Consider the following 57,671-nt stretch of genomic DNA (forward strand, 5'->3'; position numbering starts at 1 on the left):
GGGCTGCCTGGTCTGGTACAGGGCCAGCGACAGGCCGACGCCCCCGACGGCCAGCTTGCCGCCCATTTCATATTGTGTGGATTTGTAAGGCGCGAAGACCTCACCGGAATTGACCAGCTTGGGATCGATAGGAGCGCTCGTCCCCTGGGCCAGACCCTGGATACGGTTGATATAGAGGGAGACGCCGTCCGCCGGCTTCACGACCAGACCGATGACGGGCGTGTTGGCGCTCTCGTCATACTCGCCCGTCCGCGCCCCGTCGGCATAGGAATAGGACCGAACCCGGATCGCCTGATGCCGTATGCCGACCGTCAGAAGGGCACGGTCATCGAACGCGCCAACGGTGTCGGAGATGAACAGGCTGCCCAGGCGCGACCGGCTGATGGGGAACGGATCATCCAGATCGCCGCCGGTGAACAGGGTCGCCGGCTCCACCGCAACGGGCGTGTTGTACAGGTTGGTGGCATAGCCTGCGCGGAAATCCCAGGCATTGCGGTTGGTCTGCCAGATCATTGATCCGCCGGCATTCACCTCATGGCTGAAATCGCCGGTCTTCAGCTTGGCCCGGATGCCCGCCTGCCCCGCCTCGTTATTGTCGGTGCGCGGCACGAACATGGCGTCGCCATTGGCGGCCCCGTTCACCACATTGGTGACGGTGATGCCGCCATACATGCCGTTCTCCGACCCGTCGCGCGCGCCGAACGCGCCATAGGCCGTGACATCGTCTGTCAGGTCATATTCGCCCTTCACCATGCCGTACAGGTCGCGCAAGGTGGAATAGGTCCAGGGCTGACCGTAATTGGCATCGGCGCCCGGCACGTTGGGAATGGCGGTGGACACCGTCACCTTGGGCCGCAACTGCCGCACATGCATGCGCTGATAGGCCAGATCCAGGCCCAGACGCGCCCGGTCGCCGGTCCAGTCGATGCCGGCACCCAGCACATAGGCGCTGCGGAATTCGCCATCCACCGCCACGTCGCCCCGGCGCGCGGCCCCGTTCACGCGGATGCCGACACTGTCATCGGGTCCGGTACGGCGGGCAATGTCGAAACTGCCGCCAATATGCTCATCCCCGGTATAGTTCAGGGTGGCACGGGTCAGCGGCTTGGCCCCGGCCCGCTTCGGCGTCAGGTTGACGCTGCCGCCGATGCCCGATCCGCCGGGGGCGGCCCCGTTCAGGAAGGCGCTGGCCCCGTTCAGCACCTGCACCTGCTCATACAGTTCCGGCGCGATCAGCTGACGCGGCGTCAGGCCATACAGCCCGTCCAGCGCGATATCGTCGCCATACAGCGGAAAACCGCGCAGGATGAACAGTTCCGCCGCATTGCCAAAGGCATAGCCGGTGCGGATCGACGGATCATTCTCCAGAACTTGGCCAAGTGTCTGCGGCTGCTGGTTCAAGATCAGGGCGGAACCATAGGACTTGATGGCGAACGGCACATCCTCGGCTGCCTTGTCGCCCAGGACGCCGACGGACCCGCCCCGGATCACCTGCGTCTGGTTGCCCCGCTGGGCCGTCACCACAATCTCCGACAGGCTATCCGCCATCTGGGCCAGAACCGGCAATGGCACCAGCGCCGCAGCGCCGGCCAGGATCAAAGCACGAAAACGCATCTGAAACCCCCATGCAGCCATCCAGGGCCGCGCCTCATAACAGGATTGATAATGCAAGCGACAGTCAGTCGCGTTTTGAGATTGAGAAAATCACGACCGCCGGACCTTCATGGCCCAGGCCACGGCCAGAACCGGCACCCCCAGCGCCGCCCAGGACAGGGCATCGCGCCAGCCGTCGCCGGTCAGTGCCGCGACAAGCCCGATGGTGCTGAACAGCGCGATGGCGATTGGGGCCGCGAACACGGTCCAAAGCGATTGCCGTTTCATTCCGCTGCCCCCATGGCCACCGACGCCTCGATCTCCCGCAGGCGCGCGTCCGACGCCATGCCCCGCTTGGCCAGCCAGAGATACAGACCCGATCCCAGAATGATGATGCTGAACAGGTCCAGCACGGCCCACAGCAACTTCAGCGGCAGCCCGCCATAATCCCCGAAATGCAGCGGCTGCGACATCAGTAGCGTCTGCACATACCAGGGCAGCGGTCGCATCGCCGTCAGTTCCCCCGTCTTCGCATCGACCAGCGCCGGCGTCAGCAGCTTCTTGGTCAGGGGCGTATCACCCTGCAGGAAAACGGCATAATGGTGCTGGCTGCTGAACGCCCCGCCGGGAAAGGCCACGAACTGCACCCGGTTGCCGGGGGCTGCCCGCCGCGCCGTCTCCACGGCATCATGCAGGGAACCCAGCCGGTCATGCGGGATCGGCTCCAGCCCCTTGTAGGCGGCGGTCAGTTCCGCCAACTCACCAAACTGCCAGACCTGAACAATGGGGGTGGCAAGCGTATTGATCACGCCCGTCAGGCCGACCACACTGACCCAGGCCAGGGTCACGATACCCAGAAGATTGTGGTAATCCAGCCATTTGACGCGGGTGGACCGGCTGGCCCGTACTGTGCCGAAGGCCAGCTTGCGCATGAAGGGCGCATACAGCACGACCCCAGATACGGTGGCGACAAAGAACAGCACCCCCATGAAACCCAGGAACAGCATGCCAGGCAGGCCCAGGAACATGTCGGTGTGAAGCTGCAATAGGAAATGCATCACCCCGTCATCGGTGATGACACCGACCAGTTCGCCCGTGCGCAGATCATAGGACCGCAGGGTCATCTCCGTTTCCGGCGAATCCGGGCGCGGTGCCGTCGTGACATTCACGACGGGTCGGTCCTCATCAAAGCTCATGAACAGCCCGGCATGGCCCGGCCGGTCCGCCAGGGCGACGGCCATGATCTCGTCCAGGGACCGGTTCGGCGCGTCCGTAACGGTCAGGACCTGCTTATCCCCCGCCATCGCCTCGATCTCGTCATGGAAGATCAGGGGCAGGCCGGTGAGGCACAGCATCAACAGGAAGGCCGTGCAGATCAGGCTGGACCATTTATGGACCCAGAACCAGGCACGGATCGTCCGGGAGGACATGGAAAGGACCACCAAGCTTGATATTGCGATTAATTCGCATTGCTTATAGGTGGCTGACATCGATGTCGCAAGCGTTTCGTCACGCAAGCAGGTAATGGGCGATCAGACGTCCATGACAGGGTAATCTTCCGGCAGGTCCACCACCGTTGGGGCCGGGATCGGCCCGATATCGGTCAGGATCGTGCCCCAGGACCAGCCGACGCCGAACCCGGCCAGCAGCAGCTTCTTACGGCCGCCCTCCAGTTCAGCGCCCAAACGCGAACAGAGCGCCAGCGGCACCGACGCGCTGCTGGTATTACCGTATTTTTCCATATCGATGATGTACTTGGCGGGATCGGCGCCGATCTTCTTGCGGATATGGTCCAGCATCATCTTGTTGGCCTGATGCGGCACGACATAATCCAGATCGCCCACGCCCACACCCGCGTCCGCCATCGCCTCTTTCAGCAGGCTCGGCACCGCGCGCAGGGTGAAGGTGAAGACCTCCGCCCCGTTCAGATGCAGACGGGCGTCGCGGTAAAGCCGCGCCATCTCCGCCTCCGACCGGGGCGGATCGGTGGGGATCAGGCAGTCACGCTTACCCCCGGCCTTCACGAAAATATGCTTCGCCCCGCCGCCGTCGGTGCCCAGGCTTACATGGATGGGGGCGGCATCGGGGTCAATCTCCAACGCGGTTGCCGACCCGGCATCGCCAAACAACGGCAGCGTGGCCTTGTCTTCGGGATGCAGCCAGCGGGTGGAATTATCCCCACAAAGGACCAGGGCGCGCTTTGCCGTACCCGCCAGCAGCCGCGCCGCCATCCAGACGCCATAGACAAAGCCCGAACAACCCAGCGTCACATCGAAACACGCGGCGGAGGTCGGCAGGCCCAGATGGCGCTGCAGCACCGCCGCCGTGACCGGCAGCACATAATCCACATCCTGGCTGACAAAGATCAGCACATCGACCGACGACGGCTCCCATCCCAGCTGCGCCAGCAGCCCTTCGGCGGCGGCCCGGCACATGTCGGACGCGCAATAGGGCCGGGGCAGGATGCGACGTTCATAGACGCCGATGCCCGCGTGCAACTTGCGCGCCTCCTCCTCGGTGAAAATGCCGGGTTCCTCGACAAAGGAATGGCGCTGACGCGGCACCACGGCCCGCACACCGGCGATCCGCACCCCTTCGATGGTGGCCTTCATGGCTTCCCTGTCCTGACCTTCATGTCGTCCATCCAATAGACCACAAACCGGCATGGCGATCCAAGCCGGCGCACGACCCAACCCGCCACTCTTGCACCATGTAACAGCCACATGATACAAATAACTCAATAATTTCGGTCCTTTATGCCCCGTGAAACAGGGTATGTTTTTGTGTTGCATCATGTTGCACGGGGGTTTTCACGCCCATGGCCCTGATCCTGATCCGTGCCGATGCCAGCCCGGCCAAGGGCACCGGCCATATCATGCGCTGCCTGGCATTGGCAGAGGCGCTGCGCGATCAGGGTGACCGAGTGGCCTTCGTCACGGCGGAAATCACGCCGTCGCTGGCAGACCGTCTGCGTGAGGATGGCTGGGACCATTACCCCGTGACCGGTGACGATCCGGCGGCCATCCTGAACCTATCACACCGGCTGAACGCCGACGCGCTGGTGGTTGACAGCTATTGGCTGGATACCGACTGGCGGGCCGCCGTGCGGCCGGGCTTCCGGGTGGTACTGGCCCTGGATGATCTGGCCGACCGGCCCCTGCATGCCGATCTCGTCTGGAACCCCTCACCCCTGGCCCCCACCCTGCCCTATGACCGGTTGGCCCCCGATGCGGCGTGCCTGTTCGGGGATGCCTATCTGTTGCTCCGTCAAGAGATTGCGCGGGCGGCTTCAGGAACACGCCGGCCCCTGGCCGACCGGGACAGCATATTGCTGACTTTCGGCGGCTCCGATCCCGCCGGCCTGACAGTACCCGTGGTCAAGCGCCTGGCCCCCACCCTGCCGGCCGGCACTCATCTGGATGTCGTGGCAGGCGGCAGCAACCCGGCCCTGGACTGCATCCGCGCCGCCTGCGCCCGCTTTCCCGATCAGGTGCGGCTGCATGTGGACAGCCGGCGGATGGGTTCCCTGATGGCGGGCACGGGTCTGGCGGTAACGGCGGGTGGCGGCACCGTCGCCGAACTGGCGGCTCTGGCCGCGCCCACCCTGCTGGTCGTTGTCGCCGACAATCAGGCCCCCGCCGCCGATGACGCTAGGGCCAGAGGCTGGGCCGCCATTGTCGATGCGCGGGAACACCGGATGGCGGCGGACGCCATCACTAACAAGGCACTTTTGCTCTGGTCCGACCTTGCGGCCCGCACCACCCTGTCCCACCGCATCGCCGCCGGCGGCATCGACGGGCACGGGGCGGAACGGGTGGCGGCGGCGCTGCGGGCGCGGCTGACGGCTTAAACCAGCCCCTCCAGCACCGCGCGCAAATCGGCGGACAGGCTGGCGGGTCGGCGGCTGTCGCGGTCGACATAGACATGGATGAAGTGCCCGGCGGCGGCGGCACTGTCGCCCCCCTCCCGGAAAATACCGACCTCGTACCGAACGGAGCTGTTACCCAGATGGGCGACCTTGATCCCGGCCTCCAGCGTATCGGGAAAGGCCACCGATGCGAAGTACCGGCACCCCGTCTCCACCACCAGCCCGATGGTCCCGCCGCCATGGATGTCCAGCACGCCCTTTTCGATCAGATAGGCGTTCACCGCCGTATCGAAGTAGGAATAGTAGGTGACGTTGTTGACATGACCATAGACGTCATTATCCATCCAGCGCGTGTCCAGCCGGCGGAAATGCCGGAAATCAGCGCGGGTCGGGGCGATCGGACGGGACATGGGCCTGTTTGCTCCTGCTGATATTTTGAGTTCCGTCACGATGGCCCGGTCGGGTGCCCGACGGAATGCCAAAACACTCAACTCATCTTGCGGATCACGCCTTCTTGCGCCGTGCTGGCGATCAGGCGGCCCGTGCGGTCATAAATGCGGCCATGGTTCAGGCCGCGCCCGCCACCGGACCAGGGGCTGTGCGTGGAATAAAGCAGCCAGTCATCGGCCCGGAATTCCCGCTCATGCAGCCAAACGGCATGGTCCAGGCTGGCACCCTTTGCCGTGCCCGCCAGCCAGTTCAGCCCATGCGGCAGCAGCGATGATCCCAGCAGCACCATGTCGGAGATATAGGCCAGCACCACCCGGTGCAGGTCGGCATCGTCGGGCAGCGGGGCGATGACCTGGAACCAGACATGCTGCACCGGATCGTGTGGCTGCCCATCCGTCGGGTCCACCCGGTTGACATGGCGCAGTTCCACCGCGCGACGGCGGCGCAGAAAGGCCTGGGCCGGGGGCGGCAGCTTGTCGATGAAGCTTTTCACGATCTCCGCCTCGGGCGGCAAGTCTTCCGGGCGGGGCACGGCAGGCATGCGATAGTCGCTATGAGCCAACCCCTCCTCCGGCCGATGGAAAGAGGCGGTCAAGGTCAGGATCGGTTCTCCGCCCTGGATCGCCTCCACGCGGCGGGTGGCAAAGCTGCGGCCATCGAAATCACGGTGCACGCGCAGGTCGATGGGGAAATTCTCATCCCCACCGCGCATGAAATAGGCATGCAGGGAATGGGCGATGCGGCCCCCCTCCACGGTGCGGATGGCGGCTGCTAGGGCCTGCGCCACCACCTGTCCGCCGAACACGCGGCCCTTGCCGCCGATCTGCCGCGATCCCTGATATAGGTCCGGCCCCTGCTCACTGATCGTCAGCAGGCGGACCAGCCGTTCCACCATCTCTTCCGGGCCGGGGCCCGTCTCTGCCGCTTCCATCGCGGTTACCCCATGTTCAAACATACGTATTACTATCCCGGTCAGGGGGCTTGGCTGGCAAGTCCGGTGGCGGCATGGGTGAATTGCTTGTAGAAAGTCCACCGATCCACATTGCTGCCTGGGACTATCATGGACCGCCTGACCATCGACGCTTCGCCCCGCCCCCTGATTGAGGGCGCGCCCGCTGTTTCCGCGCTGGGCTGGGGCATGTGGCGTTATCATGATGATGATGTGGCCGCCGCGACGGCACGGTCCATGGCAGCGCTGGAGGCCGGGATCACCCTGTTCGATACCGCCGATATCTACGGTTTCGGCCATGAACACGGCTTCGGCGCGGCAGAGGCTTTATTCGGTCGCGTCCTTGCCACCAATCCCGGCCTGCGGGACCGGATCGTGTTGGCCACCAAGGGCGGCATCCTGCCCCCCATTCCCTACTGGTCGCGCGGGTCGCGCCTGATTGAGACCTGCGAGGCGTCGCTGCGCCGGCTGGGCGTGGAGACCATCGACCTTTATCAGATCCACCGGCCCGACCTTCTGGCCCATCCCGCCGAACTGGCCTTAGCATTGGACACGCTGCGCCAGCAGGGGAAGATCAAGGCGGCGGGCGTATCCAACTATACCCCGACGCAGTTCGCGGCCCTGGCCGCGCACATGCCCTTCCCCCTGATCTCCATCCAGCCGGAATTCTCCCCCCTCCACACTGATCCTCTGTTCGATGGCGTGCTGGATCAGGCGCTGGAACGGAATCTGGCCGTGCTGTCCTGGTCGCCGTTGGGCGGGGGGCGTCTGCTGGGTGTGGCGGATGACACCCGCACCCAGGCCGTGACCGCAGCGCTCGACAAGATCGCCACCCGCCAGGGGACAACACGCGCCGCTGTCGCCTATGCCTGGGGCATGGCCCACCCGTCCCGCCCCATCCCCCTGGTCGGCAGCCAGACCCCGGATCGTATCCGGGAGGCCACCGACGCCTTCAAGGTGGAGATGACAGGGGCCGAATGGTATGCGGTCCTGGTCGCCGCCATGGGCAAGCCCCTGCCTTAATTGTCCTCAATCGCCGGCGCTGCATCCGCAGCTCGGGCTTACGCCGCACAGGCGGCACGGCGGCAGTCGCCGCCGGAACTGTTTCCGGTCGTCAACCGGAAACAGTTCTAACGGCCCGCCCGCCACCCGCGCAGCAGCAGGGCATTGCCGACGACGCAGACACTGGAGGCCGCCATGGCCGCCCCCGCCAGCATCGGGTTCAGCAGCCCCGCCATGGCCAGTGGCACGCCGACAATATTATAGATGAAGGCCCAGAACAGGTTCTGCCGGATCTTGGCAACGGTCCGGCGGGACACGGCAATGGCGTCGGCCACCAGGGCCGGATCACCGCGCATCAGGGTGACGCCAGCTGCCCGCATGGCAATGTCCGTCCCCGTACCCATGGCGATGCCGATATCGGCGGCGGCCAGGGCGGGGGCGTCATTGATGCCATCGCCGACCATGGCCACCACCCGCCCGCCGGCCTTCAGCCGGGCCAGCGCCTGTCCCTTGTCCTGCGGCAGCAGTTCGGCCAGCACCTCGTCAACCCCTAGCGCCGCCGCCGTCGCGGCCCCTGCCCCGGCATTGTCACCCGTCAGCATGACCGTCCGGACACCCAGAGCCTTCAGCCGGGCAATCGCCGCCGGCGCTGTTTCCTTCACCTTGTCGCCAAAGGCGATCAAACCCAGCGCCCTTCCATCGGCAGCCAGCCAGGACAGGCTGCGTCCCTGCGCCGTCTGGCCCCGCGCCACCGTCTCCAACGCCGAAACGTCCACGCCCCGTTCCGCCATCAGCCGGGCATTGCCCAGCAGCAGCGCACGCCCATCCAGCGCCCCCTCCACGCCCAGCCCCGGCAGGGTACGGATGATCTCCGCGGCCCCTACGTCGGGCATGGCATCGCGCACAGCCTGCGCCAGCGGATGGCTGCTGCCAGCCTGAAGCGCGGCGGCAAGACGCAGGACCGTGTTCTTGTCCGTGCCGGCCACCGGCTGCACCGCCACAATGGCGGGTCGGCCTTCGGTCAGTGTACCGGTCTTGTCGAATGCCACGATACCGATGTCCCGCGCCCGCTCCAGCGCCTCCGCGTCCCGGATCAGGATGCCCGCCCGCGCGGCAACTCCCGTCCCCACCATCAGGGCCGTCGGCGTCGCCAGACCCAGGGCGCAGGGACAGGCGATGACCAGCACGGAAACAGCATTGACCATCGCCGCCTCCACCCCGGCACCCGCCAGCAGCCAGCCCAGAAGGGTCAGCAGCGCCAGGATCAGGATGACGGGCACGAACACGGCGCTGACCTTGTCCACGACGCGCTGGATCGGCGCCTTGGCGGCCCCCGCCTCCTCCACCATGCGGATGATGCGGGACAGGGTGCTGTCGGCGCCCAGCGCCCTTGCCGTCACCGCGATGAACCCGTCCAGGTTCATCGACCCGCCCGTTACAACCGCACCGATTGACTTGGCGACAGGCAGGCTTTCGCCGGTGATCATGCTTTCGTCCAGATGCGTGGCACCCTCCAGGATGGTGCCATCCACAGGTACCTGTTCGCCGGCCCGGACCAGTGCCACATCACCGCGCCGCAATTCCGCGACGGGCAGCGTCACCTCCGCCCCGTCGCGGCGCACCCGCGCCATCTGCGGGCGCAGCGCCATCAGCGCCTCGATGGCCGCACCCGTCTTGCGCTTGGCCCGCGCTTCCAGCCAGCGGCCCAGCAGCAGCATGGCAACGATGGTGGCCGAGGCCTCGTAATAAAGGTGCGGCGCATGCCCCTCATGGGCATTCAACGCCATCCAGCCCGACAGGCCCCACCCCGCCAGCGTGCCCAGCACCACCAGCACATCCATGTTCGCCGCCCCATGCCGGATAGCGTTCCAGGCTCCGACATAGAAGGGCCAGCCCAGGCCAAACTGCACGACGGAGCCGAGCAACAGCTGGGCCCATGTCGGCAGCACTGGCCCGCCCAGCATGGGCAGCAGCAGCGGTGCCGACAGCAGCAGGGCCAGGGCGGCCCGTGCGCCCTCCGCCATCACTGGCTCACGCACCCCGCCGGTGGCGGGCGGGTCATCCTCCGCTGCTGCCGGTGCCGCCCCGTAACCAGCCGTCATGACGGCGGCGATCAGATCGGCTTCCGCCACATCCGCCGCATCGATCAGAGCGGTGTTGGTCGCCTGGGAAATCTTCACATCAATGACGCCCGGCACCGCCCGCAGCGCCTTTTCAACCCGCCCGACGCAACCGGCACAGCGCAATCCCGTCAGTTTCAGGCGCGTCGGCTCGACCATCGGCGTGAAGCCGGCGGCGCTGATGGCGGCGACCACTGCCGCCGGCATCCGGGCGTCGGCTTCGGCAGAGGGCGTCACCATCACCCGCCCGCTGGCCAGATTGATGCTGACGCCCTCCACGCCGGACAGTTTGCCAACCGCCTTCTCCACCCGGCCGACACAGGAGACGCAGTTCATGCCCTTCACGGGCAGGGACAGGATCGCAGCAGACATTTTACCCCCGAACCAGAGCAGGCCGGATCAGGCAAGCATGGCGGAAAGCGCCAGTCATTGACCAGCCGCAATCCCCGCCCATCCGACAATGTCTCAAGGTTCTGAACCTTCCCACGATGGCAAGGTCAAGGGGCTAATTCAGCCGTAATGAAAATAGCCCATGGCTTGGGTGCCACGGGCCATTTCCTGTTACCTTCTATAATGATTTACCCTGCGTCCACATAGCGGCCACGGATGGTCATGATGGTGGCCGACAGGCCGGCGCTGATCGCCACGGGCACCATGGCCATGGCCACACCCGCCGGTCCCCAACCCTGCCCCAGCAGGTGACCTGCCACGAGCGGCCCGGCGATGGAGCCCAACCGTCCCACTGCGATAGCAGCACCGGTCGCCAGCCCCCGCACCACGCCGGGATAATAAAGCGGTATGATGCCATAGAGCGAATATTGCGCGCCCAGCAGGAAGAACCCGGCCAACCCGGCCAGCACCAGCACCGGCACTAGACTTTCCGCCCCTGCAAGCCCGACCATGGCCAGAGCAAGACACGGGTAGGCAGCGATGATCGGGATGCGGGGGCCCATCCGGTCAACCAGAAAGCCGATTCCCCAGGCCCCGACGATGCTGCCCGCATTGAAGGCGAACGCCGCCCCAGCCCCACCGACCCCGCCAAGCCCCTTGGCCGCGACCAGCGACGGCAGCCAGTTCAGCAGCAGGTACAGGACCAGCAGCGTCATGCCGAAGGTGAACCAAGCCAGCAAGGTGATCAGCAGCCGTCCTTCCCCGAATAGGGCCTGCACCGCCCCCGGTCGTCCAGCCTGTGCGGCGCTGGCGGCGCGGCTGTCGGGCATCAGCACCCACATGGCGGGCAGCAGCAGCAGCGGCAGCACGCCACCGGCCAGGAAGATGGAGTGCCAGCCATATTGTTCCAGCAGCCCCGCCGCGAACAGCGCGGCCAGCGCGCCACCCGCCGGCATGCCGGAGAACATCAGGGTGATGGTGCGGGTCCGGCGGGCGGGCGGCGCGATCTCCAATGCGACCGCCACCAGACTGGGCATGGCGGCCCCCATCCCCGCCCCGGCGAAGAAACGATAGACGCCCAGCGAAACCGGTCCCGCTGCTACCAGTGTAGCCAGCGTGAACAGGCCGAAGATGGCAACACAGATCATCAGCAGGCTTTTCCGGCCCATCCGGTCGGCCAGCCATCCGCCCGTGAAGGCACCCAGGACAAGCCCGGCCATACCCGCCCCGAACACCACGCCCGCCTGCCCGGGCGTCAGGCCCAGTTGCGGGATCAGATAAGGGGCGGCCACGCCGATGGCCTGGATGTCGAAACCTTCCAGCAGCGCGATCAGAAAACACAAAAGCAGGGTGATGCCGCCGCGCGGCGTGGATGGGGCGGGTGCGCCCATGGGTAACCTCCCGTGTCGGCCCCTCGTCCCGGGGGCTTTCCATGAATTTCGCCCACTATACCGAATCTTGTTATTATGCATAATCATTTTATTGGACAAGTTTTGGCGTTAATGTTTCTAATTGCTTCGGGCCTTTCGGGGCACCTTGCCACCCAATGGGATGGCGTGATCGGGTGCGATGACCCCAGACGGCGGCCAGCAAAGACGACAGAACGTTCCCTCTTGTGCCGTCGTCATTATTGTTATATAACATAACTAAATAACGGGCCGATGGCCCATCCGGGAGGAATTGGCGCATGAGCACGCATCTGGATGCCGCCCTGTTGATCGGCGGCAAGACCCGTCCGGCCGTGGAAGGCCGCAGCTTCACCCGTCTCAATCCCCTGACCGGTGAGGTGGCCAGCACAGCCGCCGCCGCCAGCATCGATGATGCGCGCGAGGCGGCCGATGTCGCCGCCGCCGCCTTCCCCGCCTGGTCCGAAACTGGCCCCAATACGCGGCGCGCCCTGCTGCTGAAAGCTGCGGAGGCTTTGACGGCCCGCATGCCGGAGTTTATCGCCGCCATGGCCGCTGAAACCGGTGCCACTGCCGGCTGGGCCGGGTTCAATGTGACGCTTGCCGCCTCCATGCTGCGTGAAGCGGCCTCCATGACCACACAGATCAATGGGGAGGTGATCCCGTCGGACAAGCCGGGCTGCATCGCCATGGCGGTGCGCCAGCCTGTGGGCGTGATCCTGGGTATCGCGCCGTGGAATGCGCCCGTCATCCTGGGTGTGCGCGCTGTGGCAACGGCGCTCGCCTGCGGTAATGCGGTCATCCTGAAAGCATCCGAACTCTGCCCCCGCACCCATGCCCTGATCGGCGCAGCGCTGGCCGATGCCGGCTTCCCGGCGGGCGTGGTCAATGTCATCACCAATGCGCCGGAGGATGCCGGAGCCATCGTCGGTGCCCTGATCGACCACCCGGCGGTCCGGCGCATCAATTTCACCGGTTCCACCCGCGTGGGGCGCATCATCGCCGAACGCGCGGGCCGCAATCTGAAGCCGGTCCTGCTGGAACTGGGCGGCAAGGCCCCGTTCGTGGTGCTGGACGATGCCGATCTGGACGAGGCGGTGAAGGCCGCCGCCTTTGGTGCCTTCTTCAATTCCGGACAGATCTGCATGTCCACCGAACGCATCGTGGTGGACAGCAAGGTGGCCGACGCGTTCGTTGAAAAATTCGCCGCCAAGGCCGCCACCCTGGTGGCCGGCGACCCGCGTGAGGGCAAGACGCCGCTGGGTTCCGTGGTTGATCCGCATGCTGTCACCAGTATCCAGGCCCTGATCGACGATGCCGTGTCCAAGGGGGCAAAACTGTATCAACCGACCCCGACCAAGGGCACACTGATGTCGGCGGCCATCCTGGATCATGTCACGCCCGCCATGCGTATCTATGCCGAGGAAAGCTTCGGTCCCGTCACCACCATCGTGCGGGTGGATGGGGAGGATGCGGCCATCCGCACCGCCAACGATACCGAATATGGCCTGTCCGCCTCCATTTTCACCCGCGATGCGGCGCGCGGCCTGCGTCTGGCGCGGCGTGTTCAGTCCGGCATCTGCCATGTCAATGGCGCCACCGTCCATGACGAGGCGCAGATGCCCTTCGGCGGCGTCAAGGACAGCGGCTATGGCCGGTTCGGTGGCAAGGCCGGCATCGATGCCTTCACCGAATTGCGCTGGATCACGCTGGAAACGCTGCCCGGCCATTTCCCGATCTGATGAATACCCCTTTCAGGATGAATGAGATGAGCACCGCTGACACTGTCGCCTTTGATGTCGTGGACGGCATCGCCTGGGTCCGTTTCAACCGCCCGGAAAAGCGCAATTGCATGAGCCCGACCCTGAACCGTCGTATGCTGGAGGTTCTGGACGAACTGGAATTCCGCGACGATGTGGGCGTCCTGGTCCTGTCGGGTGAAGGTTCAGCCTGGTCCGCCGGCATGGACCTGAAGGAATATTTCCGAGAGACGGAGGAAAAGGGCCTGGGCGCCACCCGTCAGGCGCAGCGGGAAAGCTACGGTTGGTGGCGGCGTCTGCGCTGGTATCAGAAGCCGACCATCGCCATGGTCAATGGCTGGTGCTTTGGCGGCGGCTATGGCCCGCTATATTCCTGTGATCTGGCCATCGCGGCGGAAGAGGCGAAGTTCGGCCTGTCGGAGATCAACTGGGGCATTCTGCCCGGCGGTGGCGCCACCAAGGTGGTGGTCGATCTGATGCCTATGCGCGACGCCATGTATCACGCCATGACGGGTGAGGCGATTGACGGCCGGAAGGCCGCCGAATGGCGTCTGGTGAATGAGGCGGTGCCCCTGGCACAGTTGAAGGACCGCGTGACGCAGATTGCCAAGGTCCTGCTGGAAAAGAACCCGGTGGCGCTGAAGGCTACCAAGGATGCGGTGCGCCGGGTCAAGGAAATGACCTATGACAATGCCGAGGATTATCTGGTCCGCGCGCAGGAGGCAGCCAATTCCTATGACAATGACGGTCGCAAGGAAGGCATCCGTCAGTTCATCGACGATAAGAGCTACAAGCCCGGCCTGGGTGCCTATAAGCGGGGATAATCGTTGATACGCGAAAGGTCGGGCGCGCCGTCGGCGTGGCCTGACCTTGCGGCCTGTTCCGGTTTTGCCATGGGCTGTCCAATGACCTTGCCGTTCCTCCCCGCCCCCGATCCGCTGGCCTTTCAGGCGGCGGCACAGCCGGACAAGATCGCACTGATCGACCTGGCCAGTGGCCAGCGTTTCACCTATGCCGGTCTGGATACCGCCGTAAACCGCTGCTGCGCCTGGCTGTCGGACCAGCTGGGGGGCGTGGCAGGGCAACGCATCGCCGTCATCGGTCGCAATGACGCCGCCATGCCGGTCCTGCATCTGGCGGCGGCGCGGCTGGGCGCCATCTTCGCCCCCCTGAACTGGCGTCTGACGGTGCCGGAATTGGCGTTCCAGGTCGCGGACGCCGCCCCTGCCCTGCTGCTGGCCGACGCGGAGTTCATGGGCACGGCCCGACAGGCGGCAGATGGCTGTACCGGCACAGAAATTCTGGACCTGTCACAGGCCAATGCGGCCTGGAGCAAAATGGAGCCGGTAAGTCCGGCGATACCACCGTCTGTGGATCAGCCCTCCACCCTGCTCTACACCTCCGGCACATCGGGCCGACCGAAAGGGGCCTTGCTGACCGAAAGCAATCTGTTCTTCACAAACATCAATTTCGGTCTGATGAACCGCTTGAACGCCGACAGCGTCGTGCTCTGCGATATGCCGCTGTTTCATGTCGTGGGGCTGGTCACCATGGTGCGCACCCCGCTGGCCCAGGGCGGCACCCTGCTGCTGTCGCGCGGCTTCGATCCGTCGCTGACCCTTTCCCGCCTGTCGGATCCCGATCTGGGCGTCACCCATTATATGTGCGTGCCGCAGATGGCGCAGACCCTGCGCCAGCATCCCGATTATGACCCCGTCCGCCTGCGCCGCCTGGTGGCACTCTGCACCGGCGGTGCCCCCATGCCTGCCGCCCTGATCCAGCGGTTCAGCGAAGACGGCATCACCATCGCTGATGGTTATGGGATGAGTGAGGCTGGAACCGTACTGGGCATGCCGATCAGCGACCGTGCCCGCATCGTCGCCAAGGCCGGTTCCGCTGGTATTCCCGGCCCGACCCTGCGCCTGCGCCTTGTCGATGATGATGGTCAGGATGTGGCGGAGGGTGCTGTCGGCGAAATCTGGATCAACGGCCCCAACCTATCCCCCGGCTACTGGAACCGTCCCGAACTGCTGACCCTGGCGCAGCAGGGCGGCTGGCTGCGCACTGGCGATGCGGCCCGGCGCGATGCCGACGGTTTCTATTATCTGGTGGACCGCAAAAAGGACATGTTCATCTCCGGCGGAGAGAACGTCTATCCGGCAGAGGTGGAAGCCGCCATCCTGGAATTGGACAGCGTAGCAGAGGCAGCCGTGATCGGCGTACCGGATGAACGCTGGGGCGAGGTTGGCTGGGCCTATGTGGTGCCGCGCGCCGGACATGGCGTGACGGCGGAACAGGTCCTGTCGCACCTGGACGGGCGCTGCGCACGCTATAAGCGGCCGCAGCGGGTGTTCATCACAGACAGCCTGCCGCGCACCGGGTCGGGCAAAGTGCAGAAACATCTTCTGCGCCAACAGGCCGCGGACAGCACGAATCCCTCGAAATCCGCCTGACTTGGCGATAGTTTGCACCGGCAAATGCGCAAAGGTGGAGTGAGTGGTATGGATGAACGCGGCGGCATCGATCTTTCGGCCCTGCAGGGATCGGTTGGGTACAGGTTGCGGCGGGCCCAGATCGCGGCATTCACCCTGTTCACGCAGTTCATGTCGGAATTCGACATCCGCCCGACGCAATTCGCCATCCTCACCGTGATCCGCGATAATCCCGGCCTCAGCCAGTCGCAGATCAGCGACGCGCTGGGCCTGAAGCGGGCCAATCTTGTGCCGCTGCTGGATGGGCTGGAAGGGCGCGGCCTGCTGGTCCGCTCCCCCTCACCCGCGGACCGCCGCTCCTACTGCCTGCACCTGACCGACCATGGTCAGGAACGGATGCGGGAGATCCAGGCCCGGCACGACGCCTATGAACAGGAACTGGCCGCCTCACTTGGCCCCGCCGGGCGCAGCGCCCTGCTGGCCCTGCTGGACGGATTCAAGATGGCGGGCGGTGATGGCGGCGACGAGGGCTGACCCTCACGCCCGCCGCCAGACACGCCAGCCCAGCAGGGCCAGGACGATCGCCAGATAGACCAGCGGCTCCACCGGCCAGCTTTTCACCAGCATCACATAATGCACGGCCCCGGCCAGCACGGCGGGGTAAACCAGCTTGTGCAGCCGGTTCCAGTTGCGCCCGCCGACCCAGCGGATGGCGGCATTGAAGCTGGTGGCCGCCAGCGGCAGCAACAGGACGAAGCCCGCCATACCGATGGTGATATAGGGCCGCTTGATGATATCGGCCCAGATGGCGGACCAGTCCAACCCCTGATCCAGCAGCAGATAGACGGTAAGGTGCAGCACGACATACAGGAACGCGATCAGCCCGACCGCGCGCCGGTATTTCAGCAGCCCGATGCCCAATTCCCGGCGCAGCGGCGTGATGACCAGCCCCAGGATCAGGAACCGCAGGGCCCATTCGCCCATGGCATGTTCCAGCGTCTTGGCCGGATCGGCCCCCAGATCGCCGTAGAATATCTGGTAGACATAGAACAACGCCGGGATCAGCCCGGCCAGATAGACCGGCCAGGTCGGAAAACGCGGCTGGATACGCAGATTGGCGATGGCCATCAATAGAATTTCCGCAAATCCATGCCGGTATAAAGGCTCGCCACCTGATCGGCATAGCCATTGAACGGCAGGGTCGGGCGGCGCTTGGCGAACAGGCCGCCGCCATCCCCGATCCGCCGCTCTGTCGCCTGGCTCCAGCGCGGATGATCGACCTCCGGGTTCACATTGGAATAGAAGCCATATTCCTGCGGTGCCTGGATATTCCAGCTGGTGGCCGGCTGCTTGTCGGTCAGGCTGATGCGCACGATGGATTTGATGCCCTTGAACCCATATTTCCACGGCACGACAAGGCGCAGCGGCGCGCCGTTCTGGTTGGGCAGGTTCTCCCCATAAAGGCCTGTGGCCAGCAGGGTCAGAGGATTCATCGCCTCATCCAGCCGCAACCCCTCCACATAGGGCCAGTCAAGAATCTTGAAGAAACCACCCTGCCCGGACATTTCCGACGGGCGCACCAGCGTCTCGAACGCCACAAACTTGGCACCCGACTGCGGCTCCACCCGTTTCAGCAGGCTGGCCAGCGGAAAGCCGTTCCAGGGGATGACCATGGACCAGCCCTCAACACAGCGCATGCGATAGATGCGCTCCTCTATCGTCATGCCCTTCAGCAGATCATCCAGGTCATACTCGCCCGGCTTGCCCACCATACCGTCGATCTTCACCTTCCATGGCTTCACCGTCAGGCGTCCGGCATTGCGGGCGGGATCGGACTTGTCGGTGCCGAATTCGTAGAAGTTATTGTAGCTGGTGATGTCCTTCAGGCTGGTCGGCGTCTCATCCGTGCTGAACGGGCTTTTTTCCGCCGCCTGTGCCGCCCCCGCCAGCATCATGCCACCGAACCCGGCCAGAAGATGGCGGCGGTTCAGATATAGATCACGCGGCGTTACCTCACGCTCACTCAGATCGGGGGCATGGCGCAGCAGCATGGGGCTTTCCTCTGTGGGATGCAGGCACTGACAGACAGATATGCCGATGGGCAATGTCTGAACAGTGCGCCCCGTCACTTCCTGCGTCAATTTAGCTTCCGCGTTTGCGAGTTATTTGCAATATACCCGAAACCGATGGAGGATCGAATGCGGATCAATGCGAAGCTTTGGGTAGGTGTGGGCCTTTGCGTGGCCATGGGCCAGGCGGGCCTTGCGCTGGCGCAGGATCATCATGCCGGCCACGGCGCACCCGCCGCCGCCGAGGGTGGTGAGGGCGGCGAACTGGGTGCCTTTGACAATCTGTCCGAAGATCAGCAGCTGCAAGGCTCCCTGGGCCTGATCCGGGGTCACCTGTCGGTGGGTCGGGAACTTTATCAGGCCGGGCGCGGCGGCGATGCCGTCCCGCATTTCCTGCACCCCGCAGAAGAAATTTATGACGGTGCCCGCCCCGTGCTGGATACCCGCAAGGTCGGGTTCGAGGCTGACCTCGACGCCCTGGTCGCGCTCGCCCGCGCCAAGGCCCCGGCCGCCGATATCGCTAAGGCGCTGGACAAGGTCGAACAGGCCATCAGCAAGGCCGAAGCAACCATTCCGGCCGCCGACCGCACCAAGCCTGCTTTCCTGACCCCGGTCATCGCCACCCTGCTGCGCACGGCAGCGTCCGAATATGCAGCGGCGGTGGAAGATGGGGTGATCACCAGCCCTATCGAATATCAGGATGGGCGCGGCTTCTACGCCATCGCCAAGGTCTATCTGGCCCGTCTCTCCGCCTCGACGGCGGCCAGCGACCCGTCCGGCAACGCCGTGAATGCCCTGGAGAAGCTGGCCCCCGTCTGGGCAACCCTGCAGCCGCCCAAGGGCAAGGCCACCCCGCCGGGTGAGGTGTCGGCCCTTGTCTCCAATGTCGAACTGGCGTTGAGCCGGCTGCGGTAATTCACAACAGAGTGTCATCATGGGTAAGGCGCGGCGTTCCTTGTCGGCATTGGCAGTTGTCGTGTTGGCCTTCACCCTGGGGCTGGCCGGACCACAGGCGCAGGCCGACCGGCCCGGCAACCTTGCCGCCTGGACCCGCCCCGACAGCGCGCCCTACCCTGCCGATAACCCCTTCTCCGACGCCAAGCTGGAACTGGGCCGGCGCCTGTTCAACGACATGCGCCTGTCCGGCGGCAATTCCATGTCCTGCGCCAGTTGCCATGACCCGGCCAAGGGCTTTTCCGATGGTCGTCCCCGCGCGGTGGGTGAAGGCGGACAGGCCGGCCCTATGCACACGCCCACCTTGTGGAACCTAGCCTGGGCGGAACAGCTGTTCTGGGATGGGCGGGCCGGCAGCCTGGAAAAGCAGGCCCTTGGACCCATCGCCAATCCCATCGAAATGCACCAAGACTTGGCCGCCCTGCCGGCGGAACTGAAGGGCGACCGGGACCTGGAGGCCGCCGTTGCTCGCGCCTTCCCGCAGGAGCCGGTGATCAGCCTGGACAATGTTGCCAAGGCCATCGCGATCTTCGAGCGCACGCTGGTATCACCCGTTACCCCCTTCGACCGCTGGGTGGCGGGGGATGAAACGGCCATTCCCGACGCTGCAAAGCGCGGTTTCGCCCTGTTCGATGGCAAGGCGGCGTGCAGCAACTGCCATAAGGGCTGGGCCTTCACGGACAGTGCCTTCCACGATATCGGCCTGCCCGCCACGGGTCCGGGGCGTGGTGGTGTGGTCGGGCATGTCGAGCTGGCGAATAGCTGGAAAACGCCGACCCTGCGGGAGATTGGCCGTACCGCGCCCTATATGCATGATGGCTCCATCGCCGATCTGAAGGATGTACTGCGCCATTACGTGAACGGCGTGGTGCATCGCCCCACCCTGTCACGCGACCTGCCGCCGCATCTGGACCTGACCGACGGGGAACAGGCCGATATCCTGGCCTTCCTCGACGCGCTGAACGCCGATCCCGCCGCCCTGCCGGTGCATGTGAACGCCGTGGCCGCCACCGATCCCGGCCCTGTCAGCACTGGCCCCGCCCCCGCCCGGCTGGAGGTGACACAACGCAACACGGCTTTCAGTGCCGCCGCCGTCCGCCTACGCAAGGGCGGCACGCTGGTCATTCATAATGAGGATACGCGCGTCCACAATATCCGCGTCTTCGCCGCCGACATGGATTATGACAGCGGCGTGCAGGACCCCGGCCAGTCGGTAGAGGTCCTGTTCGACCATGAAGGCCGCTTCCGCGCCGTCTGCAACATCCATCCCAAGATGAAGATGAGTGTTGAGGTGGTGGAGTAGTACCGTCGGCTTGAAAGCCGGTCGCCAGCCCCCCCGAATTCGGAGACGATGACGGCTCCTCTCCGATCTCAATCGCGTTCATGCAACCAAGTGAAACAGAAAACAGGGGGGTGTTGCATGGCCCATGGGCTACGCCACCCCGAAAGCCTGTGGCTCGGACTGGCGGTGGACATGGGCGTGGCGATGATGAAGCCATGATAGCAAAGAGAGGGTCGGAAGTCAGCAATTCCGCCCGGCCCGCGCGATAACGACCTTTTGATTGTGGCCCCCGGTGAACGTGACGGCCTACCTTCGCCAGGGGCTTGTGAGCTTCATCTGATACTCAAAAACGGCGCCTAACCTACAAAGGCCAGCAACGGCTCCCAATCGGCACGCAAATCCGTTGCGCGCTTGGCCTTCTGGTCGAACAGGGTCAGGCCGTCGGCGGCAAGGTCGGTATACATCTGGCTGTCGCGCAGCCGCGCCACCACCTGATGCCCCGCCCCAGCCAGGAACGTATCCAGGCGATCTGCCGCCTTGGTGCGCGCCCGCATGCGGTTGCCGACGATGGCGACCGGCACCTTTGCCTTGGCGATGGCCTTCACCTCTTCCAGCTTATCCAGGAAACGGGCCGTCGCCGCCTCATCAAATGCGCCGGGCAGGACGGGCAGCACCACGATGTCGGACATGCGGATCAGGTCCTCCACATCCTTGGGCCGCATGGCCGCCGGCGCATCAATGACCAGCCGGCCTGTGCCCGATGGCGGCTTGCCGATCTCTTTCACCCAATCCAGCCCCTGGATGGCGGCCGCCGTATCCGGCCGCGTCTTCAGCCAGCCCAGCGAGGATTTCTGCCGGTCCAGATCGGCCAAAGCCGTCTTGTGCCCATGGCCCGCGAAGAAGGCGGCCAGATGCGTGGCAATGGTGGTTTTGCCGACGCCGCCCTTGATGTTGGAAACCAGGATGGTGCGCATGTTATTTCCTCTGCAACGAAGGACGGGGATCAGCGATCCTCCGCCTCTCCTTCCGCATCCTGCCAGAACGGCTTGGCATCCGCGAACCGGTGCCAGTCCGCGACGATATGTTCTTCCAGATCATGCAGGCCGCGCGCGTGCCAGCCCGTGACCAGACCGGCCCCCAGCCGCCAGGCCGGCGGCAATGTCTCGCCGCCTGTCCGCTCCAATTCCGCCACCAGCTTGTCCACCGTGGCGACATCCTGCAAATGGCCCAGATGGTCCTGCAAGGTGGACAGTTCTTCCAGGAACCGGCGCAGGGCCTTGCCCTCATAGAGCGAACGGAAGAAATCCGCCGCATAGCGCAGCTTTTTCAAGGAGATACGCAGCTCATGCCGGGGTGCCGCGGCCAGCTTGGCAAAGCCCCGTCCCCGCTTGCGCGCCTGTTTATGCCGCTTGCCCAGCAAAGCACCCGCCATTTCCGTGACGGGGGACAGCAGCAAGGTCGATTGCTCGCTGACCGGCTGGTTGCGCCATTGCCGGCCATCGACCCAGGCTGCCAAATCCAGCAGCAGGGCGGTATGGGCCGGATCGGCCAGGGTGTTGCGGACCAGCGCGTAACCGCGTTCCCGTGCCGCCCGCGCCGCCATCTCCAGTTCTGCCAGACCCGCATGGCCCGGCAGGGCCGTGGCGACGGGGTGCAACAGGTCACCCAGGAACACATCCCATTCCCGCGCCGACCCCAGGGCGTCGGCCAGCGCCTTCACGCGAGGCCCCAGATCATCCAGTTGATCGGCCGGAATGAAGGGCCGGAATATCTGCAGGGCGGAGCGCAGGCGGCGCAAGGCCACGCGCATCTGATGCACCCCCTCCGGGTCCTGCCCCAGGCGCGTCACCGGCTCATTCGCCATCAGATGGCCCAGGCAGTGGCGAACGATGCCGGACAGCGCCTCTTCCACCGTCGCTTCCGGGTCCAGGGTCAGCTTTGACGCCTTCACACTGACCGGCGTGGCACCCGATGACAGGGCATAACCGCGCGCCGATTTTGTCTGCATCTCCAGCCGTACCGGCACATCGGCATGAATGGCGCGGGCCAGATCATACAGGGCGGCGGTGTCGGTGCCTTCCGACAGTTCCAGTTCCAGTTCATGCACGGGTAGGGCCAGACCGCCGGGGGCAACAATCTCCCCGTAATCCAGCGCCACCTCAATAGTGATGCCGGGGCGGGGCGACAGGTGGCGGATTTGTCGGCGGATACGGGTCTCGAACACCGGCACCAGATCGTCATTGCCCACACCGTCCAGACCATCCAGCACGCTGGCATCGGGCAGCAGCGACAGGTCGGGGCGCGGATGCGCCACCTCCACCTCCCACTCACCGCGCACCAGGGCACCGGCACCCGCCTGGGGTGCGGATTTCAGGGTCTGGATCAGCTTGCGGCCAACACGGCGGACGCGCAGCGACAGGCCATTGGCCAAAAACCGCCGGTCCTCGGTATCAAAGTAAATGCTGTCGAGCGACTTGACCTTCGGCTTGGCGATGGTGTCAGAGAGGCAGCCAAGCCCCCGCAGCCGGTCCATATCGGATGGCGCCACCGCCAGTTTCAGTTCAATCTCCAACCCGGACATGACGCACCACACACATGGCAAAACACGGCCGGCGGGCTGATTCGCCCCGGATTCCGGTCGTTTCAAACCGACGATGACAATTCCGTGAAACGCTGTCTATCGCAGCAGCCGATTTTTTTGCACATGTCCCCGCCTTGCCTGTGTGTTGAAAGGCCGCGCGCAATGGTGTTTCCTGCCGCCCGGTATTTCATGCCCAACGCATCCTGACGGGGACCTTCTACATGCGCTTCCAGACCCTCGACACCATCGATGTCACCGGTAAGACGGTGCTTGTCCGCGCCGACCTGAACGTGCCTGTCGCCGATGGGCAGGTGACCGACACGACCCGCATCGACCGTCTGATCCCCACGCTGAAGGAGATCGCGGCCAAGGGTGCCAAGGTTGTCGTCATGTCGCATTTCGGCCGCCCCAAGAATGGCCCCGACACGAAGAACAGCCTGCGTCAGGTGGTGCCTGCTGTAGAAAAGGCGCTGGGCGCCCCGGTCGCCTTTGCCGAGGATTGCGTGGGTGAGAAGGCGTCGTCCGCCATTGCCGCCCTACCCGCCGGCGGCGTGCTGATCCTGGAAAACACCCGCTTCCATGCGGGTGAGGAAAAGAACGATGCCGATCTGGCCAAGGGTCTGGCGGCCCTGGGCGATATCTATGTAAACGACGCCTTCTCGTCGGCCCACCGTGCGCACGCCTCCACCGAAGGCATCGCCCACCTGCTGCCCAGTGCGGCGGGCCGTCTGATGCAGGCGGAACTGGAAGCGCTGGGCAAGGCTCTGGCAGTACCTGAGCGTCCCGTCGCCGCCGTGGTTGGCGGAGCCAAGATTTCCACCAAGCTGGACCTGCTGCTGAACATGGTGTCGAAGGTCGATATCCTGGTGCTGGGCGGCGGCATGGCCAACACCTTCCTGTTCGCGCAGGGCGTGGCCGTCGGCTCCTCCCTGTGTGAGCGGGACATGGCCGATCAGGCCCGCGCCATCATGGAAAAGGCCGCCGCTGGTGGGTGCGAGATCGTGCTGCCCGTCGATGGCCTGATGTCGCGGGAGTTCAAGGCCAATGCCGATCACCGCGTCACCGCCGTCACCGATATCCGCGATGGCGAAATGATGCTGGATGCCGGCCCCGCCACGGTCGAACTGGTGGGCCGCAAGCTGGAAGGCGCCAAGACCCTGGTCTGGAACGGCCCGTTCGGCGCGTTTGAGCTGGTGCCGTTCGACAGCGCCACCAACGCCGTGGCCGCCATCGCCGCCAACCTGACGGCGCAGGGCAAGCTTCTGTCGGTGGCCGGCGGTGGTGATACCGTCGCTGCATTGGAACATGCCGGTGTCGCGTCCCGCTTCTCCTATGTCTCCACGGCGGGCGGTGCCTTCCTGGAATGGCTGGAAGGCAAGGAACTGCCGGGCGTCGCGGCGCTGGAAAAGCACGCCTGACTGCTTCGCTCTATTGGCAAACAAAAAGGGGGCCGGAAGGCCCCCTTTTTCATTCATGGCTTTTAGGGCTGCGGCCATGCGTCCGATTGGCTCCTGCGGTGTTGGTGACATGTTTGTGTCATCAACCCCAAACGGAGGGCCGATCATGCCGCCCCTGGTCCGTTTCATGCTGCGCCACGCCGCCATGGGCTTTGCCCTGGGGCTGGTTGTTGCCGCCATCATTGTCGCCACCGACGCGCTGCATCTGCGCAGTCTGGCCATGGCCACCCAGATGGGCTGGCTGGGCTTGGGCGTCTTCTGCTTTCTGACGGGACTGACCATCGGTTCCCTGCAAATCGGCTTTGCCGTGATGCTGCAAGGGACCGGCGATTATCGGGATGGTCCCGGCGGCGGGCACGGGGCCCGGCTGGTGCCGATCCCCGTGCGGGTCCACCGCCGGCGGTAGCCGTCAGGCCTTCTGCACGACCCCATCCACCCGGCGATTCAGGCCCAGCGGATTGTCACGCTTCAACGCCGCCGGCAGCAGGGCATCGGGGATGTCCTGATAGCAGACGGGGCGCAGGAAGCGGTCGATGGCCAGCGACCCGACCGAGGTGCTGCGCGGGTCGCTGGTGGCCGGGAACGGGCCGCCATGCACCATGGCGTGGCAGACCTCGACACCCGTGGGCCAGCCATTGGCCAGAATGCGACCCGCCCGACGCTCCAAGGTCGGCAGCAGGGTGGCGGCGACGCCATGGTCGCCCTCGTCCAGATGCACCGTGGCCGTCAACTGGCCCTCCAGATGCTCCAGCACATCCTTCAGCACGCCCAGGTCAGGGCAGCGGATGATGACAGAGGAAGAGCCGAACACTTCCGCCCCCAGCGCGTGGTCGGACAGGAAGTCGGCAGCGGTGACGGCGAACAGGGCACCCGCACCCTTGTTGCCTCCAACCTCGGCCACGCGCGCCACCGTCGTCACCTTCTCATGGCCGGCCAGGGCGGCCACACCGGTGCGGTAGGCCTGACAGATGCCGGGCGTCAGCATGGTGATGGGGGCGACATTCGCCAGGGCGGTGGACGCGGCGGCGATGAACCGCTCCAGGTCTGGCCCGTCCACGGCCAGGATCAGGCCGGGATTGGTGCAGAACTGCCCCGCACCCATGGTCAGCGAGCCGACGAAAGCCGTGCCCAACGCCTCCGCCCGCACCGACAATGCTGCCGGCAGCAGGATGACGGGGTTGATGCTGCTCATCTCCGCATAGACGGGGATGGGTTCGGGGCGAGACTGGGCGATGCGGATCAGGGCCTGACCGCCACCACGCGACCCAGTGAAACCAACAGCCTTGATGCGCCAGTCGGCGACCAGGGCCTGACCGAATTCCCGCTGCGTGCCCGACAGCATGGAGAACACACCTTCAGGGAAGCCCAGTTCTGCCACGGCGGCGGCAATCGCCTCCCCCACCAGCTCCGACGTGCCGGGGTGAGCCGAATGCACCTTCACCACCACGGGGCAGCCGGCGGCCAGGGCCGAGGCCGTGTCGCCACCCGCGACGGAGAAGGCCAGCGGGAAGTTGGACGCACCGAACACCGCGACGGGGCCGACGGGAATGTTGCGCAGGCGCAGGTCGGCGCGCGCCATGGGCTTGCGTTCCGGCAGGGCCGGGTCGATGCGGGCACCCAGCCAGTCACCATTGCGCAGCACGGATGCGAACAGGCGCAACTGGCCGACCGTGCGGCCCCGCTCCCCCTCCAGCCGGGCGCGCGGCAGGCCCGTTTCGGCCCCGGCGCGGTCCAGCAATTCATCGCCAATGGCGATGATATTGTCGGCGATCTTTTCCAGCAGGCGGGCGCGATCCTCCGGTGCTGCCTCCCGGAACCCGTCAAAGGCGGCCCAGGCGAGCGCGCAGGCCTGATCGACATGGGCGGGCGTGGCTTGCGCGAAGGCCGGTTCGATCTGCGCATCAGCAGTCGGATCGACGGCCTTGAACCCGGCCTCGGTGGCGATACGGCTGCGGCCGATCAGCAAATTGCCATGCAAAGACATCGCACACTCCCGCTTTGTCGGTGTTTCCTCCGGAGGTCCCCGGTCAACCGGGGCCAATCGGGCGGTATTGTTACCGCTAACCGCGCCACCCTGGCAAGCGACATGGTGGGGAGGCAGCATAGCGTGATCGGATGACGGATGTGGGGGGCTAAAACACAAAAAGCCGGCAAGCCCGGGGCGGCTTTCCCCTTACCGAAAAGTTTCGGTAAGTTCTTCTGAAGAAGATTTGAAAGTCGCCACCAGCTTCCGGCCTGTCACCGCCAAATTAAATTGGCAGGAGATGGTGCCCCGAGTCGGATTTGAACCAACGGCCTACCGCTTACGAAGCGGTTGCTCTACCGCTGAGCTATCGGGGCGCCGTCGCGGTGAAGTGGGCGGGGTTATAGCCAAGGGATTTGAGGTTGGCAACAGCGAAATTCGCCTGATCAGCCGATTATCATCGTCAAGCGCCGCATGGCACCAATGCTTGTATCGTTCCGGGGGCGAACCGGTTGGCGATGCCGGCACTCAGGCCGGTTGTTGGAGGAATGATGACGGAATGGGTGGTGCCGCTGGTCCTGTGCGCGGCCCTGATGCATGCGGGATGGAACAGTCTGCTGAAGGGTGGGGGCGACCGGCTGGTGGGGATCACTATGCTGAATGTCTGGTGCGCCGTCGCCGGTCTCGCCCTGTTGCCGTTCGTGCCGGCCCTGCCGGTGGCGGCCTGGCCCTATCTGGCGGCGTCGCTGGCCTTTCATACCGGCTATCAGCTGTTTCTGGTCCGCACCTACAGGCTGGGTGACCTGTCACAGGTCTATCCTGTGGCGCGCGGGGCCGCCCCGCCCCTGGTGGCGCTGGTCGGGTTGGTCTTGGGCACCGATCCGTTGAAGCCGGTGGAAGGGCTGGCAATCGTCCTGATCGCAGGCGGCATCGCCACCCTGGCCCTGCGCGGCGGAGCGGCATTGCGTGCCGATCCACGGCCGGTGCTGATGGCGCTGGCGACCGCCTGTTTCATCGCAGGCTATACCACCGTGGATGGCCTGGGGGCGCGTGCCGGCGGCCATGCCGTGGCTTATACGGTTTGGCTGTTCATCCTAAATGCCCCGCCCATGGTGGCGCTGGCTTGGGCACGGCGGGGCGGGGCCGGGCTTTGGCAGGCAACCAAGGCCGGGTGGCGGCGCGATCTGGTGGGCGGGGCACTGGCCATGTCCGGCTATGGCATCGCCATCTGGGCCATGACCCACGCCCCCATCGCGCTGGTCGCGGCACTGCGTGAAACCAGCGTCATCTTCGCGCTGCTGATCGCGCGCCTATGGCTGAAGGAACCGGTGGGCCGCTGGCGCACCGGCGCTGCCCTTCTGGTCCTGGCGGGGATCGCGACGCTGCGATTGGGCTGATATTTTAACGGTAATGTGCCGCCAGTTCGTTAAACAGGCGCGTGTAATAGGCGTCGGTATCCTTCACCCGCACCATTACCTCTACATTCCCGGCCCCGTCTGGCAGCAGAAGGCCGGCGCCGATCCCTGTGCCTTCCGTCACGATATGTGCCTGGGCGCGGACCGTCTCGAACAGATCGGGATGGAACAGGCCCGCCACCGCCGTGGGGTCATGCAGGAACGCCCCCTCCGTATGGAATTTCGGCTTATCCAGGTGATAGGGCGCGTGCAGCATGCGCGCCACCTCCTCCCCGAGCCGGGGCAGGGCACGGGCGGCAGCCAGCCGGGCGGGGGTCGAGATCAGCTGATGCGTGACATCGGCCGGGGCCAGCAGCACCGGCACCCCGCCATTCAGCACCGATTGCGCCGCCGCGGCATCCATCCAGAAATTGAACTCCGCAAATGGCGTGACATTGCCCCGGCGCACGAAATTCGGCGGCAGCGGCCCAAACGACCCACCCATGGCGACAATCCGCCCGATGCGGGTATAGGCATCGGGTGCCCTCGCGCGCAGCAGCGCCAGATTGGTCAGCGGTCCCGTGGCGAGGATGGTGACGGTCCGCACCGGCATGGACCGCAGGGTCTGCGCCATCCAGCCGACCGCATCATGGGAAACAGCAGACCGGGTGGACGGAGCCAATACAAGATCGCCCAGGCCGGATTCGGCAAAGGCGCCGTCGCCCGGCGGCGGCTCATCCTTGCCCAGCGGTGCCTTAGCCCCTGCATGCACAGGAATATCGGGTGCGCCGACATGGTCCAGGAAGGCCAGGGCATTGGCCGTCGTCCGGTCCAGTGTGACATTGCCATTGACGGCGCTGATCCCCAGGACCCGCGCCCGATGCGGCAGGGCCAGCACCCACATCCAGGCCAGAAGATCATCGGTGCCGGGATCGCCGTCCAGGATCAGGGGGATCTGCGCGCTCATTCATTCATCCTTTCAACCACAGGCCACAAGAATACGAAGCCTGCGCCCGGAAAGGAAGCGGGCAGCAATTGACCCGCGCCGCGATCCATGTCCATTCTTGATAAATATCAAGAATGCGCCCTGGGAGGGATCCCTGTTTCAAAGCCGCATCTTCACCGGCTGGTTCGTTGGCATGCTCGGCCTGTGGCTGATCCTGTTTACCACCTTCAATGACCTGGGTTTCCTCGTCGGACACTGGTATTACCCGGCCATCATGGTACTGGGCGCATTCGTGGCAGGGCTGACGCCGGAAGGCGGCGGAGCTGTGGCCTTTCCCGTTCTGAACATCTTCCTGTCCGTCGACCGCACCATGGCGCGCGATTTCAGCTTGATGATCCAGAGCATCGGCATGACCAGCGCCAGCATCTTCATCCTGTCCCATAAAGACAACGTTATCAGGGACTACAGGCCCCTGCTGGCCTTCATCCCGGTCTGTTTTGTGGGCTTTATCGCCGGCATGCTGCTGTTGCAGTCGCTGCCCGTCTATATCATCCAGGCCCTGTTCCTCAGCCTGATCACCACCTTCGCCATCGCCTATGTCTGGAGCGACCATCGCGGTGACCGGCCCCGTCTGGAAGCAGCGGGTTGGCGGGATCATGCGCTGCTGGGTCTGGTGCTGATCGTCGGCGGCCTGTGCGCCAGCCTGTTCGGCACCGGCGCTGATATCGTGATCTACACGCTGCTGGTCACCCGTTTCCGCATGAAGGAAAAGGTGGCGACCCATATGTCCATCATGCTGATGGCCGCCATATCCATCCTTGGCTATGCCTACCGGCATTTCCATGATGCCGGCCTTACGGAATATCAGGTGCGGACCTGGCTGTGCGCCTATCCGGTGGTGTTGTTCATGGCACCGTTCGGGGCCTATATCCTGGCCAAGATCAATGTGGAATGGATGCTGCGCGGCGTTGTTCTGTTGAATATCGGGCAGTTGGCCTATTTCAACCTGAACAACCCGTCGCTGGCCAAGGTCATCTGGTCCGCCATCTTCTGCGCCATCCTGATGACGATCTTCAGCCTGTCCCTATCCCGACTGACCCGCCGCCGAAGCGAAGAGGCGGCGGTGGAGAAGACGGCGGCGCAGGAGGCCTGATCCGAGAGTTTGTTTTGTCGTGTGTTTGACGGTTTGAATGTTTCCATTCAAACCGATCAAACTCTACGCCACCAGCCGGTTATGCCCACCGGCCCGCGCCGCGGCCAGCCGTTCATCGGCCAGCCGCGCCATGTCGGCAGGCCCGTCCATGCCGGGCTGATAACGGGCCAGTCCGGCCGACAGGGTGATGACCCCGTGCGGGCTTTTCTGATGCGGCAAGGCCAGACCCGCCACATCCTCCAGCAGGGCGCGCACCCGCACCTCCAGCGCCACCGGGTCGGTTTCGGTCAGGATGATGGCCGCCCGCGCGCCGCCATGGCGGTAAACACGGTCCCCCTGCCCCACCTGCCGGGCCAGCACCCGGAAAAGGGTGCGCAGGATCTGATCGCCCGCCGCCTCGCCATAGGCACTGTTATAGGCCTGGAAATGGTCGATATCGGCCAGAAGCAGGGCGAAACTAGCCTTGCCCTGGCGCTGGGCCAGATCAAACACGCTGCGCAGATCGGCATCAAAGGCGCGGCGGTTATGGGCACCCGTCAGGGCGTCGTGCAGGCTCCACTCTTCCAGCTGCTTATTGGCAGCGTCCAGTGCCTCTGTGCGCAGCGCCACCTGTTCGGCCAGACTGTCGCTCGCCTCACGCACACGCACCGCCATATCCTGGAAGGATCGGGCTAGCAGGCCGATCTCGTCCTGCGTCGCCGTGGGCAGCGGCGTTTCCCCATCGGCGACGGCCGCATAATCCCCCGCCGCCACCCGTTCAGAAGCGTTCTTCAATTGCAGGATCGGGTCCGCCACCTGCCGGCGCAGCAGAACGAAAACCAGCACCAGCATGGCCAGGAAATAGGCCGTGCCCATGGCCATGATGGCGCTGGCCGCCTGATGCGCCTTGGCCGCCACCAGCGCCTTGGGATAGCGGGCCACAAACCACCAGTCGGGACCGTCCAGGCGCGTCACGGCCAGATAGGCATCGTCCGCCACGTCATCGACGATCCAGACATTCTCGTCGGGGCCGGGATCGCTCTTCCGCCGTTCCACGCTGTCACGGATCAGGGCATGGGTACGCAGCAGGCCCTCATCCCCCAGCTTTTGCAGATTGATGGTCGCCAGTTCCTTGCGCAACCGATCCATCCACAGCGGATGCGCCACCAGATGCCCGTCCGCCGCCATCACGAAATTATATGATCCCGGCAGGTGATCAGTGATCAACCGGTCCATCAGATCATTGACCAGCACATCATGACCGGCATTGATCAGATGCTTGCCCTGATAATCGACCGGCAACTGATAGGTCACCATCCAGGCCTTGGCCGTGTGGTCATGGTAAAGCGGTGTCCAGACGGCGTGACGGTTGGGATTCTCCTTGAACATGGTGGACCGGACGACGGAAAAGGCCGTCATGTCCAGATCGGCCTCCACCTCCCGCCCCCAGGCAAAGGCAGGCCAGAACATGATCATGGCGTTTTCCGGCGTGCTGATCGTCGTATTGATGAAACGATTGTGCCAAGCTGGACCGTATTCAGCCAAAAGGTGATAAGAGAGGACGAGACGGCGTTTCAGTTCATCGGGAATATCGCGCTGATTGGCACCAATGAAACCCGACATGCCGGCCCGGCGGATACCATCGGGGCCGACAATGCCGTCGAAATATTGTTGCCGCAGGCGCGTGGCCCCATCCGCCCCCGGTTCGAAGAACGTCGCGAAACCGGGGTCCGGCAAGATCGTCGGATCGGCATAAAGCGCGAGGAACCGGTCGCGGAACAGCGCCATATTGGCAGCGGCCAGCTGGAAAATGGCACTTTCGGTGCGCCCGCGTTCCAGAAGATGCGCCTTCAGACTGTCCAACGCTTCCCGTTCTTCCCGGTCGTAAATGGTTGAATAGCCGATGGCGGTCAGGGCCAGCACGATCAGCATGGACCAGCCGGCCAGCCGCACGACGAAACGGCCCAGCAAAGTTCCGGACAAGCCTGACAAGACCGCCGGCCATCGCCATCCTGCCATCACCTGTCCCATGCGCCACCCGCTCCGCCGCATCCACCGGGGAGGAGGTTATCTTTGTATGTTTCCTGCGGTCAACACGGGAAAGCGAACTGTGACCAATCGGGACAATTTATTACATAGGATTGTCAGTGCGTGGCAGGAGGCGCCTTGGGTGCCGGCATGTCGCCCTTGATCATGCCCTTGGACCGATAGAATCGTTCGGCACCCGGATGCAGCGGGATAGGCAGCGCCGACAGGGCCGTGGCCAGCTGGATGGACTTTCCGCGCGGATGACCATTATCCAGCATCGACCGCGTCTGTTCGTTCCACAGCGCCGCCGTGATGTCATGCACCAGATCGGATTTCAGGTCGCCCCGCACCACCCAGACGCCACCAACCCCCAAGGTCCGCGTGGTCGGCACCCCTTCATAGGTGTCGGCATCGATGCGGGTTTCCGTGAAATGCGGCATGCGCTTCATCAGTTGCGCTGCGCGGGCATCGTCGAACGGGACCAGGGCAATGGGCACGCGCCGCGCCAGATCGGCAACGGCCGGCAACGGATAACCACCAACAATCAGGAACGCATCCAGTTCCCCGGCCTCCAGCCGGTCACCGCCGGCGGCGGGGCTGAGATAGAAAGGCTTCACCGTCTTTTCAGACAGGCCATATGTCGCCAGCAAGGCGCGCGCCGTTACCAGCGTGCCCGACCCCTGCTCACCCAGGGCCACCCGCTTGCCCTTCAGGTCGGCGGGCGTCTTGATGCCGCTGCCGGCGCGGGTCACCAGATGAATGGTTTCGGTGTAGAGGTTGGCGATGGCGCGCAGGTCGGGATAGGCTGTTTTCTGAAACGGGTCCTGCCCATTCATGGCCAGATGCGCGATATCGGCCTGCACCAGCGCCGATTCCAGGCGCCGCGACCGCATCAGGCCGATATTCTCCACCGCCCCCGACGTCGCCTGCGCCACCACGATCAGGCCCGGCACACCACAGGCCCCGCCCCGGTCACAGGGGCGCGATCCCGGCGGGTTGGACACCGCATTGGCCAGCAATCCGCCGATCAGGAAATAGGTGCCGCCGGTCGTGCCGGTGCCGATCTGGAAAAACCGCACCTGCTCCGACGCGGCGCGGGCTATATCCGGCACGGCGGACAAGGCCAGAAAGGCCACCCCACCGGTCAGCATGTCACGTCGTCGCAGGAAACCAGACTTCCTGTCGGTTTCGGGCGGGACGGTTTGCGGGGGTTCGGCTGGATTGGGCATGGCCTAGGCGCCCTTTCCCTTGTGGCTTACGACCCTGTCATGGTGCGCCTGCCGAACAATGTTCGCAACCGGAACGGGGACGAAATGGTATAGGCCGCGACAAAAGTCGGGGCCGTGTGGCCGATATCCAACGGTTTTTGTCACAGAACATTCAAAAGCATCAAAAGCCCCAACAGGGCGATGCCGCCACCGGCCACGCGCGACGCCTTACCCCCGCCGATCTGGTACAGCGTGGCCGACAGGCCGACCCCCGATGACAGGACCAGAACGCAGCCCATCAGCATGCCGGGCCAGAACAACGCGTTCCCCGTCGCCGGCCCGCCCCATTGCGATAGGCTGATCCCATGCAGGGTGCCCACCGCCGCTGCCATCACCAGCCCAACCACAGCCGGCAGGGTAAAGGTCGCCGCCAGCAACCCGCCCAGCACGATCAGCGACGCTTCCAGTGCCAGACCGGCGAAGGGCAGGTGCAACCCGGCCCGCGTGATCAGCCCCGCAATGATTCCGGCAGCCAGCGCCAGACCGGCCCCCGCCCCCGGCGTCCCCCGCCCCTGCATGTCCAGCCAGAGTCCCAATCCCAGCAGGCCGAACAGATGCACATAGGTCAGAACCGGCCCCGCAATGCCGGCGGACAGGCCGGGCGGAACCGACGCGGCGTGGGACAGACCGGGTAACAAAATCAGAGTCAGGACAAGAGCGGCGGTGACGCGCATTCGGCAAATCCCGGCATCGTTTCCTGCCCTTGATGGCCGCAAGCGGGGGGCCGGGTCAAGGCTTGCAAGCAGGGGATAAACGGCCATGCGCGGGGCATTGCCCCCTACCCCCGCGTAACGCATCGCGCTATGTAGGGAATGGATGGCCGAACGGGCGACCGACCGGAGATTGGGAAGATGAAGCTTTATGGTGTCGTGCTCAGCCCCTATGTCACCCGGGTCCTGCTGGCGATCCGGTACAAGGGCCTGGACATCCCCGTGGTGCCGCCGCCGGGCGGCGGGCTGAAATCGGCCGAATATCTGGCCATCAATCCTTATGGCAAGATGCCGGCCCTGGATGCGGGTGGGGCAACCATCATCGAGTCCGAGGTAATATGCGAATTCCTGGACGAACGCTTCCCGGATAAGCCCATCCTGCCCGGCAGCGACCTGGAGCGCGCCCGTGCGCGCATCATCAGCCGGGCCGCCGATCTTTATATCCTGCCCGCCCTTCTCGGCCTGCTGGGCCAGATGAACCCCGCCACCCGCGATGCGCGTCTGGTGGGGGAAAAGCTGGCGGAGCTGAAGCGGGGACGCGACGGGCTGGAAACCTTCATCGACGGCCCCTGGTGCATGGGCGACCGTTTCACCCTGGCGGATTGCGCCATGGTCCCGGCCTGTTTCTTCCTGGAAAAGTTCCTGCCGGCCTTTGGCGGCATCGACATGTTCGCCGACCATCCGCGCATGGGGGCGGTATGGCGCCATGCACAGAATGACCCGATGGTGGCAGCGCTTCTCAAGGAAATGAACGGCGCTTTGGATGATTTCATGCGCCGCCGCGCAGCCAATGGCTGAGGCCTGGCACCATACTTGATCTGTAAACCGGCCCCATCCGATTATTGACCCGTTCCCGGCCTTGGGCGCATGGTGCCGCCCCTGGTCCGCGCGCGCCTGCGCCCGTGGGCACGGCATCCATAGACACGAACGCGATCAAGCGGAACAAAGGACGGGAACGAACATGGTGAAGACGGTGAAGCTGGCGGTATCGACCGCCGCGACCATCGCCCTGCTGGTTGGGGCCGCACATGCCGATGAAGGCATGTGGACCATCGACAATGTGCCGACGGCGGCCATTGCCAAGGCCACCGGCTTCACGCCGGACGCCAAGTGGTTGAAGAAGGCGCAGCTGTCCTATGTGCGTCTGGCCGGCGGCTGCTCAGGCAGCTTCGTATCGGGTGAAGGTCTGGTGATGACCAATCATCATTGCGTCGCCGACTGCATCGCCGAGCTGTCTTCCGCTGAGAAGGACTATCAGGCTGACGGCTTTCTGGCCAAGACCCGCCCCGAAGAGAAAAGCTGCGCCGGGATCGAGATCAACCAGCTGGTTGAAATCACCGACGTCACGGCGCAGGTCGAAGCCGCCACCGCCGGTAAGACCGGTCAGGACTTCGCCAATGCCCGCCGCACGGTTCTGGCCGATATCGAGAAAAACTGCGCCGGCGGCGACGCCAAGCTGCGCTGCGACGCTGTAACCCTGTATCAGGGCGGCCGCTATAACCTGTACAAGTACAAGCGTTACCAGGATGTGCGCCTGGCCTTCGCCCCCGAAGCCTCCGCAGCTTCCTTCGGCGGCGACCCCGACAATTTCAACTTCCCCCGCTACGCGCTCGATATGTCGCTGCTGCGCGTTTACGAGGATGGCAAGCCGATCAAGAGCCCGAACCATTTCAAATGGTCGACCGAGGGCAGCAAGGAAGGCGATGCCAGCTTCGTTATTGGCAATCCCGGCTCCACCAGCCGTCTGCGCACCATCGCCGAACTGGAATTCGTGCGCGACAATGTCGCCCCCTCGTTCCTGTTCTGGGCGCAGGAGCGTCGCGGTCGCCTAATCGAATTCGGTCGCGAGAATGCCGACCGCAATCGCGAGGCCTTTGATGATCTGAACAGCATCGAGAATTCCATCAAGGTCTGGAAAGGCCGTCAGATGGCGTTGGCCGACAAGGAATTCTTTGGCGGCAAGGTCAAGGCCGAGCAAGAGCTGCGCGCCAAAATCGCTGCCGATCCGAAGCTGGCGGCCCAGGTCGGCGACGCGTTTGAGCAGATCGAGAAGGCCCAGGCCCGGTACGTGCAGCTGTACCAGCGCCTGATCCATCTGGAGCGTATGCGCGCCTTCGACAGCGTGCTGGCTATGAATGCCCGCCTGCTGCTGCGCGCCGGGGATGAGCGTCTGTTGCCGTCCGGCCAGCGTCTGCGCGAATATGGCGACAGCCGCCTGCCCGCCCTGAAGCAGCGCCTGTCCAACCCAGCCCCGGTTCATGCCGATCTGGAAGTCGCCCTGCTGACCTTCTCGCTGACCAAATTCCGCGAGCAGTTCGGCCCGGATGACGCTCTGGTCAAGGCCGTGCTGGGCAAGCAGTCGCCCGATCAGGTCGCCGCTGCTGCCGTGAAGGCCAGCAAGCTGGGCGACCCCGCCGAGCGTCTGCGCCTGTTCGAAGGCGGCAAGGCCGCCATCGACGCGTCGGACGATCCGATGATCAAGCTGATGAAGGTCGTGGACGCCGCTGCGCGCGCAGCCCGCAAGTCAGTGGAAGAGGAAGTGGACGCCGTGGTCGAACAGGCTCAGGCCCGCATCGCCAAGGCCCGCTTCGCACTGTATGGCGACAGCGTCTACCCCGACGCCACCCTGTCGCTGCGCCTGTCCTATGGCAAGATCCAGGGATGGACGGAGCTGGATGGCACCGAGGTCAAGCCCTACACCACCATCGGTGGCCTGTATGAGCGTGACACCGGCGCCTTCCCGTTCGACATGGCCAAGAGCTGGGACGACGCCAAGGGCAAGGTTAACATGGCCACGCCCTACAACGCCGTCTCCACGAACGACATTATCGGCGGCAATTCCGGTTCCGCCGCCATCAATGCCAAGGGCGAAGTGATCGGCCTGGTCTTCGACGGCAATATCCACAGCCTGTCGGGCGACTATGGCTATGAGCCCAAGCGTAACCGCACCGTCATGGTCGATGTACGCGGCATGTCCGAGGCGCTGCGCAATGTCTATGGCGCGCAGCATATCGTGAAGGAACTGGGCCTGAAGTAAGGGCCAGGGTTCCGTCTTAAGCAAAGGCCGTCAGGAGCGATCCTGGCGGCCTTTTTGCCTTTCCGGCCCCGACAGCGGCATCATGGCCGGCGCTTTTTCTTCTGCTTGTCCTTCTGCACCTCATTCACCACGACACCGGCTCCGGCACCGGCCAGCCCGCCCAGGGCGGCGCTGCCGACGCTGCCGCCCAGCACGGCGCCCGTGCCAGCACCGATCAGGGCACCGCTGGCGGCGCGTTCCTGCATGTTGCTGCCACAGGCGGCCAGGGTGAAGGTCAAGGCGAGGCCGGCAATTCCGGCCCTGGCATAGGCGATCGACATGGTCTTCTCCATCGCAAGTGGCGGATGAAGGATGAACATCATCGGCCACCCGCTTGTTCCCGCGCATCCTCCCCATGTCACCGCGTCATGGCACCGGTCTTTTGTCGTAAAGCGCCTTGCGACGAATTGATTTTTCTCAATAAAATCAAAGCGTTTGCATTTGCGGTATTATAATACCGTTTTGCAGCCCCTTGCATCTGCTGCATTTTTTGCTTGCCGCGAAGGGCGATTGGCCGTACATCACCATCCGCTTCGGTGCCAGCCCGGTGGTTGGCGCCTTCATCCGTATAAGCCCGAGTGCTCCGATGAAGACCTTTAACCTGAAGCCGTCCGAGATCGAGAAGAACTGGATTCTGATCGATGCGGAAGGCGTTGTCCTGGGTCGTCTCGCCAGCCAGATCGCCCTGATCCTGCGCGGCAAGACCAAGCCCACCTATACCCCGTTCCTGGATTGCGGTGACAATGTCATCGTCATCAATGCCGAGAAGGTCGTCCTGACCGGCAACAAGCGGAACGACGCCATGTTCTACTGGCACACTGGCTTCCCGGGCGGCATCAAGGGCCGTTCCGCCGGTCAGATCCTGGATGGCCGCTTCCCCGAGCGCGTCATCATCAAGGCCGTTGAGCGCATGATCAAGCGCAGCCCGCTGGGCCGCCGTCAGATGGGCAACCTGCGCGTTTACGCCGGTGCCGAGCATCCGCATGCCGCGCAGTCGCCGGTGGTGTTGGACCTCGCCGCCAAGAACGCCAAGAACAAGCGGAGCGCCTGATAAATGGCCACGATCAACAGCCTCGCTGACCTGAAGGCCGGCGCTGCCGCCGCCTCCGTCGCCGCTGCCCCGGCCGCTCCGGCCGAGCCGAAGCTTGACGCTTTCGGTCGCGCCTACGCCACCGGCAAGCGCAAGAACGCCGTCGCCCGCGTCTGGGTGAAGCCCGGCACCGGCAAGATCACCGTGAACGGTCGCGAACTGGCGGTTTATTTCGCCCGCCCCGTGCTGCGCATGATGATCAACCAGCCGTTCCAGATCACCAGCCGCATCGAGCAGTTCGACATCGTCGCCACCGTTTCCGGTGGTGGTCTGTCGGGCCAGGCCGGTGCGCTGCGTCACGGCATCTCCAAGGCCCTGACCTACTTCGAGCCGGGCCTGCGTCCGCCGCTGAAGGCCGCTGGCCTGCTGACCCGCGACAGCCGCGTGGTCGAGCGTAAGAAGTACGGTAAGGCCAAGGCCCGCCGCAGCTTCCAGTTCTCCAAGCGCTAATCACGCTTGGCCCCGGTTCGCCGGGCTCAGTACGGAGAAGGGGCGTTCCTTGTGTGGGAACGCCCTTTTTCTTTGCCTGATCGTCGGTGCGATGCGGATGATATCAGCTGGCGACGGACAGTTGAGTTAGCGACCGGGTATGATCTTCCGCTGCCTGCCATGCCGCCGGGGCCACCTGACATAATTGTGCGGCCAGAATATTGGCGGTCACTTGATCATCATTGATCAGGTTTGTTTCCAATGCGGCAGCCAGATGCTGCACCTGACGCAGCCCCAGGTTCCCGGCCAGAGAGATCATGGAATGGGCCTCGCGGCGCAATTCGCCCCAAACCTGCTCCTGCCGCAACCGGTCAATCCGGTCCGCCCGTTCGCGGCCCGTTGTGACGAACCGCGCCATGAGGTCCTGGAACTCAGGCCCTTCAGTAAAGGACAACAAGCCCGCCATCACAGTTTTATCGATAATGGGATGGGATGTCATATCCATCAAATTCTCCGGGAACGGCAGCGCAAGAGGGGTACTATTGTCTGCAACGTCACGGCGGGCGCACCAATGTGCGGCCGTGCGCAGAAGAGCCAGGGGTTCGTATGGCTTGGAGACATAATCGTCCATGCCGGCTTCAAGATAACTTTCGCGCATGCCGACCATGGCATTGGCCGTCATGGCGATGATGGGGGTGCGCGGTTTGCCCGTCTGGGCTTCCTGAGTGCGGATCATCCGGGTGGCTTCAATCCCGTCCATGCCGGGCATCTGAACATCCATCAGGATCAGGTCGTAACGGCTGGCCTCTGCCGCCGCGATGGCTTCCATCCCGTCATCCACCAGATCGACACCATAGCTGTCGCGTTCCAGGATCAAGCGCGCAATGTTGCGGTTCACGGGGTTATCATCCACCACCAGCACACGCCGCCCCTTGCCCCGGCCCGCATCCAGGGCATTGTCGGTTCCAGGCATCTCCGCCGTGCGGGGGGCGAACAATCGGCTCAACGTCTCGCGCAGGTTCTGCGGGCGGACGGGCTTGGTGATGGCGGCATCAAAGATATCCGCCGCCGGGTCACCGGTATCCAGACCATCAGCGGACGTCACCAGGATCAGCTTGATCCCCGCGAAGCTGGGATGTCCGCGCAACCAGCCCCCCAATGTGTCCCCCGCCATACCCGGCATATTGCGGTCGATCAGGATCATCTTGGGGCAGTTGCCGTCCCGTAGGGTCTTTTCCAGCTCCGTCAGCGCCGCTGGCCCGCCATTGGCAAGGACCACACCGACACCTAGCCGCTCCAACTGTCGGGAAAGGATGCGGCGGTCCGCCTCCACATCGTCGACGACCAACGCGCGCAAGCCACGAAGCCATTCTTCCACGCGGGTGAGGTCGGGCAACGGCGCGGCGGCGTCGGGCAGCGAGATGGTGAACCAGAAACGGCTACCATCGCCCACGGTACTTTCCGCCTGAATATCGCCGCCCATCAGCCCCACCAGCTGCCGGGTGATGGCCAATCCCAGGCCGGTGCCACCGAAACGGCGGGTGATCGAATTATCGGCCTGGGTGAATTTCTGGAACAGGCGTGACATCTGTTCGGCATTCATGCCGATGCCTGTGTCGCTGACGCTGAAACGCAACCGGGTCATCCCCGTTTGCATATCACCGGACATGGCCCGCACATCAATAGCGACATGTCCTTCGCCGGTGAATTTCACGGCATTACCCGCCAGGTTCAGCAATATCTGGCGAAGACGAGCGGGATCACCGCGATAGGCCCGATTAATGGAAGGTTCGATATTCACAGTCAGCGCGATGCCCTTCTGTTGCGCGCGCGGGCTCAGCAGGGCAACCACGCCATCCACGATCTCTTCCAGTGCGAAATCGATGCTTTCAAGCTCTAGCTTGCCGGCTTCCAGCTTCGACACGTCCAGAATGTCATTGATGACGTAAAGAAGGGCATCGGCACTTTCGCGAATGGTTTCCGCAAAGGCGCGCTGCTCCGTCGTCAGTGATGTATCCAGCAACAGGGCCGTCATCCCGATGATGCCGTTCATCGGTGTCCGCACTTCGTGGCTCATATTGGCCAGGAATTCGGACTTGGCCTGATTGGCACGCTCCGCCTCGCCGCGCGCCGCCTCGGCGGCTTCGGCCGCAGCTTCGGCCACCCGACGGGATCGGTCAAGGTCGGCGGCCAAGGCCTGCAAGCTTTCGGCCTGTTCGCCCAGACGATCACGGGCGGCACGCAGTTCCTGTTCCTGGACCACCCGATCTTCCACATCGCGCGTGGCGGAGATGATGCGTTGCCCGGCCTGCGCGTCCGCCGCCAGGGCAAAGGCTGTCTCTACCCAGATCCAGTGCCCGTCCCCATGCCGGAGACGATAGGTCACGGGCGCACAGGGCATGCCCGCCACCAGCATGGAGAGAACCCGCTCCAAGGTGTCACGGTCATCCGGGTGGGCGCGGTCATCCGGGTGGGCACCTACCAGCTGTTCAGGTGCGTAGCCCAGCATCCAGCTGGCCGTTGGCGACACGTATATGTAAGTGCCGTCCAGCGCATGAAGTGCCACGACATCGCTGCCTTGTTCCGACAACAGCCGGTATTGCGCATCGCGGTGGGCCAATTCTGCTGTCTGGCGTTGCAGGTTGACGGCCATGTCATTAACGGCTGACGCCAACACCCCAATTTCCCCGGGTCCCGCCACTGCGCGCAGCCCCAGTTCACCGCGTCCCAGACGCTGCATCGTGCCGATCAGGTCCCGCAGCGGTTTCAACAGGGTTTGGCTGATCCCCAGATACAGAATCACGAGGGAGAAGACCGCCAGCGCCAGAAGCAGGCTGATATTGCGCTGAAACTGCCCGACCGCCGCCGACAGTACCTCGTCCCTGGGGTATGAGACGATGATCCGCATGCCATTGTTCAGCGAAACGAAGCCCATCAGGCGCGTGACCTCGTCAAACTCCTCTCCCGTCCAGGTTCCGCTCTCCATGGACAAGGCGGCCTTCACGAAGGGGGCATGGGCCATGGACGCGCCGTCAATGCCTGACATGGTCGGATACCGGGCCAGGACGACACCGTCGCGGTCCAGCGCCGTCAGCGTGGCACCCGGTGCCGTCGACAGGGTACGGGCCGCCAGACCGTCCAGCCAGTCCAGAAGAACCCCGGCCAGGGCAATGCCGGTCACTTTGCGATCTTCGGCGATGATGGGCTGGGCATAGACCATGACAGGCCGGCCCGAGGCACGGGCGCGCAGATACCCGCTGGTCACGGGCCGGACTTTCGTCAGCACTTCCTGGAAATAGGCGCGATCCGCCAGATTGATTTCTTCATCGTCCGGTGCGGTTGAACATTGAATGGACCCGTCTGGGCGGGCCACGAAGATATTGGAAACCCAAGGCTGGGTGCCCTTCAACGTTTGCAGCGAACGCGCGCAATCCGCAGGTGTTTCGCGCGAAATCCGGTTGGCGGCTACACTCACCAACCGCTGAAGGCTGATCAGAATGTCTGCCTGTTGCGTGGCGGCGAACCTCGCCATGTCCTGGGCCCGCCTCAAGGCCTGCTGCTCTGCCTCCGCCGTCCGCGACTGATACTCCAGAAGCATCAGGGCAGAAGCGGCCATGATTACCGCCACCAGCAACAGAACCAATCGACCGCGCAAGGACAATAGCCGTGACCACATCGCTTGTTCGTTCCGCCAAACCATCGGCACCTGCCGCCAGATGTGATCGGCAGAATACCCTTCTCATCCCGGAAACAGAACGTGTCGCAGCGCCAAATTGCCAGTGCATAGGGATAGTTCGGGATGGCTACACCCGTTAACAGGACCGGCACCTGTTCGTAAGTACATGCTCCAATGATAGGTTGCAGGCACAACCAATTATTCGTTCATGCTTTTAACCTTTCCGATCCCGCATAAATATGGATACTCGGGTGGACGGCTTGTTACCCGGGGGTGTCGGTTGCGCGTTGAGATTTTAGGCCTGTGTTTCACCAGCGCCGAGGGGGCGGCCACGGGCCACAACCTTTGGCTGGTCGCGCTCTCATACATCACCGCTGCCTTTGCCTCCTATGTCGCGCTGGATATGGCTGAACGCCTGCGTCACGCTGATGATAACTGGCGTTGGGCGTGGCATGGCGCGGCGTCCGCCGCCCTGGGCGGCGGCATCTGGTCCATGCATTTCCTGGGTATGCTGGCCTTCGACACCGAGGCGTCCATCGGTTTCCATACTGGATTGACGGCCCTGTCCCTGGCTGTGCCCATCATCGTGGTGGCTTTGGGTCTGTGGCTGGTCAGTGGTGGAATCGGGCCGGCGCGCCTGTTGACCGCCGGCGCCATTGTCGGCATGGGTGTCGTCGTCATGCATTATACAGGCATGGCCGCGCTGCTGCTGCCCGGTAGCATCGGATATAAACCGGGCCTGTTCGCGCTGTCGGTGGTGATCGCGCTGGTGGCCGCCACGGTCGCCCTGTGGTTGGCATTGACGCCGCAGCGTTTCAGCCTGCGTGTGGCCGCTGCCCTGGTGATGGGTATCGCCATCTGCGGCATGCATTATACCGGCATGGGCGCCCTGGTTGTCACCATTGATCCGACTTTGCCGCCCGTGGAGGAAGGCATTTCGCGCACCGTCCTGGCCGCCGCCATCGCGGCGGCCACCTATGGGCTGCTGGTGCTGGGTCTGGTGGCCGGCATCGCCGATCGTCGCATCTCCGCCGCCGCCGCGCGGGAGGCCGAACAACTGCGCCGCTCGTTTCAGGCCCTGGGCGAGGAGATGCAGGTCCGCCGCCGTATCGAGGCGGAGCTGGAGCAATCCAAGGTGGCCCTGGAACAGCGGGTTGCCGAACGTACCCTGGATTTGGAAGAAGCGCGCGCCCGGGCCGAGGCCGCCAGCCAAGCCAAGTCAGAGTTTCTGGCCAGTATGAGTCATGAGCTGCGCACGCCGCTGAATTCCATCATGGGGTTTGCGCAGTTGCTGCTCTATAATCGTGCCCGTGAGCCGCTGACCACCAAGCAGGAACGCGCCGCCGTTCAGATTGAGAAGGCCGGCACCCATCTGCTGCGGCTGATTGATGAGGTTCTGGACCTCGCCAAGGTGGAGGCCGGGCGGCTGTCCATGTCTCTGGAGCCCGTGGATGCCGCTGCGGTCGCCCGCGATGTGGCCAGCAATATGCAGCCCGTGGCCGACGGTGCCGGTGTTACGCTTTCCCTGGATATCAAGGTGGAAAACGCCACCGTCTTCGCCGACCGGACGCGGCTGGTGCAGGTGTTGAGCAATCTCGCCTCCAACGCTATCAAGTATAACCGTGCCAACGGCCGGGTCGTCCTGTCGGTGGTGGCCGGCACTGATGGCCGCATCTCACTGTCTGTGACCGATACGGGCCTGGGCATCCCGGCCGACCGCCTGGATCAGCTGTTCCAGCCCTTCAACCGGCTGGGCCGGGAACATGGAACGGTGGAAGGGACGGGCATCGGCCTTACCATCTGTCAGCGTCTGGTGCAGGCGATGGGCGGCCTCATCCTGGTTGACAGCACAGAGGGCCAGGGCAGCCGTTTCCATTTCGACCTGCCCGCCGCGGCCCCCGTCACCGCCCTGGAAAGCGTCCGTCCCGCAACCTTGGCCACGACCGGTTCCGATACAGAGCGCACCATGCTGTATGTGGAGGATAATCCAGCTAATATTCAGCTGATGCGCGACCTGATTGACAGCCTGGGCGGTTTCCGTCTGCTGGTCGCCGCCGATCCGGGGTCGGGGCTGCAACTGGCACGCTCGCATCTGCCCGACATCATCATCCTGGACATCAACCTGCCCGGTATGGACGGGTTCGAGGTGTTGGCCCGCCTGCGCGCCGATCCGGCTACATCTAGTATTCCCGCACTGGCCCTGTCGGCCAATGCCCTGCCGCGCGAGGTGGAGCGTGGGGTTGCCGCCGGCTTCCATCGCTATCTGACGAAACCGCTGCGCGTGCCGGAGTTCCTGTCGGCCGTTGACGAAGCCTTGGCCCGGAGGGCTGCCTGAGTATGAGCGTTGCTGCCGTCGCGGCCCCTTCCACAATGGAAGATGAACAGCGGCTTGCCCACATCCTGGTGGTGGACGACATGCCCGCGAATGTGGAGCTGCTGGAAGGCATGCTCGACATGGCGGGGTTTGAGAATGTCAGCTCCACGACCGATCCGTTTGAAGGTCTGGCCATTGCGGAGCGCAAGCTGCCCGATCTGGTGCTGCTGGACTACCGTATGCCGGGCCTGGATGGGCCGAGCTTTATCGGTCGGCTGAAAGCCATCTTAGGCGGGGAAACCCCGCCGGTACTGATGGTTACTGCCCAGAATGACGAGGCATCGCGCCGTCGTGCGCTGGATGCCGGTGCCCGTGACTATGTCACCAAACCCTACGCTTTCTGGGAGCTGGAGGCGCGGTCGCGCAACCTCCTGGAACTGCATCTCCTCAACAAGGCGCAGCGCCGACAGACGGAAGTGCTGGAACGGTTGGTGCGTGAACGCACGGCGGAACTGGAACGCACGCGGGCGGAGATCATCACCCGCCTCTGCTCCGCCGGGGAGTTCCGGGACGAGGATACGGGCCAGCATGTCACCCGCATCGGCCGCATGTCGGGCGTCATGGCGGAACTGGCGGGCCTGCCAGCACCGCTGTGCGCCAAGATCGCGGCGGCAGCGCCCCTGCATGATATCGGCAAGATCGGCATCCCCGACCGTGTCCTGCTGAAGCCCGGCCGGTTGGACGAGGCTGAATGGGCCATCATGAAAACTCATTCCCGCATCGGGGAGCAGTTGCTGGCCGGCAGCGGCTTGGCGCTGCTGGACCTCGCCTCGGAGATTGCTGGCACCCACCATGAAAAATGGGACGGCAGCGGCTATCCGCAGGGTCTGACGGGCGAGAATATCCCCATAAGTGGCCGGATCGTCGCCATCTGTGACGTGTTCGACGCGCTGCTGTCGACGCGTCCCTACAAGCAGCCCTGGAAACTGGAGGATGTGCTGAACTATCTGCAACAGATCGCAGGCAGCCACCTGGACCCCGGCCTGACCCGGCTGTTTGTCGACAATGTCGACCGCATGCTGGCCATCCGTGCCGAACTGATGGACTGACGGGCATCCAGGGGGGGCTTACGCCCCCAGATGCTGCACCAGGATTTTGGTGCCCAGCAGTACCAGCCCCGCCCCACCAATCCCGACCGCCCAGCGGCCCAGCAGCGGCCCCACCGCCCGGCCAAGCATCACACCAAGCGTCGACAGGCCGAACGTCACCAGCCCGATGACCAGGGCCGACGCCAGGATCGGTTCGTCGAAGAAGGCCAGCGGCACACCGATGGCCAGTGCATCAACGGAGGTCGCAAAGCCGGCCATGAACAGGGCAGACAGGGTCAGGGTCATGCCGCCGGGCCCCTCACCCTCCTTCCCACCGCCCTTCCAGGCCTCCCACACCATGCGTCCGCCGACAACCGACAGCAGGACAAAGGCGATCCAGTGATCGACGGCGGCGACAATATCGGCGAACGCCATGCCCAGCGCGAAACCGATCAGCGGCATGATCATCTGAAAACCGCCGAACACAGCACCAACCGTGAGGGCATGGCCCATATTGGGTCGGCGCAAAGCCGCCCCCTTGCCCAGGGCGGCGGCGAACGCATCCATGGCCAGACTGAGGGCGAGCGCGAAGGTCGTGGTGGCGATCACGGCAATGACTCCGGGGACGGCTGAGCAACGATGAACGCAATCCACCCCCGGTCCCGGGAGGGGCGACTGCGTCATCGGTCTCGTCGAACGGGCCGTTACGGCCTGTCGTCCGCGCCATGGGGCGAACCCCAAGTCTGTTGACACGGACACCGCAGGACGTTTGGACCCGGCGGCGGACTACTCCCCAATTGACGGGGGCGGTATAGGGTGGGGGGTGCCAATCCGTCAAGCGGTCAGAACCGCACACCCGGTGCACAGCATGTCAGGATCAGGATTATGTCCTCCGCACACTCGACTTTTTCTGCCCATGACACACTGATTCCACGCCGGGCTGGATGTTGGCGCGGGCATCCAGACCGGCGACCACCGCATCCCCGGCGATGGCGCGGCCAACCTCACGGCCAGACACCGCCCTATAAAAAAGTCGGAATTCTGCGCCCATCCTTTTGATATTCCTGACGTTATCAGGCTAACTCCACGCCAGATTCCCGCCCCTGTCCCGCGCGATGGCGGGGACACAGACCCGCGCCTTGGGCAAGGCAGACCGGAAAACGCATTTTTCCTGATACAACCGTTGCATCCCCCTAATGTGGTGGCTATAGTCCGCGCCCGAACGACGGACGGCCCAAACCGACCGGCGTTCATCGAGAGGTCGGAGCGTGGCGCAGCCTGGTAGCGCACTAGACTGGGGGTCTAGGGGTCGCAGGTTCGAATCCTGTCGCTCCGACCATTCTCTCGAAGCCCGATCAAGGGCTTACGCGAAAAGCCGCCGTCAGAAATGACGGCGGCTTTCGTGTTTTCCGGCTAATCCCCAGCGACCGATATACGCAAAATCTGCGGCAATTCTGTCCGCTGTCTCTTCGCTATATCCTCTTCCCGGTCCGGGCCATGCTTGGACCTAACGGCGACGCCTGATCGCCGCTTGAACAGGGACTGGAAACATGGCCAAGACACGCGCGTTGAATGCCGCCTATATGGCGGGGCTTCTGACCGGCATCGCCGTCCTGCCCGTGGGCGCGCAGGACGCGGCACCGGCTGACGGTTTCGTGCTGGAAGAGATCGTGGTGACGGCGCGGCGTCAGGCGGAGCGGCTGCAGGATGCGCCGGTCGCCGTCACGGCCCTGTCAGCGGATGCGCTGGACCGGCTGGGCGCCTCCGATCTGGGCGACTTGCAGGCCGCCGTGCCCAACCTGACCCTGCATGAGGGCGACGCATCGAACGCCGTCGTCTATATCCGCGGCGTGGGGCAGATCGACAGTCTGGCCTTCGCCGATCCTGGCGTTGGCATCTATCTGGATGATGTCTATCTGGGTCGTGCCCAGGGTGCCTTCCTGGATGTGTTCGATACGGAGCGGGTGGAGGTGCTGCGCGGTCCCCAGGGCACGCTTTATGGCCGCAATACCATTGGCGGCGCCGTTAAATTCGTCTCCAAACAGCCCGATGACCGCACCGCCGCCAGTGTTGAAGCCACGATCGGCGACTATGACCGCCGCGACGTGAAGGCCTCCGTCCGGGGCCCCTTGATCCCTGAAAAGCTGGCCGGCAGTGCCGCCATCGCCTACCTGTCGCGCGATGGCTATGCCAAGAATTCAGTGGGTGGCAAGGATGATGGCGATCAGGAGGCCTTCGCCTGGCGTCTGGGCCTGAAGGCCACGCCCCATGACCGGCTGACCATCAGCCTGTCCGCCGATGGCTCCGATGACCGGCCCGACACCTCGCGGACCCCGGCCCGCGCCACCGCCGTGTTCGGCACCCCGCCCAATGCCGATCCAGTCAAGGTCGATGCCGATTTCAACGGCCTGAACAAGCTGTCGGTGCGCGGCGTTGCCGCCCATATCGGCTGGGACGCCAGCGATGCTGTCACCTTGAAATCCATCACCGCCTACCGGACCATGGATTACGAGACGCATCTGGACCTGGATGCCACGGGTGCCGCCATTTTCGGCGTTTTCGTGGACGAAGCGCAGAAGCAGTTCAGCCAGGAATTCCAGGCCAATCTGCGGACCGACCGGTTCGACGGCGTCTTCGGCCTCTATTATTTCCGCGAACATGACGAGACGGAAAGCGGCATTGCCGGCCCTGTCATCAGCCTCGTCACCAACTCCCTGAACGATCAGACCAACCGTTCCTACGCCGCCTATGGTCAGGGCAGCTATCACGTCTCCGACGCCCTGTCCCTGACCGCCGGCCTTCGCTATACGTATGAGAAGAAGGATTTCGACCGTATCCAGGAATTCTTCGCGGCCAGTGCCCCCATCCCCCCGGCGCTGGGCACCGGCCTGCGGATCACGGATGTGAAGACGGGCGACAACTGGTCGTCGCTGTCGCCCAAGCTGGGTCTGGATTACAAGATCAATGACGATGTCATGGCCTATGCCAGTGCGGCGCGCGGGTTCAAGAGCGGCGGCTTCGACGGCCGCTCCAACAACCCGGCCCAGGCGGTCTCCTATGATCCGGAGACCATGTGGTCTTATGAGGTCGGCCTGAAATCCAGCCTGCTGGATCGGCGCATGACCTTGAATCTGGCCGGCTTCTATAACGACTACAAAGATTTGCAGCTCTCCTCCTTCGTGGCTGACAGCACGGGCGGCTTCGCGGCCCTGTTCACCAATGCCGGTGCCGCCACCACCAAGGGGCTGGAGCTGGAATTGACGGCGCGGGCCACCCAGGACCTGACCCTGTCGGCCACTGCCGCCTGGCTGGATGCGCAGTATGATGAATATAAGGGGCCGGGCGGTGCTGACATTTCCCACCTGCGCACGCCCGTCAATTCTCCGGAATGGAGCTTCCGTCTGGGTGCCAACTGGCAGCGGGAAGTGGGCGATGCCGGTCGGGTGATCGTCGATGGCGATCTGTCCTACCGTTCCAAGACCTATCCCACCGTCAGCAGCAGCGAAGTGCTGGCCCAGTCCGGCTACGCCCTGCTGAATGCCCAGGTCGCCTTTCAGACCATGGACGAACATTGGACCGCCACGTTCGGCGTCCGCAATATTACCGACAAGCACTATATCAGCCATGGTTTCGATCTGTCGGACAGCCTGGGTTACCAGCTCGCCTATTACGGCGCGCCCCGGACCTGGTCGCTGGGCCTGAAATACCGCTACTGATGGGGAGAGGCAGATCGTGACGCTGGACCCCCAGTCCCTCGCCCTTCTTGAAAGCTTCCGGCAGGCGGGCGGCACCGCCATCGATGATATCGACATGGCCAGCGCCCGGCGCGATTACGACCTGCTGTTCACACAGCTTGGCGGGGCTGTGGCGGACAATGTCTCCATCCGCATGGAAATGGTGCCGCTGGCCGACAATCCCCTGCCGCTGCGGCTTTACCGGCCCCAATCGGTCAAGGGGCCGGCACCGGTGCTGCTGTTCTTCCATGGCGGCGGCTGGTCGATGGGCGGCCTGCCCTGCTATGACGCCCCGCTGTCGCATCTGGCGGCGCGAAGCGGGTTCATCATCGCCAGTGTCGGCTATCGTCTGGCACCGGAAAACCCCTTTCCGGCCCCACTGGAAGATGCCCTGAACAGCACCCGCTGGGCCCTGTCCCGGATTGGCGATCATGGTGGCGATCCGGCCCGGCTGCTGATCGGCGGCGACAGCGCCGGCGGCACCCTGGCCGCCGCCGTCTGTCAGCTTCTCTGCCCGACGGAGCGGCGGCCCAGGGGGCAGGTGCTGTTCTATCCCGTGCTGACCCTGGCGGACGGCGATCCCCGTCTGACCTCACGCCAGACCAAGGGCAATGGCGAATATTTCCTGTCACGCGATGGCATCGCCTGGGCAAGGGGCAATTACCTGACCGATCCGGGCCTTGCCTACCTGCCCGCCGTGTCGCCCCTGCTGTCGCCCGACCTGCGCGGATTGCCCCCGGCCCTGCTGCTGACGGGCGGCTACGACCCTCTGCATGATGAGGCGGCCTTATACGCCTCCCGCCTGCGTGATGCGGGCGGTCAGGCCGAGCACCTCTCCTATCCCGGCACCTTCCACGGCTTCCTGTCCTTCGGCGGCATGCTGGATGTCGCGGGCCAGGCCATCGGCGACGCGGCCGACAGGATGCGCAGGCTGGTATAGATGTTCTCCCACCGCCAGCCTTTGTGCCTGGCGGTCCTCCCCCTCCCGTCTTCGGACGGGAGGGTTCTTTTACATGCCCATCAGACCAATGAAGCCCAGGGCGAAGACGGCCAGCAGGGCGGTCTGCCCCACCAAGGCCGCCACGGGGCGCGGTCCCAGCGCCGCCATGTCGCGCAGGCTAGTCTTCATGCCCAGCGCCGCCACGGCCACAACCAGACAGCCCCTGGACAATTCCCCCATCATGCCCAGCGCCGCCGCCGGCAGCAGGCCGGCACTGTTGACCACCACCAAGGCGATGAAGCCCAGCAGGAAAAGCGGGATAGTCGGCAGGCTGGTTTTCTTGCCCATCTCCTCCTCCCGATCACGGAAGATCCAGGCCACGGCCATGACCACCGGCACCAGACAGGCCACCCTCATCAGCTTGACGATGGCAGCCACCTCCGCCGCATGGTCGGAAATCAGGTATCCCGCCCCCACCACCTGTGCCACGTCGTGGATGCTAGCCCCGAAGAACAGGCCCGCCTGCTCCTCCCCCAAGCCCAGCAGCCGGGTCAGCAGCGGATAGGCCAGCATGGCGATGGTAGACAGGGCGGTGACGCCGACCACCACCAGCAAGGTGGGCTTCTCCGCCTGATGACGGGCCGGCAAGGCCGCCGAAATGGCCAGTGCCGCCGAAGCGCCACAGATGGCGACGGAGCCGGCGGACAAAAGCGCGTGCGCCGGCGGCAGCTTCAGCATCCGGCCGATCACATAGCCCCCGCTCAACGTGACCAACAGGCCGGAAACGGCCAGGGCGACAGCGCCCCAGCCCAGACCCAGCATGTCGCCCAGCGTCACCTTGGCCCCCAGCAGGGCCACACCCAGCCGCAGGATCGGCTTGGTCGCGATGGTGATGCCGGGGGTGCAGCGGGCGTCGGCCGCCAGAAAATTCAGCCCCATGCCAAAGACCAGGGCATAGAGCATGACCGGCCCACCCTGCCACGCCGCCATATGGGCCGCCGCCAGCGCCACGATGGCGGCCAGCAGCAATCCCGGCAGCATTTCGCGCCCCCGCTGGACCAGCGGATGACGAGAGGTCTGGCTGGTCCAGGGGGCAAAGGTCATCGGGCCAGCGTCCCCGGTGCCATCATGGTGCGGCGGTCGCGATGGGTGACCATCCGTTCATGCAGGCGGCGGATGGTGTTGCTGCCCGTTTTCACGAACAGGAACGGGAAAAACCCATGAAGGATGCAGGCGATGGCCGCAAACAGCATGGTGAAGCCGAAGGAAAAGGCCTGCCCCATATGGGCCAGATAGCTTTCACCGACAGAGGCCGGATGGTCTGTGAACAGGCGGTGCAGCATGGCTTTCCTCCAGGTGCCGGAAACAAGGAAAGCCTATCACCGGCTTCGGGTGATTTTTGTCTAAACTCTGTGATATCATGTCACCAATGTCGTGATTTTCTTCTACATGGGTCGTATATCGGAGAAGATTTTGGATCAGATCGACCGCAAGATCCTCGCCACCCTGCAATCAGATGCCTCTGGCTCCGTGGCCGAAATCGCCGAACGGGCGGGCGTGTCGCAGACCCCGGCCTGGCGGCGGATCAAACGGCTGGAGGACGAGGGCGTGATCCGCAAGCGCGTGGCCCTGCTGGACCCCGCCAAGCTGAACCTGGGCCTGACCGGCTTCATCCTGATCCGCACCGCCACCCATTCAGAGGAATGGCTGCAGAAATTCGCCGACGGGGTCAGCCGCATTCCAGAGGTGATCGAACTTCACCGGATGTCGGGCGACATCGACTATCTGGTGAAGTTCATGGTGGACAGCATCGCCGGCTACGACGCGCTGTACAAACGCCTGATCAAGGTCGCCAACCTGTCGGACGTATCCGCCGGCTTCTCCATGGAATGCCTGAAATACACGACCGAACTGCCGCTGGATTATGTGAAGGGGTGAATTCAGCCCTTCGCCGCCATTGCCCGGCCCACCTTGCTGCCATTGGGCCGGTTCAACTCCTCGCTGATCCAGTTGCCGATGGCGGCCAGCGCGTCCAGGTCCACCCCCGTGGTCAGGCCCATGCCGTTCAGCATGTACAGCACATCCTCGGTCGCGACATTGCCAGACGCCCCCTTGGCATAGGGGCAGCCACCCAGCCCTGCCACGGCCCCGTCGAACACCCGCGCCCCCAGTTCGATACAGGCCAGGATATTGGCCAACGCCTGACCATAGGTGTCGTGGAAATGCAGGGCGATGCGGCCCATCGGCACTTCCTCCGCCACACGGCGCAGCATGATGCGGGCGGCGCGAGGGTTGCCGACGCCGATTGTGTCGCCCAGGCTGACCTCGTAACAGCCCATAGCCATCAGGCTGGCCGCCACCTCTGCCACCTTGGCCGGGTCGACCGCCCCCTCATAGGGGCAGCCCAGGACGCAGGACACATAACCCCGCACCTTCACGCCCGCCAGCCTGGCCCGGTCGATGACAGGGCGGAAGCGGTCCAGGCTTTCAGCGATGGTGCAGTTGATATTCTTCTGGCTAAACGCCTCCGACGCCGCGCCGAACACCGCCACTTCCGTCACACCCACGGCCAGGGCCGCCTCCAGCCCCTTCTCATTGGGGACCAGGACGGGATAGGTGACGCCGGGCCGGCGGGAGATAGCACCCATCACCTCCGCGCTGTCGGCCATCTGCGGCACCCATTTCGGGCTGACGAAGGCGCCAGCCTCCACGACCGACAGGCCGGTGGCCGACAGGCGGTTGACCAGTTCGACCTTGGTCGCCAGCGGCACCAGGGTCTTTTCATTCTGCAGCCCATCGCGCGGGCCCACTTCGACAAGGCGGATGTCGTGCATGATCACTCAATCGTCAGAATTGAAAAGGATAGGACAGGGTCAGGTGGCTTTGGCAATCCCGCCGCCACCGCTGACCGGGCGCTGCGCCAGGACCGCATTCACCTGTGGCATCAGTTCGGCAAAGGCGGAACTGCGGCCAATGCACAGATGATAGGGCTGGGTCGCCAGGGTATTGGGCAACTCGATCAGCCTGCCATTGAATTCCGGTCCCGCCAGCCGGACCCGCATGGACACGGCATTGTCCACCAACGCATCGACGCGGCCATTGGCGACCAGACGCATGGCCCCCGTCAGGTCGGCGGCCCATTGGATATCCAGACCCAAGGGCCGCAGATTGGCATCCGCCCAGCCGGAGCCGATATAATGCCCGACGCGGAAGGACCGCAGATCCTCCAACCGGCGCACCTGACGCAATTCCATCAGGCGCGGGCTGTCGGCGGCGGTGATGATGCACATGGGGAAGGTGAAGACCGGCCGCGCGCTGGCCAGCACATAGGACAGACGTTCCGGCGTCGGCACCGTCAGGAAGCCATCCGCCTCCCCACCGCGCACCATGGCCTGGGCCCTGGCCCAGGGGAAGCCCTGATGCTCCACCTCCTGGCCCAGCTTTTCGCGCAGGATGCCTTCTGCCGCGTCCACGAACAGGCCCCGCACCTTGCCGGTGCTGTCCACCTGCGAGAAGGGGGCGAAATCCCCGAAATAGACCATGCGGAAGGTTGCAGGAAGGGCAAGCGCCGGACGCCACAGTGGAAGCGTCCCGACGGCGGTCAGTCCTCTCAGGATGGTCCTGCGAGAGAACATGGCGGTTCCTCACCGTGCCTGCCTTGGATATCAACTCTAATCCCCTTTTGCCCCAAGGGAAACGAAGTTGAATGCACACTCACATGACATTTTCATGCAAGTGTGCATGTCTCACCTACCGTCAGGCAGCCTCAAACCCGACAAGTTCAACCCCTTCGCTGACCTGGTCGCCGATCTGGTATCGCAGATGGGTGACCTTGCCGTCGGCGGGGGCCTTCAGCGTATGTTCCATCTTCATGGCTTCCAGCACGATGACGGGTTGACCCTTGCTCACGGTCGCCCCCTCCTCCACCAGAATGGCGATCACCTTGCCCGGCATCGGGGCCGTCAGACGGCCATGGCCGCCATGATCGGCATGGGCGCCTTCATGCGGATCGACCAGGGTCAGGGTTTGTGTCGCACCGGCATGGAAAAGGGTGACATGGTCGCCCCAGCGGACCCAGCGTGCCGTGACCCGCGTCCCGTTCAGCGTGGCCGTCAGGGTGCCATCGGCGGACAGGCTGCCGGCCACCGACAGGGTTTCGCCTGCCGCCACGATGGTAAAGCCGCCACGTGCCCAGGTGACATCCACCTTATGGGCCGCCCCCTCCTCCCCCGCTTCCTGCCACTCGATCCGGTCGGTGGCGGGCAGGTTCAGCAGGAAGCCACCAACGGCATCCCACGGGTCGCTGCCGCTGGAACGGCGGGCGAGGGTCAGACCCAGGCTGAACAGGGCCAGGGTGGCCGCGTCCGGTGCGGTGGATGCTGGCAGCAGGTCTGCCTCGTACCGCTCAATGAAGCGGGTGTCGAGGTCGGCAGCCAGGAAGCCCGGATGACCGGCCACGGCGGACAGGAAGGGGACATTGGCGTTCAGGCCTGCCACTTCCGTTTCTGCCAGCGCCTTTTCCAGGCGGCGCACGGCGCTGTCGCGATCCTTGTCCCAGACGATCAGCTTGGCGATCATCGGGTCGTAGAAGATCGAAATGGCATCACCCGACCGCACGCCTGTATCAACGCGCACATGCTCACCCTGCTCGGGGAAGCGCAGATGCGCCAGCGTTCCCGTCTGCGGCAGGAAGCCTTTGGCCGGGTCTTCGGCGTACAGCCGGACCTCAAGGGCGTGACCGTTAATGGTCAACTGTTCCTGGGTCAGGGGCAGCTTCTCGCCCGAAGCGACCCGCAGCTGCCATTCGACCAGGTCCTGCCCCGTTATCTTCTCCGTCACGGGATGTTCCACCTGCAAACGGGTGTTCATCTCCATGAAATAGAAGGAGCCGTCGGTATCCAGCAGGAATTCCACGGTACCGGCACCGACATAACCGATGGCCTTGGCCGCCGCCACAGCAGCCTCGCCCATGCGGGCGCGGATGGCCGGGTCCATGCCAGGGGCCGGGGCTTCTTCCACCACCTTCTGGTGGCGGCGCTGGATGGAGCAGTCGCGCTCAAACAGATAGACGCAATTGCCATGGCTGTCGGCAAAGACCTGGATTTCCACATGGCGCGGACGGGCGAGATACTTTTCGATCAGCACGCGGTCATCGCCGAAGCTGGCCTTGGCCTCGCGCTTAGCAGAGGCGAGTGCTGCCGGGAATTCCTCGGCACTGCTGGCAACCTTCATGCCCTTGCCGCCGCCACCGGCGGATGCCTTGATCAGAACCGGGAAGCCGATGCGCGCAGCCTCACGCGCCAGCAAAGCGTCGTCCTGATCCTCGCCATGATAGCCGGGGACCAGCGGCACGCCGGCCGTTTCCATCAGGGCCTTGGCTTCCGACTTGCCGCCCATGGCGCGGATGGCGCTGGCCGGCGGGCCGATGAAGATCAGACCGGCGGCGGCAACGGCATCGGCAAAGCCGGCATTCTCGGACAGGAAACCATAACCGGGGTGGATGGCGTCCGCCCCCGTGGCCTTCGCCGCCGCGATGATCTTGTCGATCACCAGATAGCTTTCGCGCGCCGGTGCCGGACCGATATGGACCGCCTGATCGGCGCTGGCCACATGCAGCGCCTTGGCGTCGGCATCGGAATAGACGGCAACAGTTCCCATGCCCATATGACGGGCGGTGCGCATGACGCGGGCGGCGATCTCGCCGCGATTGGCGATCAGGACTTTCGAAATCCGGCTCATTTCACCCATCCCGGCTTGCGCTTGTCAAAGAAGGCGGACAGACCCTCGCGGCCTTCCTCACCCGACCGTGCATCGGCGATGCGGGCGGCGGTATCGGCGACCACGGTGTCGGTGACGGGGCCATCGACGGCGCGGATCAAATCCTTCGCCCCCGCCAGCGCCTTCGGCCCGGCCGCCAGCAGGTTCTCGATATGACGTTCGGCTGTCGCGTCCAGATCGTCCAGCCCCACCACCTCATGCACCAGGCCCAGACGATGCGCGTCGGCCACCCCAAACCGCTCGGCGGTCAGGAAATAGCGGCGGCAGGCGCGGGCACCCATGGCGGCCACGACATAGGGCCCGATGGTCGCGGGGATCAGGCCGAGGCGCACTTCCGTCAGAGCAAATTGCACAGGATCGGCGGCAATTGCGATATCGCAAGCCGCGACCAGCCCAACAGCGCCGGCAAAGCAATGTCCATGGACCACGGCCAGGGTCGGTTTCGGCAGTTCGTTCAGGGTGCGCAGCATAGTGGCCAGACCGATGGCGTCGGTCAGGTTCTCCTCCCGGCTGTAGCCGGCCATGCGGCGCATCCAGTTCAGGTCGCCACCGGCGGAAAAGCTCTTACCCGCCCCGCGCAGCACCACGATGCGCACATCCGGGTTCGCCCCCAGATCGCGGAAGATGGTCGTCAGGCCGGCAATGACCTTGTCATTGAAGGCATTGTGGATTTCCGGGCGGTTCAGGGTGACGGTTGCCACCCCGCGCGCGTCGATATCGCTCAGGATCATGGTCATGGCCGCCCCCATCACATCCGGAACACGCCGAACTTTGCCGACGGAATCGGCGCGTTCAGCGCCGCTGAGAGCGAGAGCCCCAGTACCGACCGCGTATCTGCCGGATCGATGACCCCGTCATCCCACAGACGGGCGGAGGCGTAGTAGGGATGGCCCTGCTTCTCATACTGTTCGCGGATCGGCGCCTTAAACGCGGCCTCATCCTCGGCACTCCATTCCTTGCCGGAAGCTTCCAGACCATCACGGCGAACAGTGGCCAGCACGGTCGCCGCCTGCTCCCCGCCCATGACAGAGATGCGGGCGTTGGGCCACATGTAAAGGAAGCGCGGGGAATAGGCGCGGCCACACATGCCGTAATTGCCGGCCCCGAAGCTGCCGCCAATGATCAGGGTGATCTTGGGTACATTGGCACAGGCCACCGCCGTCACCAGCTTGGCCCCATCCTTGGCGATGCCGGCATTCTCATATTTGCGGCCCACCATGAAGCCCGTGATGTTCTGCAAGAACAGCAGCGGGATTTTGCGCTGGCAGCACAGTTCGATGAAATGCGCGCCCTTGACGGCGCTTTCGCTGAACAGGATACCGTTATTGGCAATGATGCCGACCGGCATGCCCCAAAGCCGGGCAAAGCCACAGACCAGCGTCGTGCCGTAATTGGCCTTGAACTCATCAAGTTCCGACCCGTCCACGATGCGGGCGATGATTTCGCGCACGTCATAGGGCTTGCGCGTGTCGGTGGGGATGATGCCGTAGATGTCGTCCGCGCTGTACAGCGGTTCGCGCACCGGCTTGATATCAACCTCCGGGGTCTTCACCCGGTTCAGGTTGCCGACGATGCGGCGGGCGATGCCAAGGGCATGGCCGTCATCGGTGGCCAGATGGTCGGCCACGCCGGAGATACGGGTATGGACATCGCCACCGCCCAGATCTTCCGCCGACACCACCTCCCCCGTTGCCGCCTTCACCAGCGGCGGGCCGCCCAGGAAGATGGTGCCCTGGTTCTTGACGATGATGCTTTCATCCGCCATGGCGGGCACATAGGCGCCGCCCGCCGT

Annotated in this window: 48 protein-coding genes and 2 tRNA genes (2 of these 50 only partly in view); 22 read left to right on the forward strand and 28 right to left on the reverse strand. The window is 64.4% G+C overall.

Annotation, left to right across the window (positions count from 1 at the left end):
- The 4 genes from ABC729_RS19350 to ABC729_RS19365 form a co-directional block, all read right to left on the reverse strand.
- Positions 1–1,614, reverse strand: partial view of a TonB-dependent receptor gene (locus tag ABC729_RS19350; protein ID WP_495609245.1) — the 5' portion only. 525 nt of this gene lie to the left of the window's left edge; only the first 1,614 of its 2,139 coding nucleotides appear in the window; its start codon is at positions 1,612–1,614; its stop codon lies off the left edge, out of view.
- A 90-nt stretch (positions 1,615–1,704) separates the two neighbouring features.
- A complete protein-coding gene (locus ABC729_RS19355; protein WP_495609246.1) occupies positions 1,705–1,881 on the reverse strand; it encodes a hypothetical protein in 177 nt (58 codons plus the stop codon).
- Positions 1,878–3,023, reverse strand: coding sequence for a PepSY-associated TM helix domain-containing protein (locus ABC729_RS19360; RefSeq protein ID WP_495609247.1), 1,146 nt, complete (start codon positions 3,021–3,023; stop codon positions 1,878–1,880). The genes ABC729_RS19355 and ABC729_RS19360 overlap by 4 nt, the downstream gene beginning before the upstream one ends.
- Positions 3,024–3,125: 102 nt before the next feature.
- Positions 3,126–4,205 carry a 3-oxoacyl-ACP synthase III family protein gene (locus tag ABC729_RS19365; protein ID WP_495609248.1) on the reverse strand — a complete coding sequence of 360 codons (1,080 nt, stop codon included), beginning with the start codon at positions 4,203–4,205 and terminating at the stop codon, positions 3,126–3,128.
- Positions 4,206–4,411: 206 nt separating this feature from the next.
- On the opposite strand from ABC729_RS19365, the gene pseG reads away from it, so the two are divergent.
- On the forward strand, positions 4,412–5,443 hold the full coding sequence (gene pseG / locus ABC729_RS19370) for a UDP-2,4-diacetamido-2,4,6-trideoxy-beta-L-altropyranose hydrolase (protein WP_495609249.1): 1,032 nt from the start codon (positions 4,412–4,414) through the stop codon (positions 5,441–5,443).
- On the opposite strand, the gene ABC729_RS19375 is transcribed toward pseG, so the two are convergent.
- Both ABC729_RS19375 and ABC729_RS19380 read right to left on the reverse strand, forming a co-directional pair.
- Complete coding sequence (locus tag ABC729_RS19375; protein ID WP_495609250.1) at positions 5,440–5,871, reverse strand: acyl-CoA thioesterase; 432 nt, start codon at positions 5,869–5,871, stop codon at positions 5,440–5,442. The genes pseG and ABC729_RS19375 overlap by 4 nt on opposite strands.
- Before the next feature lie 77 nt (positions 5,872–5,948).
- Positions 5,949–6,866: an acyl-CoA thioesterase gene (locus tag ABC729_RS19380; protein ID WP_495609251.1), complete on the reverse strand. Its 918-nt coding sequence runs from the start codon at positions 6,864–6,866 to the stop codon at positions 5,949–5,951.
- Positions 6,867–6,971: 105 nt separating this feature from the next.
- On the opposite strand from ABC729_RS19380, the gene ABC729_RS19385 reads away from it, so the two are divergent.
- Positions 6,972–7,883 (forward strand): aldo/keto reductase, encoded by a 912-nt coding sequence (locus ABC729_RS19385; RefSeq protein WP_495609252.1) that lies wholly within the window; start codon positions 6,972–6,974, stop codon positions 7,881–7,883.
- 107 nt (positions 7,884–7,990) lie between these two features.
- On the opposite strand, the gene ABC729_RS19390 is transcribed toward ABC729_RS19385, so the two are convergent.
- Together ABC729_RS19390 and ABC729_RS19395 are read right to left on the reverse strand one after the other, a co-directional pair.
- The gene (locus tag ABC729_RS19390) at positions 7,991–10,354 is read right to left on the reverse strand and encodes a heavy metal translocating P-type ATPase (RefSeq protein ID WP_495609253.1); all 2,364 of its coding nucleotides are present in this window, start codon (positions 10,352–10,354) and stop codon (positions 7,991–7,993) included.
- Between the two features lie 206 nt (positions 10,355–10,560).
- The gene (locus ABC729_RS19395) at positions 10,561–11,763 is read right to left on the reverse strand and encodes an MFS transporter (RefSeq protein WP_495609254.1); all 1,203 of its coding nucleotides are present in this window, start codon (positions 11,761–11,763) and stop codon (positions 10,561–10,563) included.
- A gap of 296 nt (positions 11,764–12,059) precedes the next feature.
- Here ABC729_RS19395 and ABC729_RS19400 point away from each other — a divergent pair, with 296 nt between their 5' ends.
- The 4 genes from ABC729_RS19400 to ABC729_RS19415 all read left to right on the forward strand — a co-directional run bounded on the left by ABC729_RS19400 (position 12,060) and on the right by ABC729_RS19415 (position 16,504).
- Entirely contained in the window at positions 12,060–13,520 is a 1,461-nt protein-coding gene (locus ABC729_RS19400) for an aldehyde dehydrogenase (RefSeq protein ID WP_495609255.1), read from the forward strand.
- 26 nt (positions 13,521–13,546) lie between these two features.
- A complete protein-coding gene (locus ABC729_RS19405; RefSeq protein ID WP_495609256.1) occupies positions 13,547–14,362 on the forward strand; it encodes a p-hydroxycinnamoyl CoA hydratase/lyase in 816 nt (271 codons plus the stop codon).
- Positions 14,363–14,443: 81 nt separating this feature from the next.
- Complete coding sequence (locus ABC729_RS19410) at positions 14,444–15,991, forward strand: AMP-binding protein (protein ID WP_495609257.1); 1,548 nt, start codon at positions 14,444–14,446, stop codon at positions 15,989–15,991.
- 48 nt (positions 15,992–16,039) lie between these two features.
- A complete protein-coding gene (locus tag ABC729_RS19415; RefSeq protein WP_495609258.1) occupies positions 16,040–16,504 on the forward strand; it encodes a MarR family winged helix-turn-helix transcriptional regulator in 465 nt (154 codons plus the stop codon).
- A 3-nt stretch (positions 16,505–16,507) separates the two neighbouring features.
- Here the strand turns inward: ABC729_RS19415 and msrQ are convergent, their stop codons facing one another.
- Together msrQ and msrP are read right to left on the reverse strand one after the other, a co-directional pair.
- Positions 16,508–17,098, reverse strand: coding sequence for a protein-methionine-sulfoxide reductase heme-binding subunit MsrQ (gene msrQ, locus ABC729_RS19420; protein ID WP_495609259.1), 591 nt, complete (start codon positions 17,096–17,098; stop codon positions 16,508–16,510).
- The gene (msrP, locus tag ABC729_RS19425) at positions 17,098–18,021 is read right to left on the reverse strand and encodes a protein-methionine-sulfoxide reductase catalytic subunit MsrP (protein WP_495609260.1); all 924 of its coding nucleotides are present in this window, start codon (positions 18,019–18,021) and stop codon (positions 17,098–17,100) included. The genes msrQ and msrP overlap by 1 nt, the downstream gene beginning before the upstream one ends.
- Positions 18,022–18,168: 147 nt before the next feature.
- On the opposite strand from msrP, the gene ABC729_RS19430 reads away from it, so the two are divergent.
- Both ABC729_RS19430 and ABC729_RS19435 read left to right on the forward strand, forming a co-directional pair.
- The gene (locus ABC729_RS19430) at positions 18,169–18,954 is read left to right on the forward strand and encodes a 4-helix bundle domain-containing protein (RefSeq protein WP_495609261.1); all 786 of its coding nucleotides are present in this window, start codon (positions 18,169–18,171) and stop codon (positions 18,952–18,954) included.
- A 19-nt stretch (positions 18,955–18,973) separates the two neighbouring features.
- Entirely contained in the window at positions 18,974–20,296 is a 1,323-nt protein-coding gene (locus ABC729_RS19435) for a cytochrome c peroxidase (RefSeq protein ID WP_495609262.1), read from the forward strand.
- A gap of 335 nt (positions 20,297–20,631) precedes the next feature.
- On the opposite strand, the gene ABC729_RS19440 is transcribed toward ABC729_RS19435, so the two are convergent.
- Together ABC729_RS19440 and ABC729_RS19445 are read right to left on the reverse strand one after the other, a co-directional pair.
- Positions 20,632–21,249, reverse strand: coding sequence for a ParA family protein (locus tag ABC729_RS19440; protein ID WP_495609263.1), 618 nt, complete (start codon positions 21,247–21,249; stop codon positions 20,632–20,634).
- A 29-nt stretch (positions 21,250–21,278) separates the two neighbouring features.
- Positions 21,279–22,856 (reverse strand): CYTH and CHAD domain-containing protein, encoded by a 1,578-nt coding sequence (locus ABC729_RS19445; protein WP_495609264.1) that lies wholly within the window; start codon positions 22,854–22,856, stop codon positions 21,279–21,281.
- Positions 22,857–23,077: 221 nt separating this feature from the next.
- On the opposite strand from ABC729_RS19445, the gene ABC729_RS19450 reads away from it, so the two are divergent.
- Together ABC729_RS19450 and ABC729_RS19455 are read left to right on the forward strand one after the other, a co-directional pair.
- Positions 23,078–24,274, forward strand: coding sequence for a phosphoglycerate kinase (locus tag ABC729_RS19450; RefSeq protein ID WP_495609265.1), 1,197 nt, complete (start codon positions 23,078–23,080; stop codon positions 24,272–24,274).
- A gap of 145 nt (positions 24,275–24,419) precedes the next feature.
- Positions 24,420–24,719 (forward strand): hypothetical protein, encoded by a 300-nt coding sequence (locus tag ABC729_RS19455; protein WP_495609266.1) that lies wholly within the window; start codon positions 24,420–24,422, stop codon positions 24,717–24,719.
- 3 nt (positions 24,720–24,722) lie between these two features.
- Here the strand turns inward: ABC729_RS19455 and ABC729_RS19460 are convergent, their stop codons facing one another.
- Together ABC729_RS19460 and ABC729_RS19465 are read right to left on the reverse strand one after the other, a co-directional pair.
- A complete protein-coding gene (locus ABC729_RS19460) occupies positions 24,723–26,297 on the reverse strand; it encodes an aldehyde dehydrogenase (NADP(+)) (protein WP_495609267.1) in 1,575 nt (524 codons plus the stop codon).
- 281 nt (positions 26,298–26,578) lie between these two features.
- A tRNA-Thr gene (locus ABC729_RS19465) sits at positions 26,579–26,653 on the reverse strand.
- Between the two features lie 171 nt (positions 26,654–26,824).
- On the opposite strand from ABC729_RS19465, the gene ABC729_RS19470 reads away from it, so the two are divergent.
- Positions 26,825–27,673, forward strand: coding sequence for an EamA family transporter (locus tag ABC729_RS19470; protein ID WP_495609268.1), 849 nt, complete (start codon positions 26,825–26,827; stop codon positions 27,671–27,673).
- A gap of 4 nt (positions 27,674–27,677) precedes the next feature.
- On the opposite strand, the gene ABC729_RS19475 is transcribed toward ABC729_RS19470, so the two are convergent.
- A complete protein-coding gene (locus ABC729_RS19475) occupies positions 27,678–28,637 on the reverse strand; it encodes a nucleoside hydrolase (RefSeq protein WP_495609269.1) in 960 nt (319 codons plus the stop codon).
- A gap of 172 nt (positions 28,638–28,809) precedes the next feature.
- Between ABC729_RS19475 and ABC729_RS19480 the strand changes: the two genes are divergently transcribed.
- Positions 28,810–29,769 carry a sulfite exporter TauE/SafE family protein gene (locus tag ABC729_RS19480; protein WP_495609270.1) on the forward strand — a complete coding sequence of 320 codons (960 nt, stop codon included), beginning with the start codon at positions 28,810–28,812 and terminating at the stop codon, positions 29,767–29,769.
- Between the two features lie 63 nt (positions 29,770–29,832).
- Here ABC729_RS19480 and ABC729_RS19485 read toward each other — a convergent pair whose 3' ends face one another.
- The 3 genes from ABC729_RS19485 to ABC729_RS19495 all read right to left on the reverse strand — a co-directional run bounded on the left by ABC729_RS19485 (position 29,833) and on the right by ABC729_RS19495 (position 33,718).
- Positions 29,833–31,731, reverse strand: coding sequence for a diguanylate cyclase domain-containing protein (locus ABC729_RS19485; RefSeq protein ID WP_495609271.1), 1,899 nt, complete (start codon positions 31,729–31,731; stop codon positions 29,833–29,835).
- 161 nt (positions 31,732–31,892) lie between these two features.
- Positions 31,893–33,005 carry a TAXI family TRAP transporter solute-binding subunit gene (locus ABC729_RS19490; protein ID WP_495609272.1) on the reverse strand — a complete coding sequence of 371 codons (1,113 nt, stop codon included), beginning with the start codon at positions 33,003–33,005 and terminating at the stop codon, positions 31,893–31,895.
- 140 nt (positions 33,006–33,145) lie between these two features.
- The gene (locus tag ABC729_RS19495; protein WP_495609273.1) at positions 33,146–33,718 is read right to left on the reverse strand and encodes a HupE/UreJ family protein; all 573 of its coding nucleotides are present in this window, start codon (positions 33,716–33,718) and stop codon (positions 33,146–33,148) included.
- Between the two features lie 177 nt (positions 33,719–33,895).
- Here ABC729_RS19495 and ABC729_RS19500 point away from each other — a divergent pair, with 177 nt between their 5' ends.
- Together ABC729_RS19500 and ABC729_RS19505 are read left to right on the forward strand one after the other, a co-directional pair.
- Positions 33,896–34,552, forward strand: coding sequence for a glutathione S-transferase family protein (locus ABC729_RS19500; protein ID WP_495609274.1), 657 nt, complete (start codon positions 33,896–33,898; stop codon positions 34,550–34,552).
- A gap of 163 nt (positions 34,553–34,715) precedes the next feature.
- A complete protein-coding gene (locus tag ABC729_RS19505; RefSeq protein WP_495609275.1) occupies positions 34,716–36,791 on the forward strand; it encodes a S46 family peptidase in 2,076 nt (691 codons plus the stop codon).
- A gap of 80 nt (positions 36,792–36,871) precedes the next feature.
- On the opposite strand, the gene ABC729_RS19510 is transcribed toward ABC729_RS19505, so the two are convergent.
- The gene (locus ABC729_RS19510; RefSeq protein WP_495609276.1) at positions 36,872–37,111 is read right to left on the reverse strand and encodes a YMGG-like glycine zipper-containing protein; all 240 of its coding nucleotides are present in this window, start codon (positions 37,109–37,111) and stop codon (positions 36,872–36,874) included.
- A gap of 305 nt (positions 37,112–37,416) precedes the next feature.
- Here ABC729_RS19510 and rplM point away from each other — a divergent pair, with 305 nt between their 5' ends.
- Entirely contained in the window at positions 37,417–37,881 is a 465-nt protein-coding gene (rplM, locus tag ABC729_RS19515) for a 50S ribosomal protein L13 (RefSeq protein WP_094456741.1), read from the forward strand.
- 3 nt (positions 37,882–37,884) lie between these two features.
- Positions 37,885–38,370 carry a 30S ribosomal protein S9 gene (gene rpsI, locus ABC729_RS19520; RefSeq protein ID WP_292910481.1) on the forward strand — a complete coding sequence of 162 codons (486 nt, stop codon included), beginning with the start codon at positions 37,885–37,887 and terminating at the stop codon, positions 38,368–38,370.
- A 103-nt stretch (positions 38,371–38,473) separates the two neighbouring features.
- On the opposite strand, the gene ABC729_RS19525 is transcribed toward rpsI, so the two are convergent.
- Positions 38,474–41,965: a response regulator gene (locus tag ABC729_RS19525; RefSeq protein ID WP_495609277.1), complete on the reverse strand. Its 3,492-nt coding sequence runs from the start codon at positions 41,963–41,965 to the stop codon at positions 38,474–38,476.
- A 340-nt stretch (positions 41,966–42,305) separates the two neighbouring features.
- On the opposite strand from ABC729_RS19525, the gene ABC729_RS19530 reads away from it, so the two are divergent.
- Together ABC729_RS19530 and ABC729_RS19535 are read left to right on the forward strand one after the other, a co-directional pair.
- Positions 42,306–44,360, forward strand: coding sequence for an MHYT domain-containing protein (locus ABC729_RS19530; protein WP_495609278.1), 2,055 nt, complete (start codon positions 42,306–42,308; stop codon positions 44,358–44,360).
- 2 nt (positions 44,361–44,362) lie between these two features.
- A complete protein-coding gene (locus tag ABC729_RS19535) occupies positions 44,363–45,448 on the forward strand; it encodes an HD domain-containing phosphohydrolase (RefSeq protein ID WP_495609279.1) in 1,086 nt (361 codons plus the stop codon).
- Between the two features lie 18 nt (positions 45,449–45,466).
- Here ABC729_RS19535 and ABC729_RS19540 read toward each other — a convergent pair whose 3' ends face one another.
- Positions 45,467–46,036 carry a manganese efflux pump MntP gene (locus ABC729_RS19540; RefSeq protein ID WP_495609280.1) on the reverse strand — a complete coding sequence of 190 codons (570 nt, stop codon included), beginning with the start codon at positions 46,034–46,036 and terminating at the stop codon, positions 45,467–45,469.
- Between the two features lie 653 nt (positions 46,037–46,689).
- Between ABC729_RS19540 and ABC729_RS19545 the strand changes: the two genes are divergently transcribed.
- From ABC729_RS19545 to ABC729_RS19555, 3 genes are all read left to right on the forward strand, one after another.
- Positions 46,690–46,766, forward strand: a tRNA-Pro gene (locus ABC729_RS19545).
- A 211-nt stretch (positions 46,767–46,977) separates the two neighbouring features.
- The gene (locus ABC729_RS19550) at positions 46,978–49,143 is read left to right on the forward strand and encodes a TonB-dependent receptor (protein WP_495609281.1); all 2,166 of its coding nucleotides are present in this window, start codon (positions 46,978–46,980) and stop codon (positions 49,141–49,143) included.
- Between the two features lie 16 nt (positions 49,144–49,159).
- A complete protein-coding gene (locus ABC729_RS19555; protein WP_495609282.1) occupies positions 49,160–50,101 on the forward strand; it encodes an alpha/beta hydrolase in 942 nt (313 codons plus the stop codon).
- 69 nt (positions 50,102–50,170) lie between these two features.
- Here the strand turns inward: ABC729_RS19555 and ABC729_RS19560 are convergent, their stop codons facing one another.
- Together ABC729_RS19560 and ABC729_RS19565 are read right to left on the reverse strand one after the other, a co-directional pair.
- On the reverse strand, positions 50,171–51,205 hold the full coding sequence (locus ABC729_RS19560; protein ID WP_495609283.1) for a YeiH family protein: 1,035 nt from the start codon (positions 51,203–51,205) through the stop codon (positions 50,171–50,173).
- Positions 51,202–51,444 carry a DUF6356 family protein gene (locus ABC729_RS19565; protein ID WP_444733990.1) on the reverse strand — a complete coding sequence of 81 codons (243 nt, stop codon included), beginning with the start codon at positions 51,442–51,444 and terminating at the stop codon, positions 51,202–51,204. Before ABC729_RS19565 ends, ABC729_RS19560 begins: the two co-directional genes overlap by 4 nt.
- A gap of 106 nt (positions 51,445–51,550) precedes the next feature.
- Here ABC729_RS19565 and ABC729_RS19570 point away from each other — a divergent pair, with 106 nt between their 5' ends.
- On the forward strand, positions 51,551–52,039 hold the full coding sequence (locus ABC729_RS19570; protein ID WP_495609284.1) for an Lrp/AsnC family transcriptional regulator: 489 nt from the start codon (positions 51,551–51,553) through the stop codon (positions 52,037–52,039).
- 2 nt (positions 52,040–52,041) lie between these two features.
- On the opposite strand, the gene ABC729_RS19575 is transcribed toward ABC729_RS19570, so the two are convergent.
- The 5 genes from ABC729_RS19575 to ABC729_RS19595 form a co-directional block, all read right to left on the reverse strand.
- Positions 52,042–52,935: a hydroxymethylglutaryl-CoA lyase gene (locus tag ABC729_RS19575; RefSeq protein ID WP_495609285.1), complete on the reverse strand. Its 894-nt coding sequence runs from the start codon at positions 52,933–52,935 to the stop codon at positions 52,042–52,044.
- A 39-nt stretch (positions 52,936–52,974) separates the two neighbouring features.
- Complete coding sequence (locus ABC729_RS19580; protein ID WP_495609286.1) at positions 52,975–53,736, reverse strand: substrate-binding periplasmic protein; 762 nt, start codon at positions 53,734–53,736, stop codon at positions 52,975–52,977.
- Positions 53,737–53,857: 121 nt separating this feature from the next.
- Positions 53,858–55,840, reverse strand: a complete 1,983-nt coding sequence (locus tag ABC729_RS19585; protein WP_495609287.1) for an acetyl/propionyl/methylcrotonyl-CoA carboxylase subunit alpha — start codon at positions 55,838–55,840, stop codon at positions 53,858–53,860.
- On the reverse strand, positions 55,837–56,616 hold the full coding sequence (locus ABC729_RS19590) for an enoyl-CoA hydratase/isomerase family protein (RefSeq protein ID WP_495609288.1): 780 nt from the start codon (positions 56,614–56,616) through the stop codon (positions 55,837–55,839). Before ABC729_RS19590 ends, ABC729_RS19585 begins: the two co-directional genes overlap by 4 nt.
- Before the next feature lie 11 nt (positions 56,617–56,627).
- Positions 56,628–57,671: the 3' portion of a carboxyl transferase domain-containing protein gene (locus ABC729_RS19595; protein ID WP_495609289.1), read on the reverse strand. The gene runs 564 nt beyond the window's last position; 1,044 of the gene's 1,608 nt are visible here — the last part of the coding sequence; the start codon falls outside the window, past its right edge; the stop codon is at positions 56,628–56,630.

The organism is Niveispirillum sp. CC-CTL257, assembly GCF_059489915.1.

Coding starts and splice junctions, on each gene's coding strand:
- ABC729_RS19570 (WP_495609284.1), top strand. CDS start 51,551: ATGGGTCGTATATCGGAGAAGATTTTGGATCAGATCGACCGCAAGATC.
- ABC729_RS19400 (WP_495609255.1), top strand. CDS start 12,060: ATGAGCACGCATCTGGATGCCGCCCTGTTGATCGGCGGCAAGACCCGT.
- ABC729_RS19365 (WP_495609248.1), bottom strand. CDS start 4,205: ATGAAGGCCACCATCGAAGGGGTGCGGATCGCCGGTGTGCGGGCCGTG.
- ABC729_RS19380 (WP_495609251.1), bottom strand. CDS start 6,866: ATGTTTGAACATGGGGTAACCGCGATGGAAGCGGCAGAGACGGGCCCC.
- ABC729_RS19415 (WP_495609258.1), top strand. CDS start 16,040: ATGGATGAACGCGGCGGCATCGATCTTTCGGCCCTGCAGGGATCGGTT.
- ABC729_RS19565 (WP_444733990.1), bottom strand. CDS start 51,444: ATGCTGCACCGCCTGTTCACAGACCATCCGGCCTCTGTCGGTGAAAGC.
- ABC729_RS19405 (WP_495609256.1), top strand. CDS start 13,547: ATGAGCACCGCTGACACTGTCGCCTTTGATGTCGTGGACGGCATCGCC.
- ABC729_RS19560 (WP_495609283.1), bottom strand. CDS start 51,205: ATGACCTTTGCCCCCTGGACCAGCCAGACCTCTCGTCATCCGCTGGTC.
- ABC729_RS19410 (WP_495609257.1), top strand. CDS start 14,444: ATGACCTTGCCGTTCCTCCCCGCCCCCGATCCGCTGGCCTTTCAGGCG.
- msrP (WP_495609260.1), bottom strand. CDS start 18,021: ATGCTGCTGCGCCATGCCCCCGATCTGAGTGAGCGTGAGGTAACGCCG.
- rplM (WP_094456741.1), top strand. CDS start 37,417: ATGAAGACCTTTAACCTGAAGCCGTCCGAGATCGAGAAGAACTGGATT.
- ABC729_RS19435 (WP_495609262.1), top strand. CDS start 18,974: ATGGGTAAGGCGCGGCGTTCCTTGTCGGCATTGGCAGTTGTCGTGTTG.
- ABC729_RS19455 (WP_495609266.1), top strand. CDS start 24,420: ATGCCGCCCCTGGTCCGTTTCATGCTGCGCCACGCCGCCATGGGCTTT.
- ABC729_RS19390 (WP_495609253.1), bottom strand. CDS start 10,354: ATGTCTGCTGCGATCCTGTCCCTGCCCGTGAAGGGCATGAACTGCGTC.
- ABC729_RS19550 (WP_495609281.1), top strand. CDS start 46,978: ATGGCCAAGACACGCGCGTTGAATGCCGCCTATATGGCGGGGCTTCTG.
- msrQ (WP_495609259.1), bottom strand. CDS start 17,098: ATGGCCATCGCCAATCTGCGTATCCAGCCGCGTTTTCCGACCTGGCCG.
- ABC729_RS19490 (WP_495609272.1), bottom strand. CDS start 33,005: ATGCCCAATCCAGCCGAACCCCCGCAAACCGTCCCGCCCGAAACCGAC.
- ABC729_RS19445 (WP_495609264.1), bottom strand. CDS start 22,856: ATGTCCGGGTTGGAGATTGAACTGAAACTGGCGGTGGCGCCATCCGAT.
- ABC729_RS19535 (WP_495609279.1), top strand. CDS start 44,363: ATGAGCGTTGCTGCCGTCGCGGCCCCTTCCACAATGGAAGATGAACAG.
- ABC729_RS19475 (WP_495609269.1), bottom strand. CDS start 28,637: ATGAGCGCGCAGATCCCCCTGATCCTGGACGGCGATCCCGGCACCGAT.
- ABC729_RS19510 (WP_495609276.1), bottom strand. CDS start 37,111: ATGTCGATCGCCTATGCCAGGGCCGGAATTGCCGGCCTCGCCTTGACC.
- ABC729_RS19360 (WP_495609247.1), bottom strand. CDS start 3,023: ATGTCCTCCCGGACGATCCGTGCCTGGTTCTGGGTCCATAAATGGTCC.
- ABC729_RS19575 (WP_495609285.1), bottom strand. CDS start 52,935: ATGCACGACATCCGCCTTGTCGAAGTGGGCCCGCGCGATGGGCTGCAG.
- ABC729_RS19430 (WP_495609261.1), top strand. CDS start 18,169: ATGCGGATCAATGCGAAGCTTTGGGTAGGTGTGGGCCTTTGCGTGGCC.
- pseG (WP_495609249.1), top strand. CDS start 4,412: ATGGCCCTGATCCTGATCCGTGCCGATGCCAGCCCGGCCAAGGGCACC.
- ABC729_RS19585 (WP_495609287.1), bottom strand. CDS start 55,840: ATGAGCCGGATTTCGAAAGTCCTGATCGCCAATCGCGGCGAGATCGCC.
- ABC729_RS19450 (WP_495609265.1), top strand. CDS start 23,078: ATGCGCTTCCAGACCCTCGACACCATCGATGTCACCGGTAAGACGGTG.
- ABC729_RS19480 (WP_495609270.1), top strand. CDS start 28,810: ATGCTCGGCCTGTGGCTGATCCTGTTTACCACCTTCAATGACCTGGGT.
- ABC729_RS19495 (WP_495609273.1), bottom strand. CDS start 33,718: ATGCGCGTCACCGCCGCTCTTGTCCTGACTCTGATTTTGTTACCCGGT.
- ABC729_RS19460 (WP_495609267.1), bottom strand. CDS start 26,297: ATGTCTTTGCATGGCAATTTGCTGATCGGCCGCAGCCGTATCGCCACC.
- ABC729_RS19500 (WP_495609274.1), top strand. CDS start 33,896: ATGAAGCTTTATGGTGTCGTGCTCAGCCCCTATGTCACCCGGGTCCTG.
- rpsI (WP_292910481.1), top strand. CDS start 37,885: ATGGCCACGATCAACAGCCTCGCTGACCTGAAGGCCGGCGCTGCCGCC.
- ABC729_RS19355 (WP_495609246.1), bottom strand. CDS start 1,881: ATGAAACGGCAATCGCTTTGGACCGTGTTCGCGGCCCCAATCGCCATC.
- ABC729_RS19395 (WP_495609254.1), bottom strand. CDS start 11,763: ATGGGCGCACCCGCCCCATCCACGCCGCGCGGCGGCATCACCCTGCTT.
- ABC729_RS19470 (WP_495609268.1), top strand. CDS start 26,825: ATGATGACGGAATGGGTGGTGCCGCTGGTCCTGTGCGCGGCCCTGATG.
- ABC729_RS19590 (WP_495609288.1), bottom strand. CDS start 56,616: ATGACCATGATCCTGAGCGATATCGACGCGCGCGGGGTGGCAACCGTC.
- ABC729_RS19580 (WP_495609286.1), bottom strand. CDS start 53,736: ATGTTCTCTCGCAGGACCATCCTGAGAGGACTGACCGCCGTCGGGACG.
- ABC729_RS19505 (WP_495609275.1), top strand. CDS start 34,716: ATGGTGAAGACGGTGAAGCTGGCGGTATCGACCGCCGCGACCATCGCC.
- ABC729_RS19525 (WP_495609277.1), bottom strand. CDS start 41,965: ATGGCCGCTTCTGCCCTGATGCTTCTGGAGTATCAGTCGCGGACGGCG.
- ABC729_RS19440 (WP_495609263.1), bottom strand. CDS start 21,249: ATGCGCACCATCCTGGTTTCCAACATCAAGGGCGGCGTCGGCAAAACC.
- ABC729_RS19385 (WP_495609252.1), top strand. CDS start 6,972: ATGGACCGCCTGACCATCGACGCTTCGCCCCGCCCCCTGATTGAGGGC.
- ABC729_RS19375 (WP_495609250.1), bottom strand. CDS start 5,871: ATGTCCCGTCCGATCGCCCCGACCCGCGCTGATTTCCGGCATTTCCGC.